Source organism: Paenibacillus sp. NRS-1760 (genome assembly GCF_050467785.1).
GTDB lineage: Bacteria > Bacillota > Bacilli > Paenibacillales > Paenibacillaceae > Pristimantibacillus.
Genome location: NZ_JBITPK010000014.1, coordinates 921,460 through 979,130, shown reverse-complemented (window position 1 = coordinate 979,130; position 57,671 = coordinate 921,460). Strand labels below are relative to the sequence as shown.

The 57,671-nt window shown below is 44.6% G+C and carries 45 protein-coding genes and 4 pseudogenes (1 of these 49 running past the window's edge); 14 read left to right on the top strand and 35 right to left on the bottom strand.

The window, feature by feature from the left end; all coding sequences use genetic code 11:
• Both ACIFSR_RS23595 and ACIFSR_RS23590 read left to right on the top strand, forming a co-directional pair.
• Positions 1 to 384 (top strand): annotated as a pseudogene (locus ACIFSR_RS23595) (L,D-transpeptidase family protein) (its annotated part extends 72 nt beyond the left edge of the window); the annotation flags it as partial.
• 133 nt (positions 385 to 517) lie between these two features.
• Positions 518 to 844, top strand: a complete 327-nt coding sequence (locus ACIFSR_RS23590) for a WGxxGxxG family protein (RefSeq protein ID WP_339204196.1) — start codon at positions 518 to 520, stop codon at positions 842 to 844.
• A 364-nt stretch (positions 845 to 1,208) separates the two neighbouring features.
• Here the strand turns inward: ACIFSR_RS23590 and ACIFSR_RS23585 are convergent, their stop codons facing one another.
• The 7 genes from ACIFSR_RS23585 to ACIFSR_RS23555 all read right to left on the bottom strand — a co-directional run bounded on the left by ACIFSR_RS23585 (position 1,209) and on the right by ACIFSR_RS23555 (position 7,024).
• Positions 1,209 to 1,706: a DUF1854 domain-containing protein gene (locus ACIFSR_RS23585; RefSeq protein WP_430060311.1), complete on the bottom strand. Its 498-nt coding sequence runs from the start codon at positions 1,704 to 1,706 to the stop codon at positions 1,209 to 1,211.
• Between the two features lies 1 nt (position 1,707).
• Positions 1,708 to 3,942: an ABC transporter ATP-binding protein gene (locus ACIFSR_RS23580; protein ID WP_430060309.1), complete on the bottom strand. Its 2,235-nt coding sequence runs from the start codon at positions 3,940 to 3,942 to the stop codon at positions 1,708 to 1,710.
• Positions 3,943 to 3,979: 37 nt separating this feature from the next.
• Positions 3,980 to 4,420 carry a hypothetical protein gene (locus ACIFSR_RS23575; protein ID WP_430060307.1) on the bottom strand — a complete coding sequence of 147 codons (441 nt, stop codon included), beginning with the start codon at positions 4,418 to 4,420 and terminating at the stop codon, positions 3,980 to 3,982.
• Positions 4,413 to 4,691 (bottom strand): PqqD family protein, encoded by a 279-nt coding sequence (locus tag ACIFSR_RS23570; protein WP_339204201.1) that lies wholly within the window; start codon positions 4,689 to 4,691, stop codon positions 4,413 to 4,415. The genes ACIFSR_RS23575 and ACIFSR_RS23570 overlap by 8 nt, the downstream gene beginning before the upstream one ends.
• On the bottom strand, positions 4,688 to 5,482 hold the full coding sequence (locus ACIFSR_RS23565; RefSeq protein ID WP_339204202.1) for a hypothetical protein: 795 nt from the start codon (positions 5,480 to 5,482) through the stop codon (positions 4,688 to 4,690). The genes ACIFSR_RS23570 and ACIFSR_RS23565 overlap by 4 nt, the downstream gene beginning before the upstream one ends.
• A 101-nt stretch (positions 5,483 to 5,583) precedes the next feature.
• Positions 5,584 to 5,730 (bottom strand): hypothetical protein, encoded by a 147-nt coding sequence (locus tag ACIFSR_RS23560; protein ID WP_179089784.1) that lies wholly within the window; start codon positions 5,728 to 5,730, stop codon positions 5,584 to 5,586.
• A 136-nt stretch (positions 5,731 to 5,866) separates the two neighbouring features.
• A complete protein-coding gene (locus tag ACIFSR_RS23555) occupies positions 5,867 to 7,024 on the bottom strand; it encodes a nucleotidyltransferase domain-containing protein (protein WP_430060305.1) in 1,158 nt (385 codons plus the stop codon).
• Positions 7,025 to 7,480: 456 nt separating this feature from the next.
• Here ACIFSR_RS23555 and ACIFSR_RS23550 point away from each other — a divergent pair, with 456 nt between their 5' ends.
• Positions 7,481 to 8,074 carry a ferritin-like domain-containing protein gene (locus tag ACIFSR_RS23550; RefSeq protein ID WP_430060303.1) on the top strand — a complete coding sequence of 198 codons (594 nt, stop codon included), beginning with the start codon at positions 7,481 to 7,483 and terminating at the stop codon, positions 8,072 to 8,074.
• A gap of 191 nt (positions 8,075 to 8,265) precedes the next feature.
• On the top strand, positions 8,266 to 8,532 hold the full coding sequence (locus ACIFSR_RS23545) for a translation initiation factor 2 (RefSeq protein ID WP_430060301.1): 267 nt from the start codon (positions 8,266 to 8,268) through the stop codon (positions 8,530 to 8,532).
• A 272-nt stretch (positions 8,533 to 8,804) separates the two neighbouring features.
• Here the strand turns inward: ACIFSR_RS23545 and ACIFSR_RS23540 are convergent.
• The 10 genes and pseudogenes from ACIFSR_RS23540 to ACIFSR_RS23495 all read right to left on the bottom strand — a co-directional run.
• Positions 8,805 to 8,921, bottom strand: a pseudogene (locus ACIFSR_RS23540) (transposase); the annotation flags it as partial.
• Positions 8,897 to 9,244 carry a hypothetical protein gene (locus tag ACIFSR_RS23535; RefSeq protein ID WP_430060299.1) on the bottom strand — a complete coding sequence of 116 codons (348 nt, stop codon included), beginning with the start codon at positions 9,242 to 9,244 and terminating at the stop codon, positions 8,897 to 8,899. The pseudogene ACIFSR_RS23540 and the gene ACIFSR_RS23535, both read right to left, overlap by 25 nt.
• Before the next feature lie 726 nt (positions 9,245 to 9,970).
• A complete protein-coding gene (gene rbsK / locus ACIFSR_RS23530) occupies positions 9,971 to 10,900 on the bottom strand; it encodes a ribokinase (RefSeq protein WP_430060297.1) in 930 nt (309 codons plus the stop codon).
• A 39-nt stretch (positions 10,901 to 10,939) separates the two neighbouring features.
• The gene (locus ACIFSR_RS23525; RefSeq protein WP_430060295.1) at positions 10,940 to 12,343 is read right to left on the bottom strand and encodes an ADP-ribosylglycohydrolase family protein; all 1,404 of its coding nucleotides are present in this window, start codon (positions 12,341 to 12,343) and stop codon (positions 10,940 to 10,942) included.
• Positions 12,344 to 12,456: 113 nt separating this feature from the next.
• Positions 12,457 to 13,341, bottom strand: coding sequence for a carbohydrate ABC transporter permease (locus tag ACIFSR_RS23520; RefSeq protein ID WP_339204210.1), 885 nt, complete (start codon positions 13,339 to 13,341; stop codon positions 12,457 to 12,459).
• Between the two features lie 51 nt (positions 13,342 to 13,392).
• On the bottom strand, positions 13,393 to 14,283 hold the full coding sequence (locus tag ACIFSR_RS23515; RefSeq protein ID WP_430060293.1) for an ABC transporter permease: 891 nt from the start codon (positions 14,281 to 14,283) through the stop codon (positions 13,393 to 13,395).
• A 180-nt stretch (positions 14,284 to 14,463) separates the two neighbouring features.
• Complete coding sequence (locus ACIFSR_RS23510; protein WP_430060291.1) at positions 14,464 to 16,173, bottom strand: extracellular solute-binding protein; 1,710 nt, start codon at positions 16,171 to 16,173, stop codon at positions 14,464 to 14,466.
• 159 nt (positions 16,174 to 16,332) lie between these two features.
• Positions 16,333 to 17,757 carry a response regulator transcription factor gene (locus ACIFSR_RS23505; protein ID WP_430060289.1) on the bottom strand — a complete coding sequence of 475 codons (1,425 nt, stop codon included), beginning with the start codon at positions 17,755 to 17,757 and terminating at the stop codon, positions 16,333 to 16,335.
• Complete coding sequence (locus ACIFSR_RS23500) at positions 17,750 to 19,510, bottom strand: sensor histidine kinase (protein ID WP_430060287.1); 1,761 nt, start codon at positions 19,508 to 19,510, stop codon at positions 17,750 to 17,752. The genes ACIFSR_RS23505 and ACIFSR_RS23500 overlap by 8 nt, the downstream gene beginning before the upstream one ends.
• Positions 19,511 to 19,730: 220 nt before the next feature.
• Entirely contained in the window at positions 19,731 to 20,927 is a 1,197-nt protein-coding gene (locus tag ACIFSR_RS23495) for an enolase C-terminal domain-like protein (RefSeq protein WP_430060285.1), read from the bottom strand.
• Positions 20,928 to 21,362: 435 nt separating this feature from the next.
• Here ACIFSR_RS23495 and ACIFSR_RS23490 point away from each other — a divergent pair.
• A pseudogene (locus ACIFSR_RS23490) lies at positions 21,363 to 21,518 on the top strand (SpoVR family protein); the annotation flags it as partial.
• A 76-nt stretch (positions 21,519 to 21,594) separates the two neighbouring features.
• Here the strand turns inward: ACIFSR_RS23490 and ACIFSR_RS23485 are convergent.
• Complete coding sequence (locus tag ACIFSR_RS23485; protein ID WP_430060283.1) at positions 21,595 to 22,158, bottom strand: Uma2 family endonuclease; 564 nt, start codon at positions 22,156 to 22,158, stop codon at positions 21,595 to 21,597.
• A 157-nt stretch (positions 22,159 to 22,315) separates the two neighbouring features.
• Here ACIFSR_RS23485 and ACIFSR_RS23480 point away from each other — a divergent pair.
• The 8 genes and pseudogenes from ACIFSR_RS23480 to ACIFSR_RS23445 form a co-directional block, all read left to right on the top strand.
• A pseudogene (locus tag ACIFSR_RS23480) lies at positions 22,316 to 22,612 on the top strand (SpoVR family protein); the annotation flags it as partial.
• A gap of 123 nt (positions 22,613 to 22,735) precedes the next feature.
• Positions 22,736 to 23,647, top strand: coding sequence for an AraC family transcriptional regulator (locus tag ACIFSR_RS23475; protein ID WP_430060281.1), 912 nt, complete (start codon positions 22,736 to 22,738; stop codon positions 23,645 to 23,647).
• A gap of 53 nt (positions 23,648 to 23,700) precedes the next feature.
• Entirely contained in the window at positions 23,701 to 25,266 is a 1,566-nt protein-coding gene (locus ACIFSR_RS23470; RefSeq protein WP_430060279.1) for a response regulator transcription factor, read from the top strand.
• Positions 25,267 to 25,278: 12 nt separating this feature from the next.
• Complete coding sequence (locus ACIFSR_RS23465; RefSeq protein WP_430060277.1) at positions 25,279 to 27,039, top strand: sensor histidine kinase; 1,761 nt, start codon at positions 25,279 to 25,281, stop codon at positions 27,037 to 27,039.
• A 110-nt stretch (positions 27,040 to 27,149) separates the two neighbouring features.
• Complete coding sequence (locus ACIFSR_RS23460) at positions 27,150 to 28,829, top strand: ABC transporter substrate-binding protein (RefSeq protein WP_430060275.1); 1,680 nt, start codon at positions 27,150 to 27,152, stop codon at positions 28,827 to 28,829.
• A 161-nt stretch (positions 28,830 to 28,990) separates the two neighbouring features.
• Positions 28,991 to 29,899 (top strand): ABC transporter permease, encoded by a 909-nt coding sequence (locus ACIFSR_RS23455; RefSeq protein ID WP_430060463.1) that lies wholly within the window; start codon positions 28,991 to 28,993, stop codon positions 29,897 to 29,899.
• A 19-nt stretch (positions 29,900 to 29,918) separates the two neighbouring features.
• A complete protein-coding gene (locus tag ACIFSR_RS23450; RefSeq protein ID WP_339204221.1) occupies positions 29,919 to 30,839 on the top strand; it encodes a carbohydrate ABC transporter permease in 921 nt (306 codons plus the stop codon).
• 198 nt (positions 30,840 to 31,037) lie between these two features.
• Positions 31,038 to 31,802: a helix-turn-helix transcriptional regulator gene (locus ACIFSR_RS23445; RefSeq protein WP_430060273.1), complete on the top strand. Its 765-nt coding sequence runs from the start codon at positions 31,038 to 31,040 to the stop codon at positions 31,800 to 31,802.
• Positions 31,803 to 31,834: 32 nt separating this feature from the next.
• On the opposite strand, the gene ACIFSR_RS23440 is transcribed toward ACIFSR_RS23445, so the two are convergent.
• From ACIFSR_RS23440 to ACIFSR_RS23425, 4 genes are all read right to left on the bottom strand, one after another.
• On the bottom strand, positions 31,835 to 33,385 hold the full coding sequence (locus tag ACIFSR_RS23440) for a carboxylesterase/lipase family protein (RefSeq protein WP_339204223.1): 1,551 nt from the start codon (positions 33,383 to 33,385) through the stop codon (positions 31,835 to 31,837).
• A gap of 96 nt (positions 33,386 to 33,481) precedes the next feature.
• Positions 33,482 to 35,239 (bottom strand): hypothetical protein, encoded by a 1,758-nt coding sequence (locus ACIFSR_RS23435; RefSeq protein ID WP_339204225.1) that lies wholly within the window; start codon positions 35,237 to 35,239, stop codon positions 33,482 to 33,484.
• A 43-nt stretch (positions 35,240 to 35,282) separates the two neighbouring features.
• Positions 35,283 to 36,230 (bottom strand): carbohydrate ABC transporter permease, encoded by a 948-nt coding sequence (locus ACIFSR_RS23430; RefSeq protein ID WP_339204226.1) that lies wholly within the window; start codon positions 36,228 to 36,230, stop codon positions 35,283 to 35,285.
• The gene (locus ACIFSR_RS23425; RefSeq protein WP_339204227.1) at positions 36,227 to 37,150 is read right to left on the bottom strand and encodes an ABC transporter permease subunit; all 924 of its coding nucleotides are present in this window, start codon (positions 37,148 to 37,150) and stop codon (positions 36,227 to 36,229) included. Before ACIFSR_RS23425 ends, ACIFSR_RS23430 begins: the two co-directional genes overlap by 4 nt.
• A 426-nt stretch (positions 37,151 to 37,576) precedes the next feature.
• Here ACIFSR_RS23425 and ACIFSR_RS23420 point away from each other — a divergent pair, with 426 nt between their 5' ends.
• Positions 37,577 to 38,800, top strand: coding sequence for an SGNH/GDSL hydrolase family protein (locus ACIFSR_RS23420; RefSeq protein WP_339204228.1), 1,224 nt, complete (start codon positions 37,577 to 37,579; stop codon positions 38,798 to 38,800).
• 249 nt (positions 38,801 to 39,049) lie between these two features.
• On the opposite strand, the gene ACIFSR_RS23415 is transcribed toward ACIFSR_RS23420, so the two are convergent.
• The 13 genes from ACIFSR_RS23415 to ACIFSR_RS23355 all read right to left on the bottom strand — a co-directional run bounded on the left by ACIFSR_RS23415 (position 39,050) and on the right by ACIFSR_RS23355 (position 57,562).
• The gene (locus ACIFSR_RS23415; protein WP_430060269.1) at positions 39,050 to 40,057 is read right to left on the bottom strand and encodes an endo-1,4-beta-xylanase; all 1,008 of its coding nucleotides are present in this window, start codon (positions 40,055 to 40,057) and stop codon (positions 39,050 to 39,052) included.
• Positions 40,058 to 40,181: 124 nt separating this feature from the next.
• Positions 40,182 to 41,696 (bottom strand): glycoside hydrolase family 43 protein, encoded by a 1,515-nt coding sequence (locus ACIFSR_RS23410; protein ID WP_430060267.1) that lies wholly within the window; start codon positions 41,694 to 41,696, stop codon positions 40,182 to 40,184.
• Between the two features lie 33 nt (positions 41,697 to 41,729).
• Positions 41,730 to 43,259 carry a glycoside hydrolase family 43 protein gene (locus tag ACIFSR_RS23405; RefSeq protein ID WP_430060265.1) on the bottom strand — a complete coding sequence of 510 codons (1,530 nt, stop codon included), beginning with the start codon at positions 43,257 to 43,259 and terminating at the stop codon, positions 41,730 to 41,732.
• 127 nt (positions 43,260 to 43,386) lie between these two features.
• On the bottom strand, positions 43,387 to 44,670 hold the full coding sequence (locus ACIFSR_RS23400; RefSeq protein WP_430060263.1) for an endo-1,4-beta-xylanase: 1,284 nt from the start codon (positions 44,668 to 44,670) through the stop codon (positions 43,387 to 43,389).
• 129 nt (positions 44,671 to 44,799) lie between these two features.
• Positions 44,800 to 45,750: a carbohydrate ABC transporter permease gene (locus tag ACIFSR_RS23395; RefSeq protein ID WP_339209718.1), complete on the bottom strand. Its 951-nt coding sequence runs from the start codon at positions 45,748 to 45,750 to the stop codon at positions 44,800 to 44,802.
• Positions 45,751 to 45,766: 16 nt separating this feature from the next.
• Entirely contained in the window at positions 45,767 to 46,675 is a 909-nt protein-coding gene (locus ACIFSR_RS23390) for a carbohydrate ABC transporter permease (protein ID WP_339204233.1), read from the bottom strand.
• Positions 46,672 to 49,224 (bottom strand): DUF5696 domain-containing protein, encoded by a 2,553-nt coding sequence (locus ACIFSR_RS23385; protein WP_430060261.1) that lies wholly within the window; start codon positions 49,222 to 49,224, stop codon positions 46,672 to 46,674. Before ACIFSR_RS23385 ends, ACIFSR_RS23390 begins: the two co-directional genes overlap by 4 nt.
• Positions 49,225 to 49,241: 17 nt before the next feature.
• Positions 49,242 to 49,868 (bottom strand): Yip1 family protein, encoded by a 627-nt coding sequence (locus ACIFSR_RS23380; protein ID WP_339204235.1) that lies wholly within the window; start codon positions 49,866 to 49,868, stop codon positions 49,242 to 49,244.
• The gene (locus ACIFSR_RS23375) at positions 49,861 to 51,318 is read right to left on the bottom strand and encodes a hypothetical protein (protein ID WP_339204236.1); all 1,458 of its coding nucleotides are present in this window, start codon (positions 51,316 to 51,318) and stop codon (positions 49,861 to 49,863) included. Before ACIFSR_RS23375 ends, ACIFSR_RS23380 begins: the two co-directional genes overlap by 8 nt.
• Positions 51,319 to 51,334: 16 nt before the next feature.
• Complete coding sequence (locus ACIFSR_RS23370; protein WP_339204237.1) at positions 51,335 to 52,198, bottom strand: carbohydrate ABC transporter permease; 864 nt, start codon at positions 52,196 to 52,198, stop codon at positions 51,335 to 51,337.
• 14 nt (positions 52,199 to 52,212) lie between these two features.
• Positions 52,213 to 53,169, bottom strand: coding sequence for a carbohydrate ABC transporter permease (locus ACIFSR_RS23365; RefSeq protein WP_339204238.1), 957 nt, complete (start codon positions 53,167 to 53,169; stop codon positions 52,213 to 52,215).
• Positions 53,170 to 53,189: 20 nt separating this feature from the next.
• The gene (locus ACIFSR_RS23360; protein ID WP_430060258.1) at positions 53,190 to 56,084 is read right to left on the bottom strand and encodes an extracellular solute-binding protein; all 2,895 of its coding nucleotides are present in this window, start codon (positions 56,082 to 56,084) and stop codon (positions 53,190 to 53,192) included.
• Positions 56,085 to 56,179: 95 nt separating this feature from the next.
• Positions 56,180 to 57,562: an ABC transporter substrate-binding protein gene (locus tag ACIFSR_RS23355; RefSeq protein ID WP_339204240.1), complete on the bottom strand. Its 1,383-nt coding sequence runs from the start codon at positions 57,560 to 57,562 to the stop codon at positions 56,180 to 56,182.
• Positions 57,563 to 57,671: the final 109 nt, after the last annotated feature.

Below are 57,671 nucleotides of genomic sequence, written 5' to 3'. Positions count from 1 at the left end.
CCTTGGGGGAATTATGGCATTCACGGCACGAACAAACCGTTTTCTATCGGGCAGCATTTGAGTCACGGTTGTATACGTATGCGCAACAATGATGTCATTGAATTATTCGAAATGATTCCACTCGGGGCTAAAGTAACGATATATGGACACATATTGGGGGATCCGAATCATGAACCGAGGGATTTGGCGGAAGGTGACGTCGGAGAAGATGTACAACTAATTCAGTCTCGTTTAAAGGGCTCCGGATACTTTAATGGAATATATAATGGAAAATTTCGCTCGAATACAACCACAGCTGTAAAACATTTTCAACGTGATCATCATTTGGCGCAGAACGTTGTTGTATCAAATAAGGTATATGAGGAATTGGGATTGTTGGAATAAAAGAAACGTGAGAGCCCAATGACGCAAAACATTTTCCGCCACGCCTTTAATGACAATTAATTTTTTGTATAAATTTAAGCTTTACTACAAAACATATCATAGTATTAAAATCAAAACAGAGCGAGGTAATCAAATGAAAAATATTTTATTAATTGGCTTTATCAGCTGTTTAATGATGTTCAACTCAATTTCTGTATCAGCGGAAAGTAACGCTAATACACCGGGACAAGAGCTTCGTTACGATGTCAATCGCGTCACTAATGACACTAATCGTGCATTAAATACAGATGACTATCAAAATTATCGAACCAATAATTACAATACATCTTTGAACGCTAACAACTATAGAACAAATGCAACATCAGATAATCGTGGTTCAAATTGGGGTTGGCTTGGTCTTTTAGGTTTACTTGGATTAGCGGGTGCTAGAAATCGTGCTCGAGATCGTGATCGTGCTTAAATGTTGAATTAGGTTACTTAAATACCCTCAGTTTCACTGGGGGTATTTGTTTGCGATAATTGTGCTTGTATTCAAACAGCTATACAAGGACATCAAATGGCACTACAACAACTACAACAAATCTCCAATATCTTTGTACCCGAAACGAATCGAAGAAGTATTCAGCGGACAAATTAGCTGAAACAATGGTAATTTGGAAGTTGTACAGCCTCCCTAAGGCGCGCGGGTGCATTCATTTGATAGGTATTGACAGAGTCTGCGCGGTTTCTTCCCGATAAGTAGTTAACAAAAAAATCAGTGTTTTCATAAGAGGATGACCCTTTTTTCCCCATACGAATACCTCCTGACTTTTACAAACCGTTAATCAGATCAGCTTCTTCCAATTTTCACGGCTTCGGGCATCCATCTGCTCTGGATCGGACAGCTCGAAGCGGCGGCCTTCATTGTCCGTTACCATCCAGCGGCTTTCCGTTACGGGTTGGATATTTTCATGAAGGTTATCCATGACCAATGCTGCCGGGCCATAATTCGTATCGACCTGCAAATACCACTCGCTGCCTCTTTTTCTTACAGTCAGGATTTGTTTAATGACAGGAATCATATAATTTCGGTCAAGCTCTTCTCGTACCGCCTGAAAGCTATCTTCCGTGAGAAGCTTCACATCCTGTATCATTGCAATTTCACGCCCTTCCGCCGAGCGAACCGAGATGAACCTGTCGGGCATTGTATACGGAAAACTGCGAATAAGTGTTACGCGGGCAAACCCCTTACCTTCCTGCTCCAAATGCAAAATACCTTCAGAAGATCGGAACAAACGGATTTGACTTAGCTCCGAGCGGCTTAAAAAGAATAACGGGTTCATCTTATCCGACCTCCGATGGTATTTTCGCTGTTTGTTTTTGCGATTCGACCAAACGATAATAATGCGTTTGTTTCGCGTAAAGCTCTTCATGCGTCCCCATTTCAACAATGCGGCCTTGGTCGAGGACTACAAGCCTGTCTGCATGACGTAAAGTGGATAAGCGATGGGCAATCGCGATAGTGGTTCTTCCCCGGATTAAGCGGCTTAACGCTTCTTGAATGAGCCGCTCCGTCTCCGTATCAACAGATGCTGTCGCTTCATCTAAGATCAAAATCTCCGGATCAAGCAGCAGCGCTCTCGCAATTGCGATACGCTGTTTCTCCCCGCCCGATAAACGGTGTCCGCGTTCCCCGACGCGCGTATCGTAGCCTTCCGGCAGACAACAAATAAAATCGTGGGCATTCGCGGCGTGGGCAGCTGCGATAATGGTCTCCGGCGGACTATCCGGACGGCCGTAGGCTATGTTCTCGGCAATCGTACCATCGAACAAAAACGTTTCCTGAAGCACGACGCCAATATGCTTCCGGAGACTCTCCTGCCGGATATCTCTCAAGTCGTGCCCGTCAAGCGCAACGCTTCCAGCATTCGGGTCATAAAATCGGCAAATCATGTTTATGAGAGTCGTTTTCCCTGCACCGGAGCGGCCAACCAGCCCGATCATTTCACCGGGGCGTATAGTGAGGTTAATATCTTTTAGCACCGGTCGTTCAACTTCATACCCGTAACGTACACCATGAAAGCGGATCTCGCCAGACACGGAAGAAAGCTCTACCGCGTCCCGCTTATCAGGGACATCAACCTTCGCATCGATGATTTCGAGAATCCGTTCGGCCGAGCCAAGCGAGCGGTTAAGCCAGCTTAATAGCTGTCCGGAGGCTTGAACAGGCCCGAAGAACATGAGCAAATAGGTCGTAAAGGCGGTCAATGTTCCAATAGACATGGTGCCGGACATGACCGATCGTCCTCCCAAATACCAAACAGCGATGCCGAACACAGCCGTCAGTACCGTAAAAATCGGAGATACGCCAAGCCAAAGATTACCGAAGGAAATCGTGCGATTGATCCAATGATTATTCACCTTGTCAAAACGGTTTTTCTCGGCATTTTCCTGCGCAAAGGCTTTAATGACTCGAATGCCTTGTAGCGCTTCGCCAATCACATTGTTGACATGCAAAGCAGATTGCCATTGCGAATACCAAAGTGAGCTCAGCCTCTTCCACAGCCAATAGAATCCGGCAAACAAGAATGGGGTCGGGATCAGAATCATCGCTGCCAGCTGCCAATTCAGATGGAATAGCATAAACAGGATGCCTACGGCGAGCAGCATCTGCGTGACTAGATACACCATGCCGTTTGTCAAAAATTCTTTTAATTCATCAGTATCATCCTGGATACGGCCGATAAATTGAGAGACCTGGCGGTGATCGAAGAAGCGCATCGAAAGCTTCATTAAAGCGCCGAACATATCCCGGCGGATCGCCCCTACCAGTTTCCCGCCTATTCGAACGCCAAGGTAGCTTCGGATGACTTGCATCGCAGCAGATAACACCTGTACAAGGGCCAAACCGCTTGCCAAGGCAAAAAGCATATTCAAGCTTCCAGACGGTTTGGCCACTTCATCCACAATCATTTTGATCAAATAGGGTGGGATCACTTCAATAAATACGGATAAAACAAGCAGCAGCGCACTTACCAGCATGGGGCTTCGGTACGGGGTACAATAAGCCGCCAACCTGCGCAGCAAGGACCATTTGCTGCTGCAATTTAAACACTTGCTTGTTCCGGGAGAGGCGGTTTTGTCGCATTTTGAGCATCTATACGTTTCCGTACTTTCTTCTAGAGCTGGGAGGGTAAGACCTCCAGTTTCGTCCCCTTCCGCCAACCAGTTCCTTATCGCGGGAATAGCCTGTCGGAAAGGCTCGATGTACGGAAGTGAGAATCTCGCAGCTTCTATCTCGCCATCACCAGTTATAATAAAAAACGATGCTCCGCCGAAAGCCTCGCGAACGGATACATCGATCATGTTATTCTTATGGAAGGTCATGATGGTTTTCCCTTGCCCGTCCACCATTTCCATGGTCAAAGTCTTGAAAATAACCTCGTAATGCCGAAATCGTCGTAGGGTGAGATCCACATCCGCCCTTATACGGAGCCATGGATTCTCCGTATCCTGTTGTTTGACTGCGACGCCGTTAACAGGTTTACCAGCTTCCCGCTTCGCATTCTCCGTTTTCAATTTAAAATACTCCTTTGTCAATGTCACTTTCCGGCAGTTACATACGCTCGTTTCTTTCTGCGCACCATCGAATCACTTTGTGCCATTTAGGTACACGCAAAGCCAGTACAGCAAGCAGCCTGGATCTCCAATGATTCGAAGCTTGAAAACGGTTGTTACGGCGAACGCCGGACCATCGTCCCAGAATGCTTGTGAACGGTACGGGATCATCCGGCTCATAGCATGTATCTCCCTTGAAGATAAATAATTCCTTTGAGCCGTCCTGCTTTACGGCGTACAGCCTGTGTCCGATCAACGCACCTTGGTCCGTAACAAATAAACATATATCGCCAAGTTTCAATTTTTCCCGTTGCACGGACAAGAAAGTGCTTACGTTTCCTTCCTTGATCAAGGGATACATGCTGATACCCGCAGAGGGCAGCTCGATCTTTCCGGTTCGCTGGATTACTGCTGACATAACTGGCGTCAAATCATGCATTTATTAGCAGTCCGGCCTCAATCAGCATCTCAACAAACGCCTGAACGTCATCGAGGACAACTTCCATCTCAACGCCATATTCGGTATGTACTTTTTCTGCCAGCTCCGCGACAGTTGGAAATTCGGGAAGAATCGACCAAATATAACCTCCAAGCTCGTTCACTTTCGTGATGGCGTGGGTGTCGATGTTCAGCAGCAGCCACTCGCCATCCAGCTCAGCCGTCTCGATATTTTCCCGTCTCAGCAGTGTTTGGTCTGCCAGTATCGTCATGATATCACTCCCCAAAAGGTATCGTTTTTCTGAAAATATAGCTCATAAGCCGGTACGCCTTCTACCGCCTGCTTGCAAAGCGCAATCATCTTTGCCGTTTCCAGCTTGTTATGCTCCCAATAAAAGACCTTATCAAGAAGTGAAATCAGCGCGTCGCCTTTGCGGATACCTACCCGCCTTACATCCTGCGATTGGATCAGAAAATGAATGCCTGCCAAAGGACTGCTTGGAAGCTCGCATGCTTCTTCCATTTCACTCCGAAATGGGGAATCGTGGATTGTAATTGAACCATCCGGCTCAAACAATAGGAGCGTAGCCTCATCGGAAAGAATAGGACGGGGAACGGAAAGATCAGCTACCGTCGACTTGCCTGCTCCTGATGGCCCGGCGAACATCCAAGCGCGGTCATCCTCCACCACGCATGACGAATGGATGAGCAGCCCTGCGCGCCGATGGATCAGCCAGGCGCTGTAGAGATTGATTAAGGCGTGCTTGAGTGCAAGGTCATCGTGAACATAAATTTTTGCCTGGCTGTAATCAGGTGTTGTCACCAGCTTATAGTCCGCACGGATATAGACATATTCGCTGCCGTTCTCTTGAATCTCGACAGGACCGTCGTCGAAAGGTTTCCCGTAAAAGTCATAGACCTCCACGTGAATGTTAGGCGCTTCAAGATTTCTGCTTGCTTCAAAGGAACGAAAACGCGCGGTCAATTCATCATATAAAAAGGTAGTTTGAATTTGAAAATCGATCGAACTCCTGCCGACCTGTGTATGCAATGTGTACATCATTATGCACCGCCCGTTCTTCAGAAGTTATTCCTGAGAATAAAAAGGGAGCAAACTCGATCGTTAGCTCCGCTTCTCAGATAAAATCTATCATTGCTTTCTAGTTAACCTCCGATAAAATGCCTGCAAAACATAGGTTTAAAATTACGTTTTTGGCACCATTCGTAGCCACCGACTTTATCGCTTGGTCTTGCTGTTCCAAATTCGACAGTATGCTGCGTAAGTACTTTAGGAGCTTCATATTTTTTCATTTCGTTCACCTCCTTTCAAGGAATTTATGTCATATTATAGTTATAGTCAATGATATTTATGAAATTTAGTAAAATAATACTACGATAAAATGTATTAATACCTGCTTTTTGTATATCTAAAACGAGAATATTTGATTTAATTCTTCTTTTGTTTGGCACGAATGGTTCGAATCCAAAATTGTAGTCTTCTCTTATAGATTTTGGCATAGATTTTGCTCATCGGCGCATTCGAATCCGGGACATCTGATCTATTGGCATACTTTAATAGGTCTAAGGCATAATCTCTTGGCGGCAGCAGTAAATAACGCAGATGCGCCCACTGTTGTTTAACCGAATCGTAGGCGACGAAGGCAGAAAACAGATGGAAGCCATAAAATCGCCAGTTTCTGATCCCAAATTGGGCATTTCGCATCAGTTCGATATTCCAAAGCGGCCAGCGTCTCCGTACGTTTAGCGGCTTGGTTTCATGCAGCTCGGGAAACAAGTCATAGACAATTGTCAGCGCAATTAGTACTTTGGCATAGTTCCCATCGCTCTTTGCCTGTGCAAAGAGCTGGCCGTAGTCTATTTCTGCGCTGCAGCATCTCAGGACGTGCAAAATATCGATAACGTACTTCAGTGATAACATATTATGGTTATAGCCATGAAGGCATAGGTAGTAAAAGGTGTCCTTGGCCGAAAGCTCCTTCACCAACTGATAGGGAGAAATCGGTTCTGCATCCATCCAAAAGCTGCTCATATCCGTATCCGAGACATGTTCGCGCAAAATATTCCAATGCAGCTCCACCCCGAGCAGCGGGAAATCCTCATTCGCATAAAATTTATTCAACAGCATATGGAAATGATCCGCATCGTCTTCTATATACCGGATAAACTCATGGCGCTCCAATAGGGCAACCGCCTTATCCAAATCTTCTGGACGTACAAGCAGATCGATATCGGATGTTCCCCTGCCCGAAAAATGTCCAAAAAAACGTTCAGACAGCCGAATGCCTTTCAGCACGATCACTTGAATTCCTGAACGCTCAAACGCATCAAGAAGCTTGTACATCTCGGAGCGGATCAGCATGTTTTGAAACAAAACAGCATCCACGCCCGATTTAAGCCTGCTTCGGTGCTCGGAAGGCACGGCTTCCAATAAGCCGCTGCTCTTCAATAAATAATAAACTTGGGGAGCGACTTGGAAAATATCGATATCGTCAATTGCTGCTTTAGCCGTCTCCTCGGAATCAAATAACGGATGTTGGTTTTGGTAGATCCGGCTTATAAGCGTTACCGCTTTCGAGTGTTTCATGAGCCGCTCCTTTCACTTTCGTTAATAAACTAGTTTCGGATTTATAATGTCGTTTGTGGGGGTATGCGTACGAAGCCAATTGAGAAAATTTTCTAATCTTCGAAGATAAATCGGTTACCCGGTACTAAGATAAAGCGCCTGTCTTCAGCGTGCAGTAATAGCATTTCACCACCTATAAAACGAAAAGACCCTCCAAAAAAAAGGAAATTATCCTTTCTAGACAGTCTTCTAATTCCGATCACCTGTTTGAAGGGAAGAAATATTATTTTAGTCATGAAACAATTTCTTTTCATCCATAGTCTTAGAAGGCAAAATTTCAATTCAGGTAATTAAATAGCAAATACTTCCCCTCCTACGTTCCTCAATATTCAGTGATGTTTCTATAGATAAAGCCCACTCCCACTAATAGGTAACTGCATATGATGGGTTTGAGCCTAATTTTAAGGAGTGAATCTTTTGAATAGAATAAGTAATAGATTAGCATGGCAATATCATTTGAAACTGGCTTCAACTTACAAAATGCTTGCTGATAAATATGAATATATGGACCATCCATTGCATCTCTACTATGGCGGCGAATACCGCAAACACTTAAATGAAGTTGAAAAACATTTTCTTGCGTTAAATCAGACACAAAATCCTTTTGAAGATATGATGTTTATTGGTATTGAAGAATTATCAAAAACTTTAAATGGAGAATATTCTGCCATTTACTGCTATGAACAACTAGCAAATCAAGCTCCAACCGCTGATATTAAAAATAAAATACTCGAAATAAGAAATGATGAAATTAGACATTTTAACATGTTTTCGCAAATATACACATGGTTAACTGGAAAACAACCAATTCCAGAAAGAACAGAAGAATGCCAAACAGATTTTCAAAAAGGAGTATCCGTAGCATTTAATGCTGAGCAAGAAACTGTTGATTTTTATCATGAGATAGCAAGAAAAACTGATAATCCTGTTATTAAAGATTTGTTTACACAAGCTGCAGCAGATGAACAAAATCATGCAGTTTGGTTTTTATATTTTATGAATCACCACTAATTAATTTAGTAGAAGCCGTTTCCTATTTCGGCTTTTCTTTTTACATGGTTTAGTATCTAACATACAATCCCATATTCCACTTGCTCCTTGTCAAGCTTCTCCGTATTTACACTGATACTTGAATCAAAGTAGTAACTCCTTACCTCTTAAGGCAATAAATTAACTTTTGATCTACGCAGGAGAGAATGACTATGAACAACAATAAAAGCGAATTAAATGGAACATCTGATACAACAGATATTCAGGTTGCTAAACTTGCATTTATTGGAGCATCCATCACTACAATAGGAGATAGTATAACAGCAATCGCTGTTGGTCTTGCCCTAGAAGCATTAGTGAAATCCAGTAACAAGAGTTCTCAAAGCCAAAATAAACATTTAAAACAGTTAGAAACATCACAAAAACAGTTAGACCATTTATTAACTGAATTAAAACAATTCAAAAAAAACATTAAATAATGCTTTTTAATTTCATTTTTCACACTCCTTATAATTAAAATAGTTCAATTTGTTTCTCATGTAATCACTGTTGCAGCAAAAAGGAGCCAATTCTTAATGATCTCATTGAATATTTTTTTTGTTTAATAGCACCTAAAAAAGTAAACAATTTGAGATTCTTTAAACAAAAACCAGCTAATGGTATGTCAAGCTAACCTTTTTGAGTGGTTTAAAATTTGTTATACTAAAAAATAGATACAACAAATAAACCTCCATATACATGGAAGTTTATAATCAAGCCCTGCATATGCCACTAATTGTTTAGCGTATCTAAATTGAGAGGCATCACCAATTTCTGCAATAATTGAAGCAGCTATCTTCATCCCTACACCAGGTATAGTCTCCAATAACTGTACTTCCTCAATATCATTTCAAACAACTCCAATATGGTTTTCTCAAGTTTGGTTAGTTGCAATTGAAATTCAGGAACAACAACGAGCAGGCTGCGCAGAGCTGTTTCTAATCCGAAAGGGACATGTGTAACTGGATTCTGGATCAAAGCTGTCTTTAAGTGATCCACTTTACGTTTCATCCAAGCTTCTGAACGAGAGGCCCTTGTTGCCTCCTTTACAGCTTGAATCCATCCTTCTTCATCCCTACTTTGGATACCTTTTTGCGACAAATACATGTCGAGCAGGTTAAGAGAGGTTTTAGAAAACAAATCTTTAAACAATCCCTCGTATCCTGGAAATACTTGATCCAACAACGACCGCGTAGTGCAAGTCTCCTAAGTGCCAAGCATCTGAAGCATCTGTTTTGACCTTACGCAGACTTGTTCTTCGCGCTCTTTGAGCCTGCAAAGGATTAACAAGTATTTATGTCATACCCTTCGCTTTGTATTCGCTGAGCAAGAGTACGATGGTAGTGTGCGGTTGGTTCTAAAATGACAACTGGCTTCATCTTAGTCATCTTATCTAATTCGATTAAAACTTGAAGTAGTCGTTCTATACCATTCGGTGTATGCCAGATCACTTGGTCTCAACCATAGGGCACATTACGTTTAATGAATGCTTGTATGACTGATTTTCCTTTTGCTACATCAATGCCAACAACAGGTCTCATTTATTTTCTCCAATTATTTCTTCGCCGGCAACTCCACAGCTTAGCTTGTGATACGAGGTCAAATGCCTCAACCAGCTCAAACATTGTAGTAGGGAGTAGTGGGAGAACTGTTTTTAGTACAGAGTTATTCCCCAGGGGCTGTCACGTTCTCCCGACTACTTCCATCATAAAACGACCATAAAAAAAGGTTAATTGCGCCAAAAGATTGAATGGATCGAATAATTTTTTATGACTCTGTCGGTAATCACTCCAAACAAATAAACATTCATCTATATCATCGTTTTGTGCAATTGTTTAGACAATGAACGCAGCGATGAGCTTATAAAATATAAAATAATTACTTATGAGAATTTGCAGCTCTTAAGAATTCCTCGATTTCCAATTTATTTGGAATACTAGCTAGAGCACCCTTTCTTGTAACCTTAATTGCCGCAGCAGCAGAAGCAACTCGCAAAGTTTCTTCCGAAATATCCTTCGAACCAGTCGTTGCAGCCAATACTCCTATGAATGTATCCCCAGCTGCTGTCGTATCAACGGCTCGTACGTCGAAGGCTGGGACATGCGTAACCGTATCGTTACTATCCGTAAACAATGAGCCTTTATTTCCTAATGTCAGTACGACTTTACCAACTCCTTTATCTCTTAATTTTGCAGATGCTTGAATGGCTTGAATATTATTAGATACGGCAATTCCAGTTAAGGATTCGGCTTCAGATTCATTCAGAATTAACACATCAATGAAATGAAATATATCCAGCGGTATTTGTACTGCCGGGGCGGGATTAAAATAAACACTGACTCCCCGTTTATGGGACTCTTCCATCACATATCTCGTAGTTTCCCAATTAATTTCGTTTTGAAGCATCACAATATCGGCATAATCAAACAACTCTAGAGAATCTTTTATATCATTTACCGTTAACAACCCATTAGCTCCCTCAGTAAGAATAATATGATTTTCTCCTGATGCATCTACTGTAATTGAAGCTAACCCCGAGTTCCCATCTTTATTAAACACAAAATCGGACTGGACTCCAATCCTACGGATTGCAGACAATAACTGCGAAGCGAATGGGTCATTTCCAACAGCACCAATGAATATCACCTGAGCGCCAGCTAGTGCTGCTGCTGCTGCCTGATTTGCTCCCTTTCCTCCAGGATTATAATCCGTTTTCAAGCTCTTAATCGTTTCACCAGGAAGAGGATGTTTCAACACATGATTTACTACATCCATATTAATACTGCCTATTACAAGTATGTTTGCCACAAGGACACACCTCAAATCATTTTAGGATTCTTTCAGCAGCTACAACCTATTCATATCCGTGTTTTCGTACACATAAAGCTCGCTTGGTTGAATCCGATGTTGGCCGGTATGCAGCAGCTCTGGCAAACGCCCCATCCGTTCAGTCAAACGGGAAAGCTTTTGCTCATGAAAATAAGATAACCCCGTATGAATCCGATCCTCAAAAGGCTCAAGCCATCTTGTTTCTAAGCTATTAGAACCAAAATAAACGCCTAGCAAAGACCCAGCTGTTGCCCCAAAGCTGTCCGTATCGTTGCCTTGCATCACCTGCTTGCATATCCCATCGCCGACATTTTCTGCGAATCGAAACGTATTAATTAAGGTCCCTATTTCCTGATAAACCTGACAGTGGGAATAATTCGCATACTTATGGTTAATACGCTCATAGGCTTCCAGCCAGTTATCTGCATTTGCAACCATCTGCAGGCAATCCTGAGCAGCCTCATAGAATCGGCTCCTTCTAGGTACGAATTGCAGTGCAGTACTAATAATTTCAATCGGATCGCGAAGCACATGTGCGACAGCAATCGCAGCAGCAATGAACATGGTAGCGTAGATACCGGTACGGCGGTGTGTAAAGCTTGCATCCCGCCATGCCAGCTCGGCAGCAAGAGCTGGTTGACCGGGGCAGGCATAGCCGTAAGCATCTGCACGAATCGCTGCTCCGCATAGTTCCGTGTCCTGTACCAAGAAGTCAGGCCAAGCTTCTATTTCAGCATGATTGAATATTTCCCTATCATGCTCCAAATAGCTAAACCCAGATCGTAGTAAGATGGCTCTCTCTGGACCCCAAGTTGTACTTATCGGAAGATGATTTATCCATAAATCTCTTATATTTCTTTTTGTAAAGCCTTCGCCGAATTGTTCTAGCACCATCATTCCCATTATTGTGTAATTGATATCGTCATCAGGTGCCACATAACGAATTTTCCCTCGAGCCGTCTCATACCAAGACCAATGACGACGACCCAACGCATCTAGCATCTCATCAGAAATATAATCGTTCAGCGGCCATTCCCCTACCGATGCAAGCGCTTGATGCAATTCCGAAAGGCTGGGGTTTACCTCAATAGGCTTGCCCAGCATCGAGCCGCATACGGAAGCTAGAAATCCCGCCTCTACTCGCTTAGCACTGTCCTTAAAATTCAGGATTCCGACCTGACCGAGAGGCCTTGTCGGATCACATTCCTGCCATATCTCCTCTAAATCGTTGGGCTCATAGTAAGTCCAATTCTCCCTTATTGGAATGGCAGCCAAACTATGGGCGAAGTCCAGATAGGCGTCATAGCTTTCGGGAAGCTGTACCAGCTTGGCTAAATAACCCGAGGTTTGATAACCTTGCTCAAATTTATTGCGTAGAATTCCTTCCAATTGACGTTTAAGAAATGTGAGTGATGGCAACATAATTTGTATCTCCTTTGTCCAATTATTGATCTGCATGACATATATACTCAAATGCGAAGTGCCATAAGTATGAAAACGATAGTAGATGGAAAAGCAGCTTACAAGACTATTGGTTATTCCTTTACAGAACCTAACGTAATCCCACTAATAAAAAATCTTTGCAAAAACGGATAAATAATTAAAACAGGAATCATCGCAATAAAGATTTTGGCTGCGTTTAAGGTCTGATTAGAAAGTTCACTCATCTTTTGAATTTGTTCTGCAGTCATCGTTTGCGCATCAATGATGACGACCAATTGTTGGATGTAGGTTTGCAGCGGATAATGATCGGCATTGGACATGAGAACAAGACCGTTAAAAAATTCGTTCCAATGATAGACAATACTGAATAAAGTAACTGTCGCAAGCACCGGAACAGCCAGAGGAGTGAAAATTTTAATAAGCATTTGCCACGGCCCTGCTCCATCCACTAATGCCGCCTCTTCTATCTCCTTAGGCAGATTGCGAAAATAGTTGATGACGAGAATAACATTAAATACCGGAACGCTTTGCCCTAGCACAAGCGCCCAAATATTATTGATCAAGCCGAGTGATTTAATCGTTTGATACCAAGGAATCAAGCCGCCGTTAAACAGCATAGTGAAAACCAAAATCCACATGAATACATTACGAAGAGGCAAATCTTTGGCATTTTTGGATAAGGGATAACCTAAGAGAAGGATAATGACAAAATTAAGACTTGCTCCTAACGCAACACGCTGTATTGAAATCCAAAACGAATTGAAAAACTTGCTGTCCCCCATAATTTCTTGATAGGCACCGAAATTAAACCCCACCGGCCATAATCCAACCTGACCTGCGGAAGCCGCTGCATTCTCACTTAACGAGATTACAAGCGTGTACCATAAGGGAAGTACACACAACAGTGCAATACCACCCAGAAGCACGACAAGCAAAACATCAAATGCCTTGGAGCCAAATGTTTTTTCTATAACCATAGTAATGCTCCTTTATATTAAACATGTCGTCGTGAAATTCGGTTCGTACGTTTAAAAAATACGATAATTTGCAAACTTAGCAGCCAAGAAATAGGAAGTCGCAATTAAAGTAAAGCTGATAACAGATTTTAACAGCCCCATTGCCGTTGCTAATCCATACTGCAAATTCAACAAACCAGTTCGATATACCCAGGTGTCAATGATATCCCCGCTAGAATAAACAAGAGGATTATAAAGGTTAAAGATTTGGTCGAATCCCGCATTTAAGACATTTCCAAGACTTAGCACAGTGAGCAAAATAACCGTTGTAATCATGCCAGGCAGTGTGATATTTCTCAAACGCTGCAAGCGCGAGGCACCATCGATCGCAGCTGCTTCATATAAAGAGGGATTGATTCCCGTCAATGCCGCCAAAAAAATAATCGTATTAAAGCCAAACTCTTTCCAGACATCGCTTCCAACAATGATAAAGGGGAACAAATCCGCTCTGGCAAAAAATAAAGTAGGACTTATGCCGAATACAGACATAATAGCGTTAATCGGTCCATTAAAAGAAAAAATATCCAGAAGAATACCGGAAAGAATAACCCAAGATAGAAAATGGGGCAAATAAACAATCGTCTGAATCCATCTTTTCAAGATGGTTACGCGCAATTCATTCAACAACAAAGCAAAGGTCAGCGGTACGATCAAATTCGCTACAATTTTCATCACAGCAATGAAAATGGTATTAAAAAATATCGTTTTACTATCATTAAGCGTAAACATATACTTGAAATTTTCCAAACCAATCCACTCAGAATGAAAAATACCTAAGCCCGGATTAAAATCCTGAAAAGCGATAACAATCCCAAACATAGGAACGATACTGAAAAGAGTCAACCAAATAAATCCGGGTAGGAGCATGAGATAGTAATGCTTGGCATAACCCTTGGTTTTCATATTGTGAATCACTTCCATTCTCACTTGATCAAGGTGAAACGGCTGTTGCCATCAGTTGGCGGCGCAGTGCGTTTCATTCCGAGAAATATAAGACTTCTTAATCCTTTATAAGCTAACAAATTTATAAATTCTTATATTTTTAAAGAAAGGCGACAGATTTCACTGACGCCTCTAGGGATTTTACTGTTTTGCTATTTCGTCTACTTCTGCTAGAATCTGATCTCCGCCTTGCTTCTTCCAATCGAGTACAAACTGATCAAATGAATCTAATGGCGCAGCCCCCATAATAATTTTGAGGAATGTTTCTTTTTCCAATTTATCTAATGCAGCCCATTTTCTTTCCATCGTTTTTGTCTGTGAATAGGTAACGCTATAAGTTTTCTTATACGGCTGCTGCAATGGCGATATGCCTACAAATGTTGAATACATTCGTTTCCATACGCCTATATCAGCATTCGGATTCCAATACTGAATATCATAATTGTCGTAGGGTTCTAATTTAACTTTTTTGATATTTTCAGCATCAGCCTTTAATAAGTTATATCCGGGAAGATCTAGCTCTTCCGGTTGTTTCGTACCCGCTAAAACCTCTTTTAACATATTATAGGTAACATCCATTACATCCATCGAAGCATAAACCAAACGCAATGGATAATTGCTAATCGCAACATTCACATCGAATTTTGATTCGTCGCGATACAAAAGATTTTGCATTTTAATTGCTGCTTCTGGATGCTCGTAGCCCTTGCGGACAACAAGATATTGATTCGACGGGTTACCCATATGTGGAGTGAATTCACCCTTACTATCAAGAGGTACAGCATAAGCCTGCCAGTTTGCTTCTGGGTTGTTCTTGATCGCATCCGCTAACGGGCCGTACCCGCCTGACCACCATACACCAAAATAAATACCTGCGGTTCCATTCTTGATCAATTCCTGAGCATTCTTACGAATACTCATTTCCTTGTCAATTAAACCCTTTGCATAAAAATCACGCAGTTTAGAAAGCGCTTGCTTTGTTTCTGGCTGAATAGAACCATAAGTTGTTTTCCCCTCAGAATCCTTCACCCAAAATCCAGGATAGGAATGAAAAGAAGCGAACACGGGATCAAACCCATAATTGTTATTATTCGGATTCATAAAATCCGCATTGATAGTTCCTCCCAATTGCGGGCCCGAGATAGCGACCGTATCTGCCTTTCCATTACCGTCGGGATCCTGTTCCACAAAAGCCTTAGCCACATTTTCCAGATCATCTATCGTTTTTGGCGGCTCTAGACCTAGCTTATCTAACCAATCCTTGCGGATCCACATGTAATGGACCATATCTGATTCCGGTGTTACATTTGGCAAGGCATACATTTTCCCATCTACTGTAACTGATTTGAGTGCGAGCCCATTCGTTGTTTCAACGATGCCTTTAATGGTGGGCGAAGCATATTTATTATAAACATCAGTTAAATCCTCAAGCTGGCCGCTCTTTACCATTTGCCTAAACTGCGTCTCTTTCACAACCATCGCATCAGGCAAGTCGTTACTGGCAATGGATAAATTGATCTTCTGTTCGTAATCTTTGCCTCCAGCAGCCTGCCAAACAATTTTCGTATCTATGTTCAATTGTTCTTTAATATAACGGGTATACTGGTTGTTCTCAGGAGATTCCCCGTCTGGCAAGCTTTTATCCGACGCATCAATTTCTTTTCCAATTCTAATTGTGATTGGCTCCTCGGATTTTCCAAAAGGATCTGCTTCTTCTTGTATCTCTTCAGTTTGTGCTCCTTCCGTTGAAGGCTTTGATGGTTCTTTGGAAGTGCCTGAATTACTGCATGCCGGTAATACAACTAACATAGCTGCAAGTAACATTTGAATGAATTTTTTAGACTTGCTCATGCGTGTTCCTTCTTTCACTTTTGAATTTGTCCACACCTAAAAGGTAACACACAAAAGCTTCTCGTTTAGATAGACATAAGTACCACGTTTAGAGAGGTAAATGACCGAAGATTAGCAAGGTTTTGCGGCTCTTTTCGTAGCTATTTAGCATTTCCCCCCCTATTTCTCGGTCATATCTCTACCTATATCATGCGTTTTATCATACGCTTGTCGGTATTTACTCGGAAGCATATCCGTTTGCTCTCGAAAGGTGCGGCTAAAATATTTTTCATCCATATAACCAACGTTTTCTGCAATCCAAAGAATGGTCTTGTTGGTATAGAGCAGAAGCTCCTTTGCTTTCTCGATGCGAACCTGTCGTAAATAGTCACTAAAATTCATACCAACAATTTCTTTAAAGCATTGGCTAAAATAGCTTCGACTCATGTTGACCCTTTTAGCAATGTTAGCTGCAGTAATCTGCTGATTCATCTCTTCATGAGCGATATGAACAGCTTTAATAATGCATTCCACAACCTCTTGGGAAAATGTAGGTTTAACAATGGCGCTGCGGGTCATATTACGAATGGTTATAAACCATGTATCCACTTGATCCCAGGAATCAAAAGAATCTGGCAGCTGAATTTTTAATATGCCCACAGGAGAGAATATAAGATTCCATTTATCGATTAACGAATACAGCAGCCCAAGCAGCATCGCCTGAGGCAGCCGCATCATCTTCAAAGTATAGAGTTGATGATTAAATAGACTGTCTTGATAAATCCATTCATAAGACGACCATTGCTCCTTCGCATGATTCATGCTTTCTTCAGACCTTACTTGCTTGTGATTGTCCCCCTCTTGCAGCAAAATAGACTGAACGCTAGAATGCGGATCATAGTCGTAAAAGAAATCCTTCTCTCTATATTCTCTTAGCCGACGATGTACATCTTTATGACATTTACCATAAAGACCATTAAGCTTGATTAGATTCCAACCCGGTTTAGTACAGATGACCTGTGAAAGCCGTTCCAGCCATAATTCGTTGGATTGCTCTAGCGGTTGCATCCAGAACCAAAGATTAATATCCACCTCAACTATGGATTGGTCTGTCTTATCGCTCCATTCTTTTACCCAATACTCTCCAACAGCCTTGTTATTAGAAAGCAATGCGTAGCCTCGATCCATTGAAAAAAGCTCATTTGCATTTGGATCTCTTTTTTGTTCCTGCATAATTCGGTTGTAGATTCTTTCAAGTACTTCCTCAAAGCGCTCTTTTTCAAGCTGAACTTTAGCAATGTAATCAATCGCGCCTAATCTAAGCGCCTCTTGGATGTACTCAAAATCCTGATGAAGCGTCAAGACTACAGTATAGATATGAGAGAACTCTTTACGGACCCTTTTTATTAATTCAATCCCCGACATCACAGGCATAGCTAAATCAGTAAGCAGTAAATCAACACGATTGGATTCCAAAAATTCCAATGCTTTTTTGCCGTTACTTGCTTCACCGACAACCTCCATATCGAAATTCTCCCAAGGCATTGCCGAAATAAGTCCCTTTCGAACTAATTTATCATCATCAACAATCATCACTTTAATCATGATTTGGTTCAACCTCCAAGAGGGGCAAGCTTAAGAAAATGCTTGTCCCTTTCCCTAGCACACTATTAATTTTCAACTCTGCCCGCTCGCCATATTGAGATTCAATCATGCGCTTCACATAGTTCATCCCTATGCCCATACCAACCTTATTGTTTTCAACTTCTGAGCTGTTTAACAACTTTTCAATGGTTTCTTCTGACATCCCTGACCCGTTGTCATGAATGGAAATATTGATCATTTGTGTTAATTTCACATCAACTCGAATGAAGCCCTCATCACTTAAGCCATGATAAAGGGAGTTTTCTACGAGTGGTTGCAGGATGAACCGAGGAATCGGCATTTTCAATACCTCTTCATCCATATGAATCTGCACATCAAATTGAAAATCATAACGAATTTGCTGCAAAATAAGGTATTGCTTCAACGCCTCTAGCTCCTCTTGAATCGTTGAGGATTGTCCAAGCTTCCCCAAATTATAATGCAGCAGTTTATTTAATGACGATACAAGACGATCAATCTCGTTCTGCCCGTTCATGACAGCCAGCCAGTGCACCGTATCCAACGTATTCATCAAAAAATGAGGATTGATTTGATATAGCAGCTTCTCGACCTCAAGATCCGCTCTGCGCCTCTCCTTCTGTTCAACCTCCGCAAACAAATCCCAAATTTGAACTTTCATTTGCCGAAATTGATCCAGGAGGAAGTCAAACTCTGGTATTCTAGTTCTTGCTATACCTGTCTGAATTCCATTTTGAGCCATCAGCTTAATTTCTTTATTGAAACCGCTCAATGGTCGATACACCATTTTCCACAATAGCCATGCCATGAATAGACTCATCACCAAAAAAACAATCGAAAATAGCAGGATTTGAACGAACCATCGATTCATCTCCTTGTTATAATCGGCTTTAGGGATCACGGAAACAATGCTCCATCCTTGACTGCTTACTTTCCTAAACCATTTATACCCATTATGTGTACCGAAAGGCTTTCCCTCTTCAATGCCAGGGAACGTTGTATCTATTGCAAAGGCATCCGGTAATTCGCTATAGGCAATTCTACCATCATTATCAAGAAATATATGGGAGTTATTCCCACCGGTTTGATCATTGCTAAGGATGCTTTGCGTCAAATGTAATCCTGTTTCTATGTAAACATAAACATCATTTCGATTAGGCAGATCGACTTTTCTTAAAGCAGACAGCACATATTGATTTTCGAATCGGTTATTGCTCATATGCGGTCCATAATAGGAAATTCCAGAATACTTGGCAAGCAATGGCGATTTTTCCGGGAAAAAGTTATCCTTGACTCCCAAATTTTCAAGATCATAGGAATGATCGTCTTGGAAATAATACAAGGTTAATCCGATACTCGGATTCGTAAAAGTAATGAGGCTTAATTCTTCCTTCAGATTGCTTATCATTTTGTAGCGCTCGAATGGTTTGCGATCCGCACTTGCTAAAAATTCATCTAATTTCTTGCCTACACTGCCTTCAAAAGCAAGCTGTTGGGATACATGATTTAAATTACTGATCGTATTCTCTAACGAAAGCTCTACTTGATTTAAGTTGCTTTGAATGCCACTTTGAATTTTATTGGTAAGAATGGAGTAGATCGTATAGTAAGAAATCAAGCCTATACTAATAAACGGAATTAATGAGCTAAGCAGGAAGATAATAATAATCCTCTTCTTCAAGGTCAGGTAATCATAAAGAAATGCTTTGAACGTTCTCCTCATGCTGATAAACATCGAACTGCACACTCCCAAGAAAATAATAAATGCTTAATCAATCAAATTTAAATTTCCCCTTCACTATACTCAATCATACCATGACTGATTTCTTGTTATCTGAAATAGAAACTCCAGCAAGGCTAAATTGAAATAGGCAAAGCCTTATTTCTACAGCTTTGCCGTCTTTATTTAAACTAGGTGTTTTGCTCTTCGAAAGCCATTTGGCTAATACTATCTATTAAGGTCTGGCGGAGGTTCCGTCTGGCAGACGAGCCAGCGTCCATGCGGGAACCACGTTCTCACACTGGAATTTAGCAGCCTTTTTCTCATCTATATCAATACCTAGGCCTGGTTTCTCGTTCGGGTACACATATCCATCTCTAGATTCAGGTATTCCTGAGAATACTTCGTGAATCTCGTCTTTAAAACCATTCCATTCCTGAATACCGAAATTGATGCTGCTGACATCCAAATGTACGTTTGCCGCATGTCCAACCGGGGAAACATCGCCAGGACCATGCCACGCCGTGCGAATGCCATAAGCCTCACAAAGCGAGATCATCTTTTGGGCTGGTGTGATCCCGCCGATTTGGCTTACGTGGATACGAATATAGTCAATTAAACGTCCTGAGATCAATGGCATCCATTCGTTCGGATTGTTAAACAGCTCGCCCATCGCGATAGGTGTCGTTGTGTGTTGTCGGATCAGTTTAAACCATTCGATTTGCTCCGGAGGCAGTGCATCCTCCAAATAGAACAACTGGAATTTCTCTAGCTGCTTAGCAAAGCCTACCGCATCGATTGGGGTCAGTCGTTCATGGATATCATGGATTAGCTCCACATCCCAACCTATTGTGCTTCGTAAATGCTCGAACATTTCAATAATACCTCTCCTATATACCTTAGGATCATAGTAAGCACCATCCAACGCATGATCCGGCTTCACGATCTTGTGATCACGTCCACCGTACAAACCCATTTGACATCGAACATAACGGTAGCCTTCCTCTAGGCAGGCGCGCACATTTTTTTCTACTTCTTCTTTACTGCTGCCATCGGCATGCTTATAAATTGCTGCACCTTCACGACACTTTCCGCCTAGCAGTTGATATACTGGCAGTCCAGCTATTTTCCCTTTAATATCCCACAAAGCCATATCGACCCCGGACAAAGCATTATTAAATTCCGGTCCATTTCTCCAATACCCGCTGACCATTGCTGTCTGCCAAATATCTTCGATACGGTGCACATCCTTACCGATCAAGAATGGCTTTAAGTGGTCTTCGATTGCCGAAGCTACGGTCAAATAACGCTGTGTAAATGTAGCACAGCCCAAGCCGTACAAGCCAGGCTCTGAAGTTTCAATTTTAACAACAACCAGATTAATTCCCTCTGGTGCAGTCAGTATTGCTTTAACATCACGGATTGTTATCATCTATTTTCTCCTTTATCCATCACCATAAATAATGTCTAAATACATCTTACTTTCACTTTTGAATTTGCCACATCAAAAAGGTAACACAAAAAAGCCCACCGCTGGGATAGACATAGGTAGCACGTTTAGAGCGGTAAATGATCAATGATTAACAAGACTGCGCTTTTCTTTTCTCAGCTTTCCAGCATTTCTCCCCCTATTTATCGGACATATCTCTACCTATATCCAAACAAAAGCGACCATGCTCAGATGTGCATGATCGCTTAATGTTTTCATTTAATTCCTTACTAAGCATTATTATTTATACTTAGCAAAGTCAAAATCACATGGGTTAGCACAAGATCATTAAGATATTTATTGCCATTCCAGTAGAGGCGGTCGAACAGTTTATCGATGTGATCCTTGCCATTCAAGAGCATGTCGATCCCACACTCACCACGGCCAGAAAAAAATCTCGTCTGGTTCCTTGAAGAGTACTCCCCTACTCTTCAGGATTGGCAGCGCGATATTCTATCTATGCTTCGCGATGAGATGCTCTATTTCTGGCCGCAAATCGAGACCAAGATTATGAACGAAGGCTGGGCTTCGTATCGCCAAGGTGCTTAGGTTTCGAGGGACAAAAAATAACCGGTCGAGAGTTTATCTCGCCGGCTGATTGTGTTTGTTATTACAGACTGAATAGCGTGTTCATAGGCACTCGTAAATCTTTAAAGATGATGGATTGGATCGTTTCCTGCTCCGTATATAAATGACGCACTTGGTAACTGCCATCCTGCAGAGCATAGACATGAACCGTTCGATTCCCAGGATCGACAATCCAATACTCCTGTACCCCATGCTTTTGATATAAGTTGAACTTCTCATTAAAGTCCTTCAATGCAGTGGAAGGTGACAGCACTTCAATGATTATAGTCGGCGCACCGTGACTGCCGTTCTTGGATATTTGGTCCTTAGAACAAACAACCGAGAGATCAGGTTGAGTGACGTGATCGGGTGATTGATACTCTTCACTTTCACTGAAAAACACATCAAACGGAGCCACAAACACATAGCAACTCCGATTCTGGAAGAACGTCCGTAGGGCGAAATGAAGCTCTCCTACAATAAATTGATGCAATGAGGTAGGAGCTAGAGACATATTATAAGCTTTGCCGTTAATTAACTCCCACGTTCCTTCCCATGTCAGCCAATCTTGATAGGTATGAATTTTCTTCTCATCTGGATTTGACACAATGTTCGACCTCCTTCTGATTTTGCGTGTGAACTTTTACTAATTGTACCATGATCAAACGAATTGTTGCTAATTTTCACTCGTTCATTATCAACAGTATTACCCGATTATTAGCAGTGTTTCACCTATCTCACAAATTCTGATAGGGGGTTCAACAATGACAATCTTAGATATGAAAGCATTGGAATATGCCATCGATGAAATTATGGAGATTGCTACTGGATTTGGTCTTGAATTTCTACTCTATGCGGTACGAATTTGTCCTTCGGATATCATTTACACCTTCGTTGCTTATGGAATACCTACCCGCTTCAGCCATTGGAGCTTCGGGAAAACGTTCAACAAAATGAAGCTCCATTACGACTTCGGCTTAAGTAAAATTTATGAGCTCGTTATTAACTCCAACCCCTGCTACACGTTTCTTCTAGAGGGCAATTCTCTCATTCAAAATAAACGTCGTCCATCTTAGTATACTGAATTCGAATCCTCAGCATTACCACGAAATTGATATTATAAATTAACTTATAACTCTATTTTGTTTATAATTAACTCAATATTGATAGGATGGTGAATATCTTTGCTGGAATACCGTCTTCTGGAAAAAGTTCTGCACGGCTCCTCTGACTTTCCGTTCGCCGTCTATAACGTAGATTATCTTTCGGGAAATCAGTCTATTCTTCCGTTGCATTGGCATGAGGAAATCGAGTTGATTTATATTCGAGCGGGACAGGCTGTATTCTCCGTGAACCATGTGGAGATCCATGTGCAGGCTGGCGATTGTCTGATCGTCAATTCGGCAGAACTCCACAGCGGCTATTGCAACTCCGCATACGGTTGCTCCTACACCGCTATCGTATTCAAGCTATCGTGGCTATCCGCCCTGCATACGGATTTCTGCCAAGAGCAATGTTTGAACCCGCTTCTTCGAGGAGATCTTTTGTTCCCTTCCCTGTTGACTCGACGGCGAGTGCAGGATCGTCTATTGATCGACCGAATCGAAGATTTGCTCGCGGAATGCCGCGTCGAACGCGAAGGATTTCAGCTTGGCGTCAAGGGACGTCTTTATATGATTCTCGCAGTTCTCTACCCGCATTTGATTCCAAAGCAGCTATACGAACGTGCCAATCCGTTAAACACGAACAAATGGAAAAACATGATTCTAGTGCTGGAGTACATCAACAAAAACTACAAATCTTCGCTCACGCTCGACGTTTTGGCATCCATCGGATCCATATCGCCGTCCCATCTATGCCGGCTATTCAAGGAGCTGACGGACATGAGACCACTCGAATATATTAATATGCTCCGCGTCAACAGCGCCGCGCTGATGATCCAATCCGGCTCGTGCAGCATGCTGCAGACAGCTCTCGAAAACGGCTTTCAGCAGCTTAGCTACTTCTCAAAGCAATTCAAGAAATATAAAGGGATTTCACCTTCAACGTTTAAACGCCTGCAAGGGAAAGCATCATTACCGAAAGAATCTCTGTAGTTAAATAGCCGTAGTTAAGGCCATAGTTGTGGTATCTAAAAGGAGGAAAAACCATGTTTAAGGTGCTTATCGTGGATGACGAAATTTTTGTGCGCAAGGGCTTAATAAGTCTAATGGATTGGTCGTCTATGCAATTCGAAATCTGTGGCGAAGCGGAAAATGGGAAGCAAGCACTGGACCTTATCGAACAACAGACACCGGACCTAGTCATTGTAGATATACGCATGCCCGTGCTAGACGGTCTAGAGCTGATTCAAAAGGTGAAAGCGGAATGCGAGCATCAACCGTTGTTTATTATCTTAAGCGGGTACCCCGATTTCTCTTATGCCCAGCAAGCCTTCCGCTATAATGTGTCGGATTATATCCTGAAGCCCGTTGATGAACAGGAGTTTACATCCACTTTGAAAAAAATAGCCAATTCGCTGAATCAAAAACAGCTCTTATCGATAACGAAAGAAAAGCCGCTTATCGAAACCGTCATCGAAAGCTTGCTGCAGACCGAACCAAGCGAGCAAGTGATGGCGCGGATTGCCCATGCGCTGGAGCTTCCACTCTCCTCTTCCTATACGTATATCATTGCAGAAATACAAGATACGCTGCCTCAAGGGGCAATTGACTATTTTCCAGCACTGCAAACGGCACTCCAGCAATATCTTCATCATGAGGGACAAGCTCTGCTCATTCATGTACGCGCGTACAATCAATATGGCTTTATTGTGCCTCAGTTGTGGCTGGACGAGCAACACAATGCAGAGAGGACGAACTTCACCAAGCTGCTTGAAATGCTGGAGACGGAGCTTGCAACGACGATAGCTTTGTTTATAGGCCATTCGACAAGCCATTTAAAACAAATTGCTCAATCTGGAATCAGTGCCGAGGAATGCTTGAATTATCGTTTTGCTGCAGGCTCTAACGGCATCTTTATGGCATCGGACCTGCATAAGCTGCCCTTATATTACTTTGATGTAGATGAAGAACTGCATAGCAAGCTCATATATGAGGTTGAAGCCAATCAACTGAAAGGTTATCATTCCGCCATTGATGCCATTTTTATTGCCTTTCAGGAGCGGCATTTCGCTCCGGGTGCCGTTACGAATACCATTAGGCGAATCATGATTGCTATCATCAATATCATCCGGCAGCTGGGAGGAAACGAAAAAGATCTGCAATGGTTGGACGAATTGCTTAATTGGCAGATGAAATACCGCAATTTGAAGCAGATAAGGCATGTTTTCTTGCAGTTTATAGAAGAAGCGGCTAAATATATCGCGGATAAGCGAGGCGAAAAGAACGAGGGCAGTATTGAAAAAGTGAAAAAATATATCGACAGCCACTACAAAGAAAACATCTATTTAAAAGGAATAGCTGCCGAATTCCATATGAATCCAGTCTATCTCGGTCAGTTGTTTCGCAAAAATTACGGCGTTTATTTCAATGAGTATGTGCTGTCGCTTCGCATAGAGGACGCCAAGCGGCTGCTGCGGCAAACGAAAAAACGCATGTACGAAATCGCGGATCTCGTAGGCTTTCAAAATGCCGATTATTTTGCCGCCCAGTTTGAAAAGCTGGAAAACATGACGCCAACGGATTATCGGAATAAGATTATCGGTAAAAAATAAGGAGGCTCCCCCGTGCTCAACTATCGGCTTCATCATCTGAAGCTCCGAAATAAACTGGTCTTCATTTATATTGTATGCGTATTCATACCGATCATACTGACTAACGTGATGTTCTATCATGTGACCACCATTAACATCAAAAATCAGAAAACGACAGATGCGGAACAAGCGATAAATCTTTTGAAAGCCGAATTTGGAGCAGTCATTGAAGATGCAGCAGGTATTTCCTATCTGTATTCGATTAACAAGCAGCTCAATAATCATTTAAACACCCTTCATGTTTCTCATGACCACTATGTGGAATCTCTAAATGCCATTTCCAATCTGTTCAACCGAGCCGACAAGGAGTACAAATCCATCAGCTCTGTTGTGATTATGAGCGACAATCCGTCGATACTAGCTTCGAGCCATATCATCAGGCTCGAGAACGAGATGCGGAATACGGATTGGTATCATCAAATTGAAAATTTCAATAACACGTATCCCTATTTATATGTGACGTCCGACAGTATCAGCGTTATTCAAAAGCTATCCGATCCCCGGTTTGAAACCTATGAGCATGTCATGAAAATCGACTTAAATATGAAATACATTAACCAAATTCTTGATTTATCCAGCTTTGAGGGGGATTTTTACTTTATGGATCCATCTTTTCAAGCTCGTTACAGCCGTCTGTCGAGCGGTCAACCAAGTGATCTGATCCAAACAGGACGGACACTAAGTCTCAAGGAAATACCCGTACCGAATAAGGCAATCATCATTAGCAAGCAATATCATAACAACCGCTATTTGGGAGACTGGACGATATACGGAGTATTGGATGAAGAGAAAATTTTATATGATGTCCGGCAATCAGGGCAATTTATCCTCTGGTTTGCAGGGATTAATTTCCTTGTGCCTACGATTGTGATTGTTATTGTTTCCCGCTCGATCCATACACGCATTCAAAAGATTCTGAAACACATGAAATCCGTAAAAGGCAAAAACTTCGAACGTATTCCTTATCATCGAGAACGGGATGAGGTTGGCGAGCTTGCAGTGGAGTTCAACCGAATGAGCGAGCGGATTGAGAATCTGATCAATGATGTGTATGTTACAGAAATACAGAAGAAAGAGCTGGAGCTAAGCCAAAGACAAGCTCAACTGCACGCGCTGCACAGTCAGATCAATCCCCACTTTTTATTCAACGCGCTCGAAACGATCCGAATGCGGAGCCAGATGAAGGGCGAGCTGCAGACGGCCAAGACGATTCAGAACATGGCGAAAATTTTCCGTAAATCAATTCTTTGGAAGCGAAGCTTCGTTACGATTCGCGAGGAGCTTGAATTAATAGAAAGCTTCCTGGAAATTCAGAAGTACCGTTTCGATACGAAACTGGAGTTTCATATCGAGGTGGATCAATCCCTGCTGGATATTGAAATTCCGAAGATGACCTTTTTGCCGTTTGTAGAAAATGCAAGCATTCATGGCATTGAGAGTGTGCCAGGCATCGGTTATATTACGATTCAGATCGCGCAAGAACAAGGTCAGATAGTCTTCCTTATTGCAGACAACGGGGTAGGCATGGATCAGGAGAAGATCAGCGAGCTTCATCATTATCTCCATGAGGAAGCGATTATGGGCGATTCCATCGGAATGAAAAATGTCATTACTCGCCTGAAAATATGCTATGGTGAATCGTTCAGCTTCACGATTGACAGTTCTCCAGGGGGAGGCTCACGGATCATGCTGCGTCTACCGCTGGACAAAAAAAAGATAAATTCCGAGCAATAAGTACTTAATTATTCAAAGACCGATCTAAGCTTTGCTATATAACAATCATAAACACTATCTTCTATACTGAAAGTGCTTACAATACTTTGATAGAGAAAGGGGATACAGCAATGCGCAACAAAAAATGGCTGCAATCCAGCCTGGCCGTTCTAACGGCTATGACAATCCTCCTTGCTGGCTGCTCAAATAATGATGCAGGAGGAAACAAAGCGGCAGAAGGAACGAAAAGCGAGGTAAGTACAGAACCAGTAACCTACGATTACTTCGCCTTCGGCACGAATAAAGACGTGCTTGCAAGCAACACAACCATCGGCAAGATCCTCCAAGGTCAGACAGGTGTCGATTGGAAGATGGAATATGTAGTAGGAGATGCAAGCACAAAGTCTGGTGTCATGATCGCCGGCGGCGATTATCCTGATGTCATCTCTCCAGTAGGCGAGCTTTCTAAGCTTCTGGATGCAGGCGCATTCATCCCGCTCAACGATCTGATTGAGAAGTATGGTCCTAACATCAAGCGTGTCTACGGCGATTATATGGACAAGATCACGAATGAGGATGGAAACATCTATATTCTTCCTTTCACGGCCAATGTAAACGGCTATTTGATGGAGCCGGACGCGTCCAGTACATTTTGGATGCAAAGACGTGTACTGAAAGAATTTGGTTATCCGGAAGTGAAAACGCTTGATCAATATTTTGATCTGATCGAGCAGTATCAAGCCAAATACCCTACGGTAGACGGAAAAGGTACGATTGGCTTCCTTACTTTCGCAGGCACCCCTGGTGAGTTTTTCACCATCACCAATCAGCCGATGCATCTAGCCGGATATCCGAACGACGGCAACGTCATGGTTGACATGCAAACTCATGAAGCCAAGCTTTATATGGCTAGCGAATATGAGAAGCGCTGGCTTTCTTCATTAAATGCAATGAACCGGAAAAGCTTGCTTGACCCGGAAACCTTTACTGCTAACAAAGACCAGTACCTCGCTAAACTTACGTCCGGCCGCGTGCTGGGATATGTCAACTATGCTTGGCAGATTGGCGATGCTACCAACAATTTGAAAGCGGCAGGCAATGACGACCTACGTTATGTGGCGCTTCCCATTGTCTTTGACGAAAGCATAACAGATGCCTATATCGATCCTCCCTCCTTTGTAAATAACCGAGGGCTCGGAATTACCGTGAGCGCTGAGGATCCAATACGAATCATTAAATATTGGGATAACCTATTGACCGAAGAAAATCAGAAGCTCATTCAATGGGGTGAAAAAGATGTCACCTATTCGGTAAATGAAGAAGGCCGTTTCATCATGAGCAAGGAGCAAGTAGCCAACCGCAACGACAATGAATTCAAACGTAAATACGGCTGGGCATACTTCGATTATGAGTGGCCGCGATATGGCAACAACTCGGTGTACGAGGACGGCAACGCTCATGTGCCTACTAGTCAGCCAGAGGTTGCGGCGGTCAATTACACGGAGGGCGATCTAGCCCTGCTAAAAGCCTACGGTCTGAAGACCTTCTCCGGCTTTTACTCCGAACCGGTAGAACGAGCTTGGTACCCTGCCTGGAGTATCGAGAAGGAACAAGGCTCTCCTGAACAGATCTTCAATCAGAAAGCAGGCGACCTACAGCAGAAATACTATCCAAAAATGGTGTTCGCTTCTGAGACAGCCTTTGAGTCCATTTGGAATGAATACATCGCAGAGTTTAATAAGCTAGGTTCTGCTGGATTTGAAAAATTTGTAACCGCCAAAGTAAAGGATCGTATCGAAGGAAATTGGTAGACAGCAGCATCTGAATGATAATAATGAACCGGGAAAAGTGAAGCCACTTCACTTTTCCCTTCTAAGCTTGCTCAAGAGAGACAGTTTTAGCCGGAAGGGAGACGGATCGGGTGAAGAAACATGCAGTACAGCTGGCAGGATCGACTTCTGACGATTCGCGCCTGAGAACCTTATTCAAAACATTATCCAAACAGAAAATGCTAATGCTGATGTCATTGCCTTTTCTCCTCTGGGTTATCCTATTTAAATATATTCCGCTCTGGGGATGGACGATTGCCTTTCAGAAATTCAAATTGGCAAAGGATCTTTTTGACCAGACCTGGATCGGCTTAGATAACTTCAAATCTTTGTTTCAGGAACAGCAGTTTTATCTCGTCCTGCGCAATACGCTCGTTATGAGTTCTATTAATCTGGTACTGGGATTTGCAACGGCCATCGTGCTGGCGCTGCTGCTAAATGAATTGCGTAAGGTTTACTTCAAGCGAACGGTGCAGACGATTAGCTACTTGCCGCATTTTATTTCATGGGTAGTCGCTGCAAATATTGTGCAAACAGCACTCGCGCCAGAGGGTATCGTCAATGTATTGCTGCTCCGATTGCAGCTCATCGATCATCCTATTTTGTGGTTGGGAGTTGGCGAATATTTCTGGGGAATTCTCGGAGTAACGGAAGTATGGAAAAATGTCGGCTGGAATACCATCATTTATTTGGCCGCTATTACAACGATTGATCCGACTCAATATGAAGCGGCTGAAATGGATGGCGCTTCGCGCCTTCAACGGATGTGGCATGTTACGCTTCCGGGCATGAAGCCGGTCATTGTCATCCTGCTCATTATGAATTTGGGCCATATTCTGGAGTCCGGGTTCGAAGCGCAGTACTTGCTAGGCAATGGTATCAATGTTGAATTTTCGGAAAATCTGGACATCTTCGTCTTGAAATACGGGATGCAAATGAATAACTTTGGCTTGGCGACCGCCGCCGGGATGTTTAAAACCGTGGTCAGCTTCATCTTCCTCATCGCAGCCAACAACCTCGCCAAACGAATGGGCGAAAGCAGATTGTACTAATTGAAAGGAGGCAAAGGCTATGGAACAAGCCAAATCAGCTCGAAATTCATCGATAGGCGATAAAATATTCGATGTGTGTAATATCATTTTTATGATTATTCTGGTTATTTTGACCCTTTATCCCTTCTTGAACATGTTTGCCTTGTCATTTAACGATGCGAATGATTCGATTCGAGGCAGCATTTATATTTGGCCACGCGAATGGACGCTGAGAAACTTTGAATATGTGTTTAACGAATCCAATGTGTTTTATGCGACCTTTATCTCCGCGGCGCGCACGATTATCGGGACAATCATCTCCGTCTTTTGTACGGCGATGCTGGCCTATACCATTAGCCGTCCTGAATATGCATTGAAAAAAATGGTATCTATGATCTTTATTTTCACGATGTATTTCAGCGGCGGCTTGATTCCGACTTACCTGCTGACCAAAGAGCTTGGGATGTTGAACAGCTTCTGGGTATACATTATCCCCGGCATTATCGGCGTGTTTAATATGATTGTTATCCGTTCCTTCATTGAAGGATTGCCGGAGGGCATTATGGAGTCGGCCAAAATGGATGGTGCTGGAGACTTTATCACATTTACGCGCATTGTGCTCCCGCTTACTATACCGGCTCTTGCTACGGTGTCTCTATTCGTAGCGGTATCCCAGTGGAACTCCTGGTTTGATGTATTTTTGTATAACTCTTCCCGGCCAGAACTAAGCACCTTGCAGTATGAACTGATGAAGGTATTGTCTACATCAAGCGCTACAACGAGCTCAGGCGGCTCGGCTGCCGATGCCTTTGCTAATGCCCAGGGCAATGTAACGACGGTTACGCCAACATCGGTTCGCGCAACGATGACGATTGTAGCCAGCTTGCCTATTATTATGGTCTATCCGTTTCTACAGAAGTATTTTGTCAAAGGGATGGTCGTCGGTGGTGTGAAAGGTTAATGACAACTATAACAAAGCTTCAACTAACGAGAATATAACTTTTTAGCCCTTTCGCTTCCGCTCGGAAAGCCGAAAGGGCATACTTTCAATTCAACCTTTTACCATTAGTTTATATTATTGGTTGTTGTAACGCATTTGAATATTAACCCATAAATTTCTTCTACTTAATATAGTAGATCTAATTACAAGGAGGGGCTCATGACCCATATTCATTATGTAGAATGCAATACTACGCACGAACAAAATTTTGTTATCGATGTCCCCATCGGCAATCACTGGCTCCTTGTCATCAACAAAACTCCCGCACAATTCTGGGTTAATGGCGAATTAAAGGAATATCCCGCCCATAACGCTATTCTCTATTGCCCGCAACAAAAAGTATATTACCAGGCCTGTGCGGATCAATTCGTCAATGACTGGATTCGCTTCGAAACCAATGAACCCTATTTTACGGAATCTTCGCTTCCGTTAGGCGTTCCCTTTTTCTTAAATGATCCGGACTACTGCTACAAGTTATTTGAACTGCTCGTCATTGAACACAACTTTAATCGAGATTACAAAAAATCCTCCATTGACTGTTTGCTCCGTACGCTGTTCAACAAGCTATTAGAATCTTACTTTCAAGTTGACATTTTGCCTCAGCATTATCCTTTATTGAAGCTTCGCATCGCCATTCAAAACCATCCTGGCGATTATTGGACGGTTTCGAAAATGGCGGATTATCTCTGTATCAGTCCGGGCTATCTTCAGAATATTTACAAAAAGACATTTGGTACCTCTTGCATGGATGATGTCATCAACAGCCGCATTCGAATGGCCAAAGAATACTTAATTCACAGCAATCAGAGCATTGCTGAAATAGCCTCTCTTAGCGGTTATCATAATGTGGAACACTTCTGCAGGCAATTCAAACAAATAACGGGGTATTCGCCAAGAAAATTTCAAAAGCATGCAAATGAATAATTTCCATCCCGGACAGCTATGTCAAAATCGGTTCATCCGAATGAAAGGGCGCTGCGGTTCAGCCTGTTGTTCTTGAAATATTGTTCCACTAGAAACTTCATAATTTCGCTAGGCTGCTCCTTAGAAAACTCGGCCCGATCTGCGAACAGCATCCCATACGGGGCTTCGGGTGTATAGGGCTCCCATTGCGGCAATTCCTCTCCTGTAGCATCGAGTCCGTTCGGGTCTCCCGACTGGATGAAATTCACCCAGTAATTGCACATCTGGCGCGCCAAATCATAATGTTTGCCTACAAATGGTCTCCAGCATTTAGCGAGCGTCTCGAAGAAAAACCAGAGGTCCACCGAGTGAAAAGTGCCAGGGTTATCCCAACCCGGTATTACAGCATCAAAATTATAGTAATACAGCGGGGTATCGGCACCAGCATCGGCGCTCCCTTGCGCAGCAATTCGAATGGCATATTCAATGCCGCTCACCGAGGCCTTCTTCTTGCACTCCTCGAGATGATCAGCCTGAACGCTGCAAAGCTCCATAAAGGTATCGGCATCATTGCCAAACAAAGCGATGGCCATTTGCTTGAAGTCGTCAATGGTGTCGACTTGCGGAACGCTGAAAAACTCGGTGGACGTATGACCGAACATTACCGGTACCATCCAGCGCTTGTTTTGAAGAAACAATTCAAACGGGTTACCCAAGCTAAACACTTGATCTGCGACGGTGCCCCAGAATCCATGGTACTCCACCGCCTTGTCGCGGAGATACACCGCATCCAGCTTCCTCGCTTCTGCAAGCGAGGATATACCGAGATACTCAAAAAACTTCACACCGTCCTGTTCCGCTTCTGCCAAGCTGCTCCGAAGAAGCGGCATAAGATTTCCCGGGTATAACGGAGTAAAGATTCCGCTTTGTATAATTGCCCTTTGAAAGAGCCCTTCATTCTGAGGTGAAGTAAGCTGGCTCATGACGCTTCCACCGCCGGCGGACTGCCCTCCGATGGTGATATTGTCAGGATCGCCGCCGAAAGCTTCAATATTGCTCTTGACCCACCTTGTAGCCGCCTGCTGGTCGAGATTGCCGAAGTTAGCGGGAGCTTCTGGGGCTTCCGCCGTAATGTCGGGATGAGACAAGAACCCAAAGACATTTAAACGATAATTGATCGTAACCACCACGATGCCCCGTCTAGCCATGCGTTCGCCGTCAAACTCCATTTCGGAAGGATGGCCAACTTGCAGTCCTCCGCCAAAATACCATACATAGACTGGTAGTTTTTCATCTACACGATTGGCTGGTGTCCATACGTTTAGGTAGAGGCAATCCTCGTCCATCGCAATGTCAGGTTCCACGGCCCACTCCCGGGTATAGATATTATTTTCGTCGATTTCTTGTCTCACCTGCATCGATATCGGTGCGAATTCAAATGCTTTCAATATGCCTTCCCAATCTTGCGCGGGCTGAGGGGCACGCCAGCGGTTTTCGCCCACAGGTGGAGCAGCGAATGGGATTCCTTTGAAGCTTGTAATTCGCGGATCCGCTGCTGGAAGACCCTGGACCATTCCATTGTTAACCTTTATGACTCTAAGCAATGATAACGACTCCCTTCAATCTAAGTAATCTAGTAAAAGAGAGGAGTATGATTATTCATTCATACCCCTCTTGTTTGAAATTATGAAAGATTTTATTTATTTGCTTGCTAACGCTTCAGCACGCATTTTAACGATTTTTTTAGCTTTTTCCGTATCCGAGGCAACGACATCATTCCAACCCAGACCCACCACATCTGTCTTCATCTTTGCCCACAGCTGGTCGAAATCCCCTTGATTTTTTGCGAAAACCATTTTCCATGATGTGTTTTTTACATAATCCGATATTTGGCTTCGCTTGTTTTTGATATCTGATGAATCAACACCGAAACTTGTATTAATGTTAGGTACAATATCGATCATATTATTTTTCAGGTAGTATTCTGTTGCGTTCGTTGCATTAAATGTACTCTGCCAATCTGTCGTTAAAGTTGTCTTGTTAGCTTCTTTGGTTGAGCTCCAGTAATTATTGTTATAAAACTCTCCTGAATCGGGGTCCTTCACAAAATCGCTCATGATCATACTATTGATCTTGCTTTGGCCATCCTGGTACCCGCCGCCCCCGTATTCCTCCGGAACAGGTGTATTCTCCTGAAATGCCGTTTGACCGACTTGGGTCAGCTTAAACTTGCCGTCTGTTGTCTTTTCGTAGTTGAAGCCTTCAAAACCATTCGTCGTGTAGCGCAGGCCTTCAGGAGACACGAACCAATCCAAGAATTCCATAATTCTGTCGGGTTCCTTGGCTTTTGAACCGACTGCAAATACTCTCCCGCTGCCGTAATAAGCATCGCTGCTTTGAATGATTCGGGTGTCAGCGATCGGAACTGCGACATTCCCATCTCCGTTCATCCCTCTTTCAATCGAGTTGTAAAACCCTCTTTGCCATGAGTACCACAAAAGAAGTACCTGCTTGTTGGTAAGCTTCTCAGCAACCTTGTTCCAGTCCTGGGATGCCGAGTCTGGATCGATCAGCCCCATTTGATTTGCAGTAAAATAGAATTGCACAATTTTTTTGTACATACTGTTGTCATCGATGAGCGGAACGATGTCGCCTTTTGCATTCAATTGTATCGTAGAGGTACCATTTGGCTGTTCATAACCGTACCAGTTGCTCAACCAGCGTACATTTTCCATCCCCCCGCCGTCCCAATCCTTCCACAGCGTGATCGGAACGATCGGTTTGCCGTCTGGAGTCTTAGGGTATTCTGCCTGCATCTGCTTCAGTACATTCAGTAGATCGGTCAGATTGTTCAGCTTAGGAGCTCCTACTCCCTTATAGTAATCCCAAGGCAGGATTGGACTGGAGTAAGGCAGTTCTTCTGAAAATGTCGTTGGTGAAGTATCCGCTACAAAAGTCGGCAAACCATAAATCTTGCCTTCCGGATTTACTTTATCAAATCCTCCATTAAAAGGCTTGAAGTGATTGTCCACATATTGTGACAGGTACTTCGTATTCGCAACCCGATCGGTGATATCCATAACAAGACCTACCGGAATCAACTCTTCCAATTGACTATTCTCGATGATCAGAATATCTCCCAGATCACCTGCTGCCGATCTTGTCTTGTATAACTGATCGCCGGCTACCTGAGGTGCAAGAATGTTCAACGTAATATTAAACTTGTCTTTGAGAAGCTTCCCATACCACCCGGTCTGCTCTCCTTGGTAGTTTGCCGCGTTGCTGAATACGGTAAGGGTTAGCGGCTTGCTGTGATCAATCGTGGTGTGGTTTTGTGGTCCCGATTCATTAGTGCTGGGCTCCGATTTGCTGCAGCCGGCCAATGCTGTTGTCACCATGAATATGCAAGTAAACAACACCACCATCGATTTTTTCACCGCTTTATGACGATTACTCAATGGTAAACCCCCTCAATTCATTTTTTTATTATAATGGTGCAGGTTAGCCTTTCACTGCCCCTATCATAATCCCTTTTACAAAAAACCTCTGGAAGATCGGATAAACCAGCAATATAGGCGCAACAACAATAATGGTAACCGTCATACGGATTGATGTTGTCGTTTGCTTGGTTGCCAGAGTTGCCATGGCTGTAGAACCGGCATTTTGAAGATTGACCATGGTAGATAATGAGCTTGCTTGATTGATATAGTTATATAAAATGAACTGCAGGCTATACAATTTGCTGTCAGTGACGAGCAGCAGCGTATCCTGAAAAGAGTTCCATTGATCCACCGCTGCAAATATGGAAACTGTAGCCAATATCGGCTTGCTTATAGGCAATATCACTTTGAAGAAAATGGTCATAACCCCAGCCCCATCGATACTTGCAGCCTGCTGCAATTCCTTAGGCGTTGATTCCACAAAGGTTTTTACAAGAATGATAAAAAACGGGGCTACTATTGTCGGCAAAATGTAGGCCAAAAAGTGGTTTGTCAGATGCAAGGAGCGCATGGTGAGATACCACGGAATAATTCCTGCATTAAAAAACATCGTAATTATTGTGAAGCGGTACCAGAACTTTCTACCCCACATATCCTCCTGAGAAAACATGAATCCCAAAAAGGCTGAAGCCCCGACGGTCAAAGAAGTCCCGATCAGCGTTCTTCCCAAAGATACAACGGCAGCGTTCCATAGTCCCGGAATCTTAAATACATCCAAGTAGTTCTGGAAATGGATTTGCTGCGGGTAGAATACAATATCACCTCTGGCGCTAAGATCATTGGCACTTATTGTATTGATAATGATAGAGTAAAATGGAAAAATACAAATTAGAGCAAACAGCGTATACAAGGTATAAATCAATGATGAGATCAAGATGTCGGTTATGCTTGAATGCTTTTTGTAGTTGTTAACAGTGTTCGCTGCCAGGCCTGCTGCTTTATCGCTCATACCACGCTCTCTCCTCTTATCATTTTTGATAATCCATTCACTGAAAAGAGAAGCACAACACTGACCAAGCTCTTCAGCATGCTGATCGCAACAGAAACGGAATAGCTACCGCCCCCCATGGCTTGGTTGTACACATATAAATCCAGAACCTGTATGTTTTCTTTGTTAAATGCATTTTGAAAAACAAAATATTGCTCCAAGCCGTTATTCAGGAAGCTCGCAATTTGCAGCATTAACAAAACAAAATAGGTTGACATCAGACTTGGTAAAATCACATGCCATATGACCTGCATCCTTGTCGCACCGTCTACACGCGCCGCTTCATAAAGGGATTCATCTATACTCATAATGGCTGCTATATACAGGATGGCTGACCAGCCCAATGTTTTCCATATTGACCACCCCCACATGGTGATCCATACATGTTCAGAGTCTTGAAGGAATAGGATCGGAGAATCGATGAGTCCCAGTTGATTCAATAGGCCGTTAATGATGCCTTCACTCGATAACATAGAAAAGGCCAGTGAATAGACCAGTACCCAGCTGATAAAGTTTGGCAAGGTCGTTACCGTCTGCACAAACTTCCGGAAACGCAAAGCTTTTATTTCATTCAAAAATATAGCAAATATCATTGGTAGCCATGAGAAGAGCAGACCCAAGCCGCTCATCCCAAACGTATTTTTGATAACCTGAAGCAATTGGTCTATCTTTACTTGGTTTTCAACTAAGGAACGAAACCACTTGAAACCAACATAAGTGGATTGAGACAAAGGTGTCGGCGGCGTATAGTCAAAGAAGGCATATACCCAACCATACAGCGGGTAGTATGCAAAGGTAGCAAGTAAACCCATGAAAGGCAGTATGTAGAGAAATTTTTTAATAGATTCACTTTTCATCCTGTATTCTTTTATACGCACCATGTAATCCCCCTATAAATAAGTTTTTTGGAAGCGCTTCCAACATTGTGGAAAAGAAATATTTCGCGATGTCCAGGCAACCAGCTGACAATCCCCTATCAATGGTTCCATTTCCTTTCCTGCCCATACACCTCCGTAAACGTATCATTTATTATTCAATTAATTACCAACTTTATGTTAAATAGTAAATTATCGGCCGCCTAAAAACAATGATCTATACTCACGTATAATTGATATATTCTGCGATGGAGTGATTGTAAATTTGATAGCCTACGATACTTCCAAGAAATTCTTAATGTGCAATAAAACCTACTTTTCAACATTTAGGATCTATCATATTTCTGAACCTTTAACTATACTTTGACGGGTTTGCTGTTCGGTTGGTTTGTACTAAGATAGACTAATTGAAGCTAAGAAAGGGGAATCACAATGACAGATGGTCTATCCTTGAACGCAACTGAGAAGCTCGTTGATGTTAACTCGGAGGCTTATCATGAGATGATCGCCCAATCGCTGCTTGACAAAGGCAACAATAAGCGATTGAAAGCCGCCATTGAAAAGGCTAAGAGAGGCGATAACGTTACGATTGCTTTTATTGGCGGCTCCATTACTCATGGAGCTGGAGCAGACCCGCTCCATACGTCCTGTTACGCTCACCAAACATATGCCGCTTTTAAAGAGATGTTTGGTAAGGACGGAGGTAATCAGATTCGGTTTATTAAAGCTGGCTTAGGCGGTACGCCTTCTGAACTGGGCATGATTCGCTATGAGCGAGATGTGCTGAGAAACGGAACGGTTCAGCCGGACATCGTCGTCGTGGAGTTTGCTGTCAATGACGCTGACGACGAGACGAAAGGGATTTGCTACGAAAGTCTCGTACTGAAAATTCTGACCGCCGCCAATTTACCTGCCGTCATTCTGCTGTTCAGCGTGTTCGAAAACGATTGGAATCTGCAGGAACAACTTTCTCCTGTAGGCTATCATTATGATCTTCCCATGGTAAGCGTAAAGGATGCGGTTACAAAACAATTTCAAAAGTCGAAGGACGAAGGCAACGTCATTTCCAAGTCACAATTTTTTAGCGACATCTATCATCCGACCAATATGGGACATCTCATCATGGCCGACTGCTTGCGCTCACTATTCATGGAGACCGATCGTTGCGCACCTAATCAAGAGGAAATCGTCCTCGACAAACCACCGATGTTCGGCAACGATTTCGCCGAAGTTCGTTTGCTTGATAGGGACAATGGTACTAGTGTAGCAAAGATTACGGAAGGCAGTTTCTACGCATCCGATACCGAACTCCAATTCGCGGAGATGGATGATCATCCATACGGCACAGCCCAATTCCCCGACAACTGGATGCATACATCTGAATCCGGCAGCGACAGCTTCACGATGACGATTCACTGCAAAAGCCTGCTTCTCATTCATAAAAATTCCGGAAGCAACGACTTCGGAAACGCCGATATTTGGGTTGACGGCAAGCTTGTGAAGGTGGCGGAATCCCAAACTGTCAAGTGGACACGTTGCCACGCCCTCATTTTATTTCGGGAGCAGCAATCGAAAGAGCATACCGTGGAAATCAGAATGGCGTCAGAGCATGAGAGCAAACGATTTACAATTCTTGGTTTCGGTTTCACACAATAGTCACTCGCAGCTCATTTTGCATTGAGAATTTCTTATTACTGATCTTTTCACCTGCTTATTCAAAAAAGCATATTTAGGGAATCGCCTACATCATATAAGCGACATTTCTATATATAATAAATGACCATACAACATGAAAGCCCTTCTAGCCCTGGTATAACCAGGCAGAAGGGCTTTCATGTTGTAGCTAATTGCATGATCACCTAAGCAAAGAAAGCTTTACGATATTCTTGCTTTTAAACGTTTCTGCTATCTGCTGACCAACTTGTGGTACGATCCTTTCGGCAGTTGTTCCTTGTCGAACAGCAATGGCCAATTTTTGCGCCCTCTGACTGGGAAGTTGTCCAACCAAGTATTATCGTCCGCGGCCCCCCAGAACGTCACGCTCGTCAGCACATTGCTATATTCGCAGAACAGCTGGAATAACTGGGAATACCTATCCTCCTGAAGACTCATCATCTCGGAAGTAGGCGATATCAGATCGGTTCGTTTATCTTCGAACTCGAACACCGACACGTCCATCTCCGTGATATGCAGTTTGAGCCCCAGCGAAGCGTAACGTTCAATTGCCGTTCGGATATCGTGCAGTGACGGATGGGATAGATTCCAATGCGCTTGAAGTCCGATACCATGAATTGGCACGCCCTTCTCCTTCAGAGATTTTACCAGTCTATAAATTTTTTCCCTCTTCTCAGGTACGGACTCGTTATAATCGTTATAGAACAACAGCGCTTCGGGATCGGCTTCGTGCGCATATTCGAACGCCTTGGAAATGAATTCCTCACCGACGATGTCAAACCATTTGGACGAACGCAGTTGTTCTTCGCTACTATCAGATACGGCTTCATTCACGACATCCCATGCATAAATTTGACCCTTATAACGCCCAACCACTGTATTGATGTGGGCTTTCATTCGCTCCAACAGCGTATCGCGATCAACTAGACCTCCAGTTTCATTCTCGAACACCCAAGCAGGCGTTTGATTATGCCAGACGAGCGTATGCCCTCTTACTTGCATTCCGTTTACTTTCGCGAAATTCATTATTCGATCCGCATCCTCGAAAGTATATTGGTGTTCTGCAGGATGCAAACGCTCGAACTTCATCTCATTTTCAGCCGTTAAACTATTGAAATGATAAGCCAGCAACTCGCGTTGTGTGACCAGTGTCTTCATATTTACAGCTGCACCAATTAAAAACTGCTGACTAAACGATTTATGAAGTTTTAAAGATCCTTCATATCGGGAATTGTCCATTTCTCCGATCGCTCCCTCTTCATGTTTAGGTTGACTTTAGACATAATATGATTACCAATTTAGTAGAATATAGCTTTTTCCAGGTAATATGGGAAAAGCTTTTATTGTTCGTATGGATAATTTGTTACTTTGATTCATAATCGAACCAGTCAAAATGGGCAAGCGACTTCGATTTGGCGCCATTTCCGGTCGCATACAAGGCAAAGAGCACGCCAGTAAATCCGCCAGCCACTTCCGTCGCAAGAAGAGAGGTCTCTCCATGACCGAACCAGAATGGTTCTCCGTTGCCATCAGAAAATCCGAAAGCATACAGGTCGCGATTTGCGCTCACATGAAGCACGATAGAATCGAACGGCCACGGCGCCTCGTTCTCGATCTTCCACAAGCTGCCAAGCTTTCTACGGAAAATTACTTTGCACACGCCAGCAATACGAGTCACAGCAATCTCATAATGGAAGCGATCGTTCATATAAACGGTAATGCCCGCTTCCTCTCCGTCACGCTGAGGTGCAAATTCCATATGCGTAGACACGCTGCAATCGAAATGCTGTTGTCTTCTCGCTAGAAATGCAGGCGCTCCGATTTCATTCAACGTCGTCTCGTTGCCCTGCAGCGTTAGACAACTATCCTTCTCGCTAAGAGACCAGTTATCCGGGTTGGGTGAACGCATAAAATTCCAATACGGAGCAAGCGCCGCCGCATCGAAGTTGTCCCGAACTGGGGCAGCGGCTACAGGCAGCAGCGGAAGATTGCCTGCCGGCATCGTCTCGCTGACCGTTCCGTTATCGCCAATGATCGGCCAACACTCTTCCGTCCATGTGACGGGAGAAAGAAACGTCTCTCTGCCGAGATGGTGTTTATTCGGATAGCCATGCGGCCTGATGCCAAGAAATACAGCCCACCAGTCTCCGTCCGGCGTTTGAACGAGGTCTGCGTGTCCCGTTGCATGAATCGTTTTCGACTGGCTGCGATGGGTTAAGATTGGATTGTGCGGACAGCTTGCGAAAGGTCCATTCGGACGTTCGCTTCTAGCGATCGTTTCCATATGGCCGTATTCGGTGCCGCCTTCGGCAATCATTAAATAGTACCAACTGCCGACACGATAAATATGCGGTGCTTCCGGGTACTGGCCTCCTGTTCCCGTCCAGAGGAAAGCAGGATCAGTCAGCCTTTTGCCGGTTTTCGGATCAATCTTGCTTTGATAGATGCCAGGCCCATGATCCCCGTGAGCAGAGGAAGTGAAATATAATGTTCCATCCTCATCGAAGAACAAGTCTGGGTCTATGCCGGGATGGTCGACGAATATCGGATTCGACCATTCCCCGCGCGGATCATTCGTATGTACAAAGAAGTTACCGCCGGCGGTAACGTTCGTCGTCACCATATAGAACGTTCCGTTATGCTCGCGGATCGTCGGCGCGAATATGCCTCCGGAGCTAGGTGCACGGCTTAGATCGAGCTGCTCGGTCCTTGTCAGAACGTGGCCGAGCTGCGTCCAATTCACAAGATCCTTGCTGTGGAACAGCGGAACACCCGGAAAATATTCGAAGGAACTCGTTACGAGATAATAATCATCGCCAAAGCGACAGACGCTTGGGTCCGGATGAAAACCGCTTATAACCGGATTGTTATAATTCATGCAAGCGCACTCTCCTTATCGTTGCGAAATTAGTTAAATCAGACCCACATAGCGGAAGTAATCGAAATCAACGAAACCGCCAGCTTGCTTCGTGGCGTAATTGTACAGCCCGAATCGGTATCCCATAAAATGCTCTAGCCTGTATTGCATATGAAACGGATCTCCGATCACAACCCAATTCACTCCGTCCGTGGAATAGCGGAACCAGGCAATATCCTCGCAATCGCCATTATCGAACTGGCACTCTATTTGCAAATAGATTTGGTCGCCCTCATACTTTACGCGTTCAACTGTGATTTCGCCTTGACCGTCGTCCACTCTGCCATTGACGCACATTGCTACGTAAAAGTCGCCGTTGTCATCGACCTGAATACCGACCGAGCCGAAAGCATATTGCAGCGACACTAACCCTGCACGGTCGCCCGGTTTCATAGCCTTGATGTCCATAACCGTTGTACCGACACATGCCGGACCTTCTGTACGCTGTGTTAACGTATTGCGGGCAAATTCTACGCTATTCGTGATATGTCCCGTCGTTAGGCGCAAGCAGCCCGGTCGCTCCGTTACCGACCATTTACCATTATCAGGATTATGATTCCATTGCCAATGAAGCGCTAGACGATTCTCCCCGTAATCAAACTCATCACTGATGACAAGCGGCTTTGTCTCCGAGCTGGGCAGCTTCACTTCGAGAGTCTTTGGCGCTTTGCCCTGTTGCCCCAGAACTGGCCAATCATAATCCCAAACGACCGGCAGAACGCATGGAATACGGCCAACGGCCCCGTGATCCTGGAACAGTACCGCATACCAATCCCCTTCTGACGTATCAAAAATGCCACCTTGTGCGATGCCATTGTTCCGATAATCCATTTGATCATCGAGTACTAGCTTGTGCTCGTATGGACCGAGCAGATCACGTGAACGATAGCATAGCTGTCTGCGGCGCTTATTACCTGCATTTGGCCAATCGATGAAGAATAAATAATAATAACCATTGATTTTGTAGGCATGGCAGCCCTCGGCACGAAGCATAATTCCGTCTCGTTCCGTCTCGAGCAGCAATTGATTGATGCCGTCCGGCTTCAGAGCAGTTGCATTCTCAGACAGCTCTGTAATCCGAATATCGCCATTGCCGTGGAAGACGAACACACGGCCATCATCGTCGAACAGCATGCTCGGATCATGGTGAAGTCCTTGAATAACGCTTCGTTCCCATTTCCCGTTCTCGATATCCTCAGTCGTATACACATAGAACTGATTCGTATCCAGACTCGAGAAACACACATAAAAGATACCGTCGCGATAGCGTAAGCTGGCAGCCCATGATCCCTTGCCGTAAATGCCTTTACCGTCAAGCAAATTGTGCGCGTCATTATCCTCGAACGTTTCGTACACGTAATTAACAAGCTCCCAATTCTGCAGGTTTTCGGACTTCATAATCGGACAGCCTGGCATCGAATGCATGCTTGTGCTGACCATATAGAAGGTCGATCCTACACGGATCACGCTCGGATCCGGAACGTCCGCCCAGATGACCGGGTTCGTTATTGTCGTTTTGTTCATCGCTAGCTCCTCCTAGTAGGGCTGGATTAGTCCATCATCCAACCAGTCTAGCCTGTATGCACCTCGGCAACAACCCGTCTATCTATAGGTTTTCCTACACAAATTATAGGCGGTACTTTTTATACTTTTATGGTCGTACTTGCCCAGATGGATCGACGACTGCCCAGAATGCCGGCTTCGCGTGGAGCTGCTTGTCGAACAGGAATGGCGCGTTGGTACGCGTCACCGGAAAGCTGTTCAACCACGTATGGTCGTCCGCGATGCCCCAGAATAGGACGCCGCTAAGAATGTCCTTATTGTTTCTGAAAGCCTCAAACAGCTCGCGATATCTATCCGCCTGCTTCTGCAGCAGATCAACCGGTATATCGCTGCCAACATCGCTGCGATCGTTCCATGCGTAGAGACTCATATCCAGCTCGGTAACGAGATTATCAAGACCTAGCTCAGCAAACTTCTTCATCGATTCGATAATAGAATTCACCGTCGGCCCGAATAGGTCGATATGGGTCTGATGACCGACACCATCGATCGGTACGCCTTTATCCAGCATTTCCTTCACAAGCTCATACAATCGGTCTCGCTTCGCCGGATTGTCCGTTCCGTAATCATTAATGTATAGCTTTGCCTCGGCTCCACCCGCTTCGCGTGCCGCTCGGAATGCCGTCTCGATAAAGTCTGTACCCGTTATTTTATACCATTCGCTAGCTCGCATCCCGTCCGGATCGGCTGGCTCTATTACTTCATTGACAACGTCCCATGATTGGATATCGTCCTTGTATCGTTCGACAATTGTGCGGACATGCGTATCGACTCGCTGCAGCAGCAGCTTTTTGTTCGCTTCGCGCTTAGCCGCGTCTGTCTCCTCAACCATTGGCTTGCCCTCCGCATCCTTAAAGAACCAAGCGCCGACCTGACTATGCCAAAGCAAGGTATGGAAGCGCACCTCCATGTTGTTTTCTTTCGCGAACGCTACGATTCGATCCGCATTCCCCCAATTGAATTTACCTTCCGTAGGTTGAATCGCATCGGGCTTCATCACGTTCTCCGCAACAAGCCAATTCACGTGCTTCTTGAGCATCTCTGCCTTTAGGCCCTCCATCTGGGCCGGCTCGATGGCAGCTCCGATCTTGAAGTAATCAGCGAATGTCTCCGCAAGCGATGGAATATCCTGCTCGACCGATGGATCCGGCGTCGGAGTTGGCTTCAATGTTGGAGCCGGAGTCGCTTCAATCGTGCTTGTAGGCTGGCCATCTTCAGTATTGACGCTGCCAGCAGGTGCTTCCGTCTGAAGCGCAGCCGTTTCATTCACTGATTCCGCTTGATGCTTATTGAGAATAAGCACAGCAACAACCGCAATTAAGGTGACAGCAGCTACAATGCTGTATATTAGCTTGTTTCTTTTTTGACTCAATTCGTTTGCCCACCTTTCATTCGTAATCTTGTTTTGCACACCAAACCTCTAAGCAGCAATAAGCGCCCTGCGGGCAGCTGACCGAAGTAGCTGGCCCCCCAAGGCGCTATACATGCGTCAGTACGTTTCTTAACCGACGATTCCAGTACGCTCGATACTTTCGACGAAGTATCTTTGAACGAACAAATAAAGAATAACGAGCGGCAGAATCGCAAGCAAAATACCGGTATCCTGCACCATGCTCATGAAGAACGGGTCTTTGTTGGTCGTTGCGCCGCCTTCTAGCAAAATTTGCAAGTTGTAAGGAAGGGACGACAACTGCGTGGACATCACTTTGCTCGACGTCAGATAGGTTGTCGTGAAGAAACTATCATTCCACTGCCACACAAAGGAGAAGAGCAATACGGTAACAATGGACGGAATCGCATTCGGCAGCATGATGCGAAGGAACGTCGAGCCAACGCCCGCCCCGTCGATGTACGCCGCTTCCTCCACCTCCTTCGGAATACCACGGAAAAACTGCCGGAAGATGAAGATGTACAGCCCCGCCTTCAACGAATTCGCCGTAAGGGAAGTTAGAATAAACGGCCAGTAAGAATTAAGCAGATTCAAGGACTTTCCGCCGGTTAGCAGCGGGATCACGCCTAGCAGCGTAAAGTCCTTCAAGTTCATATAGATCGGAATTAGGATGGTCGTAGGCGGAACCAAGATGGTTAATATAACGCCAGCGAACAGCAGATTGCTTCCTTTGAACTTTAACCTGGCGAACGCATAACCTGCGAACGCACAGGATGCGGCGGTCATGATCGTCGTCATGCTAGATAGAACAAATGTATTTGCCAGCGTTTCCCAATAATCCATAATGGAGATCGCTTGCTTGAAATTGTCGAGCGTAAAGTGCTCTGGAATAAACACGACGATCGGCGAATACAGATCCGCCTTGTCTTTGATCGCCGTCGAAATTTTTTGAATAATGGGATACAAGATAACGAACGACAATCCGATGATCAGCACGAGCCGAACGATCGTCCACAGCCCTCGCTTCCAGCTTTCCAACGATAACAATCGGGCCAATATCAACGTTTTCACTCTCCTTCTATTCCTGGTAGAAGACCCGCTTGGATATGAAGTATGCACTAACTAATAGAATGATCATGATGACCAGGAAGTAGATCCACGCCATCGCCGAGCTAAGCCCGAAATTAAAGGTGGTAAAGCCGGTTTCTTTGATTAGCGTCGTCATGTTGTTCCTGGAGAAAGAGTCGATAATCGTATAAATGACATTTACGAGTATGAGCGGACTGACCATCGGAAACGTAATTTTCCAGAATGCCTCATACCCCGTTGCCCCTTCGATTTTGGAGGCCTCATACAGCTGCGGCGAGATGGTCTGAATCCCAGCTAGGAAAATAAGAATTTGCACGCCGGATTGACTGACGATTTGATAAATCCTTTGGACAGCATCCATCAGGTACAAAACAATATCTTCATTGACTCCGGATCTCAACATGATGTTCGCCAACTCTATCGTGCCGCTCGAGAATACGCCCCCGTTCGCATTTTGTTCATTGATCGCTTGCACCAGACTTGATGCCTCCAAAGTCGCAATGACGCCGGAAGCAAGTATAACTGGAAGGAAAAAGATCGATCTTGCCAGTGCTCTCCCGACGAACTTTTGATTCAGCAGCACAGCCAGAAACAAGCTGAAAATAACGATAAGCGGAACGTTTACGACCATATTAACGACCGATTCCGTTAATATTCGATTAAAGCTCGTATTGACCGTGAGCGCTTCAATATAGTTCGCGAATCCGATATATTTCATTGTCATCCCGTTCGCATTGGCCTTAATCGAGCTTAAGCTGTATTGCAGTGAAGTCAATAAAGGAATAAAAAAGAAAAATAGAAATCCAAGCAGCCATGGCAGCACGTAGAGAAAGCCCCACAAAGCCTTCTGCTCGTTGTACGTTCTTGATCTGAATACCAGCTTCGTTATCGTTTTCAAGATTGCTCACCACCCGTCACATAGCCCTCGGCTTCTATCGTTATCCCGTTTATTGTTGTATTCGTCGCATTGTAGTTAACGATGACGTACGTCCCGCTTTCATATACGGTTTTGAACAGGCCTTCGGCTAGCTTCTCGTGCGCAACGATACGCTCATTCTGAACTTTACTCAGTACACCGTTCACTTCAGCATATATGGATGCAGCCTGCTCCAGCCACTGCTCGTAATTGACGGCATATAGATTGCTGAATTCAGTATCCTTAACCTTATAATTCGGCGCGTGGATCCATTCGAAGTATACGCCGGAGCCGTACTCGAGACATTTCAGAATATATTGTCTTACATTCGTGTAGCTGGTCAAATTATAAGGCGAACCTGTGTAATTGATATTTCCGCGAATCACCATTTGGAAAAATGGAATTTCTTGATCCTCGAGCTTATAGCGACTATTCGTTAAAGGCGCGTTTGTAATATCTGATAAGTAAGGCAGTGTGTAAGCATTGCCGCCCTCGGCCAAAATATTCAAGTTTGCTTCACGAATTTTGTTCAACGCCTGAGTAGAAATATCTTCCGACTCTGTACGGTCGATTTGTTTGTTTTTGCGGAAATCGCTATTCAACTTGTCTCCCATATCACGAAGCGAAATCCCGTCCGTATTGAAACCTTCCATGTCCTTTAGAATGGCATCCACGTAAGTACCGACACGCCTCGGCGATACGACATAGGATGGGGACTTCGAGCGGTCTCGTCGCCCTAGCGCAAGGTCAAGAGGATAGAATGACGAAGGTACGCCACGCAGAGAACGCGATGCTTCCTCCTTCTCGTCGAATCCCTTCCCCGTATGCGCGGTTAGAATTGCTACGTCAGGATAAAGTTCTACGCCCTGCTCCTTCGCGAACAACGCCAAGCTGCGCAAGCCTTTTGCACCGCCAATCGCATTGTCTACCGACAGGTCATCGGGTACTTTATGATCGAGTCCGCCGTTGAACCAACCGGCATATCGAAGCTTAATATTGGCGATGCCGAGCTTCTTCATTTCGCTAATCATTTCCTGCGTCTGCTTGAAAGTGGTAAGCGGCTCGAGCGTCATGTACGGGACGCCGACGAAATGCTTCTGTTTCGCAATGCTTCCCACGACCTGAACGTAGAACGGAAGCTCACTATCCCCGCTCCCCTTCTTCGGAGCCGGTAATCCGTCCTGGCGCTCCAAATATTGACGATAATACTCGGCCATGCCCTGATACGATGCTGACTCACCCGTAAGGAAGGCATAACGCACCGTAAAATCACTTTTCATCGGTTGTTCTTGGAATTTCGGCAATGTTCGCTCCGATCCGTTCGCCTGGAGCGTAAGCTCCCCTTTGTTCGTAACGTTGAAGGTCGGATAAACATAATTGTAGCTGTTCAATTTGCCGCTGATATCCGCATTGATCGTCGCAACAGGCGCGCCTTCTTCGATAATGCCAAGAAATGCGTTGCCGTCCCTGATCATACCGAAAACCGGCAGCCTAACGGTTTGTTCGTTAACAGCGTTCTCGACCCTCTCCATTGCCTGGTCATTACCGTATACCGCCTGCTGGTACGCAGGGTACTTCGTCTTGCCGTTATTGAACGAGATGAGAGCCCCGGAGCCGTCCGGAACGAAGATCGAGCCTTTCTCCTTACTCCCCGCTGCGCCAAAGAAGCTTAGCATTGAAACGTTGCTGACCGGATACTCGCTAGGAGACTGAATTTCCTGTGATGGCACCCTAACAACAAGACAGTCCGCATCGAGTTTATACTCAATGGAAGCGAGGAAAATTCTCGGTGCAGGCGAATCTTGCGAAAAATTCAGTTCAGCCATATCCTTCTCCAGATCCTCTTGCGTATAGCCGGCATCCTCGAATGCTTTGAACGCACGATCAAGCTGAAGACCGTTCAGCGCTTGGTCATTCCGAGCATAGACCGCTTTATCTTCATTTTTTGTATACCCAATACGCAAAGCACGTTGACCTGCCTTATCCAGCTTGCCCGACAACTCATCAAAACGAGTCATACTTAACATGAGAGGCAGATCCATGGCAGATCTCTCGGCTTTACCGAATTTATAGGTTACTTTGACTCCGCTATCAATCGTTTCATATTTAACCTGTTCGTACAAGGCGCTGTCCAGGAACGTATTAATCGAATTGACCTGTCCGAAGCTGTTATAGTAATCTATTTTCAATTGCGAGGACAGCAAACCCTTATTCACCCCGGTTGCGACAGGATCAGCCTCCGCTTCGAGGGGATTGCTATGCCATACTTCGCCTCCGCTTTTGTTAAGCACGGCAATAGCGCCCGTCTCCTCGTTGATGAACAGCCTAAGCCGCTCATTCTCGGCGATTCCCTTCATATCGGCAAGACGCGCATCCGTGAACGAAGCGTTAAGCGCCTTTCCTTGCACGAATGCCGCCTCTAGCTGCTGCGCGTCTTCCGCTTGGTTTGCGGTACCCGAGCTGGAACAGCCGGCGACCAGCAGTCCGGTTGCGAGAAACGCGGACAAGATGGCATTTCTGGCCATACGCATCTAACGTTCCTCCTTTCCTAATTCCTCAAGGTGATTTCTTGATATAAGATCGTGATGAAGGTAATAATTTGTTGAATCAAGCTAAAAAACAATAAGCAGAGAAACGCCATGAACCCAATGGCAATCAGCGAGAGCATAATCGTTACGATTGTTTTGCTTGGTGTGAATTGATGAACGGTCATATTTCCAACGAACAGAAGATATACCGACCATAGAACGGCAAAGCTGTTGCAAAAATAATAAAACGTTGTCTCTTGCATGGAAATGACATTGCTAAGCCAAATCCACGGGAAGTTGACAATAACCAAAGGCAGTAGTGCGAAGCAGGTGGATGTGAAGATATCCACGAATTTACCTTCACCATCCATTAGAGTTGTAAGCGACCAATTCGCTACACACCAGAATAAGACTGGTACGAGAACATAAGTGATCTCCATTAAGCTGTTCATGTATTCAGGATTGTAGATGTTAACTAGAAACCCGCTGTACTGACTGCTTAGTACGTTAGTCAAGATAAGCATCAGCAGAATCCCGAACGACAAGATCAAGTTCAGCTTCTTGTTCTGTTCGTATTTCAGCTCCCAATAACCGTTAAAGGGATGCATGATAACATAAAATGGAAATGTAATGTACTCTTTATTCAAACGAAACGCCCCTCTTTCTAGCCTGCTTTTTCCGGTAGATCCTTACGGTCAGGGTAACGGCGGCTAATCCGATGACAACCGTCATAACGGTGCTGAAGTTTGCTCTTAGCACTTCCTTGCGGTAAAGGAGAAACGCCTTGGAATAGTTGGGTTGATCAAGGCTTTGCTTGAAGTAACGCATCGCATCATTGTAGTCGCCCTGCCTCAGAATCGCCTTGCCGATGCCGGAATAAGCGAAATCCAAATTCGTGTTCATATTAATAGTCTGCTCATAGAGCTGAAGCGCCTTGTCTTCCTCGCCCCGGTAATAGCTTCTGACGGCTTCATTCAACGTCCGGCCGTACTCCGTCGTCTGGAACAACGTCATTTCGCCGAACGCCTTGTCCAGAACGAGGAAATCGTCCCCAACCCGTTCAATGGCAACCGGCGTGTTGAACTCGCCAATCCGATTGCCCATGCCTCCGAACACGTACATGAATTGCCCGTCTCCGTTATAAGTGAAAATCCGACCTCTCTTCGAATCAAGAACCGAATAGATTTCACTGTCCGTAATATCGACGTCTATAAGTCTGGAAGGTCCAAGATCGTTCGTAAAGTTTATATCACCCTGCGGTTTGTAAAAACCGGTTCTTCGCAAAATATCATTGCCTTGGGCGTTCAGCTTACGAATGGTGTCACCCGAATCTCCGCTAGTTGCGTAAATGAAGCCTTCGTCATTAATGTCCATATTGGTAAACTCCGTTGGCGTGAACATCACCATTTGGCTGCGCTGCGCCTTCGTCGATAGCCGCTTCCAGAACAGCTCCACTGGATCTACCCAGACACGGTTCGCGCCGATGTAAGAAGTGAACGCACCCTCCGCGCTAAATTCCATCAGCCCGTCGAACACACCTATCGCCATGACATAGATGCGCTGCGCTTTATCCATGACGACCCGCACCGGTTGAAAATTGAAGTTGACCGGCAGCAGATCGGATTCAGGCTTTTCTACGATTTGCGCCAAACGGCCTTTCTCATCCAAATGAACGACCCGCTTGTTTCCTGTATCGGCGATCAGCACATGCTTCTGCTCGGTTACGAAGATACCTTGAGGATTCAGAAATGTATCGGTTACTCCGGCGTTATCGAAGGTGTCGATGATGGCCTTCTGATGATAATTGATGTCCAAAACGACAATCCGATTATTGCCGGAATCAAGTACATATATTTCATTGTCCGCCGTCACGTGCAGATCACTTGGATCTTTAAACGCACCTACACCAAGCGAAGTGCCGGTCATTAGAGTCGTCGCTTCATAAGCGGGAGGAGATACGACAGTCTCTCCCCAGACGGAATAGTTGTAAGAATCGCCACTCGCAGCAGAAGCAAGCGTTCCTCCCGTGCTTATGCCAATTAAGCAGCATATGGCCGCAAGGAGATAAGCTCTTCGTTTGTTTTTACTCTTCAACATCGTGCAAGTCTCCCTTCTACTCTTTCATCCCGGAAGTCGCCATCGTCTGAATGACGCTGCTCTGGGAGATAACAAAGAGCGTGATCGGAACAACCATCAAGATGAGCGCGACGGCCGCTCCGACGCCCGCGCGCGCGATTCCACCTAGCGTAATCTGTCCCAGTGCGTAATGAAGCGTCTTCAGGTTCTCACTGTAGATGAAGCTGCCTCCGTCTGTTCCCCATAGCATAGGAAACTGCAAAATCATAAGCGTGAGCCACGCTGGCTTCACGTTCGGCATCACAATGCTCCAATAGATCCGGTACTCGCTCGCTCCATCAATCTTGGCGGCTTCCAGCAAAGCCGTCGGAAGCTGCTCCATGAATTGCTTCATTAGAAATAGGCCTAATGGAAAAGCGAGCGATGGAACGATAATTGATGCATGCGTATTGATCCAGCCGAGCCAAGACATGACCATATAGTTTGGAATCGCTGTGACGTGACCCGAGAACATCAGCGACAGAACGACGATCGAGAAGAGCGTCTTCGAACCGAGGAACTGATATTTAGCCAGCGGATACGCCGCAGCGGAAGCCAGCAAAATATGTCCTACCGTTCCGATGAGAGTAATGAGCAGAGTATTGGCAATATAACGCGACAACGGCACCCATGAATTGCCCATCAAGGCAACTAGGTCATAGAAATTGTCCAATGTTGGATTATTCACAAAGAATCGCGGTGGGAATATAAATAATTCGTCCAGCGGCTTGAAGGCGTTGTTCACTGCATAAAGCAGAGGCAGCACCATAAAAGCTCCGAACACGGCGAGAAACGCGAACAAGATGAAGCTAACCGTAAACGAACGGTTCAGACGCTTCGTCGTCCGAAATACGGTCATCATTTTAACGACCAACGTTACTCACCTACCTTTCTGAGCAGTTTTTGCGTCAATTTGTTAGTCCCGATCATAATACCGAACAAAACGGTCGCAATCGCCGAGGCATAACCCATCTCGAATCGAATCGTGCCGTAATCCATCAGGTGGGTTACAATCGTGTGCGCCGCATAGTTGACGCTCGGGAAACCCGCGAGCGCGATCGTAATATCGGCCACCGCGAGAGATCCCGTAATTTGCAAAACGGCGCCGAACAGCAACTGCGGCCTCATCGAAGGCAGCGTAATGAACCATAGCTCCTGCCAGCGGTTTTTTATTCCGTCCACGACACCCGCTTCTATCAGCGTCCGATCAATCGTTTGCAGTCCTGCTATAAAGGCAAGGAAGCTTGTGCCTAAGCTGAGCCATAGCTGCACGATCATGACAATCATAAGAATGTATTTTTCATTAGTCAGCCATTGGATCGGCTCCAGAATAAATCCGAATTTAATCAGGAATCCGTTCAAATAACCATAGCGGTCGCCCGAAAATACAATCAGCCAGATAAAAAACACGTTTCCAGAAATCGCCGGCGCATAGAAGATCAAAGTCATAACCGCCCGTATCTTAGGCGACAGCTCGTTAATAACCCACGCAAAGAAAAAGCAGGCGATATAGCTGACCGGACCGGTAATGATTGCGAAGATGAATGTGTTCTTCAATGCAATCATGAAGATGTCGTCATTCAGAAATAATCTAGAGTAGTTCTGCCATCCGACAAACCGCGGAAATTCGAGCATGTTGAAGTAAAAAAAGCTAAGTATGAGCGAGAATACGACCGGAATGACCGTAAAGGTAAAGAAAATAAGCATGTATGGGCTCATCAGAAGGTAATAATGCTTATTTTTTTTCAGTTCCGTCCATACATGGGACAACTTCGATTTTTTCTTCGGATGGATAAGATTAGATACGGCTTGACTGGTTGTTTCGGCTTGCAATGAACTCCACCCCCAAACAATTACGGTAAATTAAATTCTTTCCGCTTAATCTCGATTTCATCGTTAATGTAGAGCACATAATCGTTAAGCGCTTCCCTAGAATTCTCGTTCGCGTTGACGACTCTGCGGAAGGCGTTGTCCAGATGTCGGCCGGTGAAATAACCTCCCGGCACTTGAGGTATGCCTTCAACCCACTCCCACTGACTGGACAGATTGTTGTAATCCTTGATTGGCCAAGGCAATTCTGCAAGTGCTTCTACGTTAGCAGTTGGATAACGTGCAGCTTCGCCCATTAAACCTTCCATTTCTCTACCGTAAGCAATTTGCGTATCCTTGCTGGTCCACCATTTCATAAATTCCCAAGACGCTTCCTTATTATCGGCATTCTCCATCATCATAACGCCAGTCGTATGACTGGCTACCGCATGATTAACGGTTCCGTTATCTTGCTCCGTACCAGGAACGAGCGTGAACTCCCACAGCCCTTTAATCTCAGGCGCGAGCACCGTCAGCATGTTATACGTTGTATAGTCCGCAATGCCGATTGGCATCTCGCCCGTACGGAATCGGTTCGGGAAGTCTGCCAATACCGGGAATTTGTAGTTCGTATAAAATTGCGTCCACTTCTTAAACATTTCCATAGATAAATCCGTATCAAGCGCACTCTTCTTATCGTCATCACGATAGAATTCGCCGCCATTCTGATAAAGCAGCATAGAGAAGGTCGCATTCGGTACGAGACTTGCGTTCGTAGCCTCGATTGGCAGCCAGAACTCCATGTTGTGCTTCTGGAGGACGGAAATCATGTTGTAAATATCCTGCCATGTCTTTGGCGGCGCAAGCCCTAGCTCCTCAAGAATATCCTTCCGATAGAACAGCATCGGGAACGACTGCTGCTCAGGCAGTGCATAAACGCCTTGATCGTACTTGTAAGGCGTAAGTCCACTGTCATGGAAACGCGAGGCTACTTCATCGAAATCACTAAACTGGGTCAAGTCTGTCGCAGCATCCCGCATCGCATAATTCACGGGAATGTCCTCACCGATTTGCATGGCAACGTCAGGTCCCTCGTCTGCCAGTGTTGCCGGAAGCAAGATGTTCCCCGGTACAAGCCTTAAATCTATCGCGACATTCGACTCCGGCGTGAAGGAATCGTCGATTAAGCTCTTAAGCACCTGTGCTTGATCCCGCCCCGTTGTAATCCACACCGTTATTTTACGGTCCTGCTCTCCTCCCGTATTGCCGATGCTGTCATAGTCCTCGGTATAAGAAGCAAAGTACGCACCAAGCTCATGCTTCATCTCTTGAAAAAAAGTCGCTCCCGCTCTCGGAAGCTTCTTGTCTGGAGAGGACACAATGAGATAGTCCAGCTTAATCGGTTGCTCGCGAACCGTGAGAATCCACGTGCCTAATCCCCCGACATTCGTTTTAAATGCGGTTAAGCGATTGCCAACCGTTTCCGGATTTTTGATCATTTCCTTTAATTGACCAACCATTGTATGAAGAACGGCTACTTTGTCGCTCCGCTCTCCTGTCGATTTCTCTAAATAATCGGCTACGTTCTGTATGATTACGGCTTGCTCTTCGAATGTCTTAACCATATCCGGTATCCGCTTCCCTAATTGGTAATCACGGAACGGATCGGGCGTATTTGACGTGATCATCAATATTTTCCGATACATCTCATTAAGCTGCAGCACGCTGGATTCAATCGTTCGAATGAGCGGGGCGATATCGCCGAGTGAAACTTCCATTCGAATGCGATGCGTTCCCTTGGACAAATGGAACAAATACGGCTCTTCTTCATCGCCCAGTACGTTCATCTCCCAATCCATGTTGAAATTAAAGCGTAAGCGCTTCATTTCCAGGAAAGGAGTCTCTCCGTCGATCGTCAGGCTTCGAGTGGCGTATATGCCGCGCAGTGTATCCTGCTTTTGCTTTAACGCGATTTGATATAAGCCGTCTTCTGGGGCTTCAAACTCCCACTCGATCCACTGTCCAGGAAGCTTCCAGTTCGTTCCGCCGATCGTATTGATTCGAAGCTTCGACACATTGTAAGGGATGACCGTCGGACTCGATCGGTCCGCCAGCGGATATAACGTAGGAGATGATTTGGCGACCGCGTCCTCCGCTTGTATTTCAAGGTATTGATCCGATACTGCCTTGATTCCTTTGGTCTCATACTCTTTCTTCATATCCTCATACGAATACAAAACTGGTTCCTGATACAGCTCAATATAATCAATCGCCATCGGTTCCCTTAAGGCCGTCAAGGAAAACGATTGCTGCCCGCTCTCAAAGTAAAAGGAGTAAGGCTCGTCATAATATCCATTTCGATCCGTGAAAATTCCGATTTGCCATGCCGGTTTTTCTACCTGCCTTGGCCTGATTTCATTGCCGCGATCGTCACGCTCGATTTCGTCCTGTCGATTTCCCCAAACTCGATCGAATAATAATATATCCGCTCCCTTAAAAGGGACTTTTTCGTTAATGGCAAACTGCCTTTCGATCGCAGAGCTTTTTCCCTCGATCGGCAAATAATGAATCCTTATGTTGTACAGACCCGCTTGTTTTACCAGTACATCCCACACAATGGAGCCGTTATCCGGAGTGACAACCGCCTTGCCAGACAGTCCTTCTAAATCGTCCGCTATGTCGAACCCTTCTCCAGTCGTTCCCGAGAACTTCTCGCCCTCTATTCGGATGACTTCTTCCGGCCGCCCAGCATTTATGTGGCTAGTCAAATACGCATCATAACTGTCTTCTCCTGCTGATGCCGTAACAGCGTCGAAATCTCCCATGGCCATTACACGTCTGCTATCCTTCGAATCTGAAGGGTAGAAAGCCCATATAGAAGTTGCCACTATAGTGAGAACGAGTATAATTGCGATGTAGTTCTTCTTTCTGAAGTTCAACTTTTCTCCCTCCTGCAGTAAGAAGTTAAATTCAACAACAGTCCCCATTAGAAATATTTCTAAAATGGGGACTGTCTCTCACACGTTATTACATGTTAAGAACCATACACCGCATCAATCGCCGCTTGGAATACCGGTTTATACTTCTCGACAACTGTAGATACCGATACCCCGCTGTTGATCTCTCCGACAAAGTCCCAGAACTTCAAAGCATCGCCGTACGTACCATGGTCGAATACGATCATGCCAGATCCTACTTGCTTAGCGTTGTTAATGTCATCCTCGTTCGCAAAATTGCTTTCAAGGGACGCTTGACCCGGATAGTCATATTCGGAGTCGATATCGTTGATTTTTTCCCAAATGTAAAGCAGCTGCTCTGGATGCTCCACTGCCTTTGGAATGGTTAGTGCTTGGTATGAGCCTTCGCCGGAATGATATTCCGTTGCGCTTGGTCCTTTAGGGAACGGTACGAAGCCGATATCCGCATCCGGCATATCCGTTTTGAAGCCATTCAGTTCATAAATGGCACCGGCATACATGAGCGTATTTCCTTGACGGAAAAATTGTCCAGGCTCGGTCCAATCTCCACCCTCAGTCGGTCTGTACACTTGTTCGGTTGCGAGTTTCGACAAGAAATTCAATGTTTCCTGCGTTGCTGGATCATCTAGGTTCTGCTTGTCGCCTTTCGTCAGGTGAGCACCGTTCGAATACATCGCATGTTCGACAACTTGAGAATTTGCAAGCCCCCAAGTATCCAGCTTGCCGTCGTTGTTTGTATCTTTATTGGCTTCTTTCGCTGCTTGAACGAATGTATCCCAATTCCAGTTGTCTTCTTTCACATAATCTTGAAGCGCCTTGATGCCAAGCTGATTCAAGAGCGTCCGATTGTAGAAAATGCCTTGAATCAGGTTGCCCTGGTCTTCTGTGAACGCATAGCCTTTGCCCTCATAAGTAAAGAATTCGCTTGTAGCCTTTTGATTGAATACTTTCGTGTTTTTCGTATACTCGTCGACCGGCCAAAGCAAATCTTGCTTGACTAATGTCGGAATCGTATAGTTTCTTCCCAAACGGACGATATCGCCAAGCGGCTCTCCAGCAAGCAAGGATGCTGTTACTTTTTGTTGATATTCGCCGAAGTCGACCGCTACGTATTCCATTTTGAAGTTATGCTTCTTCATCAGTTCATCGAGGTTTTTCTTGCGTTGTATGTTATCCGGATTGTCTTCTTGAATCGCCATATCCCACCAGGAAACGACTTTGATCGTTCTTCCACCCATGTCGAAGTCCATCTCGGGCGAGCTGTATAACTCTTCTTCTCCGTCGCCCTCAGGAACGGTCGTCTCCGTGCCCGCATTGCCCGAGCCATTGTTCGAGCCGCCGTTTGTTCCGTTGTTCTTGCTGTTGCCCGAGCCGCTGCTGCATGCAGAAAGAACGAGAACGAGCGCGCATAACAAAACCATTAATTTACGAATCTTCATTGCGAATCCCCCTTAACATATTGAACTACATCGAAAGTGTAGCGCTTTCATAAGGCAAGCAACAACCTGTTGAATATCAGGTTTATTACCCGTCATATTCTAGATTGGA

Coding starts and splice junctions, on each gene's coding strand:
- ACIFSR_RS23495 (WP_430060285.1), bottom strand. CDS start 20,927: ATGATAACAATCCGTGATGTTAAAGCAATACTGACTGCACCAGAGGGA.
- ACIFSR_RS23560 (WP_179089784.1), bottom strand. CDS start 5,730: ATGAAAAAATATGAAGCTCCTAAAGTACTTACGCAGCATACTGTCGAA.
- ACIFSR_RS23460 (WP_430060275.1), top strand. CDS start 27,150: ATGCGCAACAAAAAATGGCTGCAATCCAGCCTGGCCGTTCTAACGGCT.
- ACIFSR_RS23420 (WP_339204228.1), top strand. CDS start 37,577: ATGACAGATGGTCTATCCTTGAACGCAACTGAGAAGCTCGTTGATGTT.
- ACIFSR_RS23370 (WP_339204237.1), bottom strand. CDS start 52,198: ATGATGACCGTATTTCGGACGACGAAGCGTCTGAACCGTTCGTTTACG.
- ACIFSR_RS23590 (WP_339204196.1), top strand. CDS start 518: ATGAAAAATATTTTATTAATTGGCTTTATCAGCTGTTTAATGATGTTC.
- ACIFSR_RS23570 (WP_339204201.1), bottom strand. CDS start 4,691: ATGACGATACTGGCAGACCAAACACTGCTGAGACGGGAAAATATCGAG.
- ACIFSR_RS23410 (WP_430060267.1), bottom strand. CDS start 41,696: ATGAATTATAACAATCCGGTTATAAGCGGTTTTCATCCGGACCCAAGC.
- ACIFSR_RS23585 (WP_430060311.1), bottom strand. CDS start 1,706: ATGAACCCGTTATTCTTTTTAAGCCGCTCGGAGCTAAGTCAAATCCGT.
- ACIFSR_RS23500 (WP_430060287.1), bottom strand. CDS start 19,510: ATGTTTATCAGCATGAGGAGAACGTTCAAAGCATTTCTTTATGATTAC.
- ACIFSR_RS23575 (WP_430060307.1), bottom strand. CDS start 4,420: ATGCATGATTTGACGCCAGTTATGTCAGCAGTAATCCAGCGAACCGGA.
- ACIFSR_RS23425 (WP_339204227.1), bottom strand. CDS start 37,150: ATGGTGCGTATAAAAGAATACAGGATGAAAAGTGAATCTATTAAAAAA.
- ACIFSR_RS23445 (WP_430060273.1), top strand. CDS start 31,038: ATGACCCATATTCATTATGTAGAATGCAATACTACGCACGAACAAAAT.
- ACIFSR_RS23545 (WP_430060301.1), top strand. CDS start 8,266: ATGAACAACAATAAAAGCGAATTAAATGGAACATCTGATACAACAGAT.
- ACIFSR_RS23515 (WP_430060293.1), bottom strand. CDS start 14,283: ATGAAAACCAAGGGTTATGCCAAGCATTACTATCTCATGCTCCTACCC.
- ACIFSR_RS23520 (WP_339204210.1), bottom strand. CDS start 13,341: ATGGTTATAGAAAAAACATTTGGCTCCAAGGCATTTGATGTTTTGCTT.
- ACIFSR_RS23450 (WP_339204221.1), top strand. CDS start 29,919: ATGGAACAAGCCAAATCAGCTCGAAATTCATCGATAGGCGATAAAATA.
- ACIFSR_RS23430 (WP_339204226.1), bottom strand. CDS start 36,230: ATGAGCGATAAAGCAGCAGGCCTGGCAGCGAACACTGTTAACAACTAC.
- ACIFSR_RS23505 (WP_430060289.1), bottom strand. CDS start 17,757: ATGATTAAAGTGATGATTGTTGATGATGATAAATTAGTTCGAAAGGGA.
- ACIFSR_RS23375 (WP_339204236.1), bottom strand. CDS start 51,318: ATGTTGAAGAGTAAAAACAAACGAAGAGCTTATCTCCTTGCGGCCATA.
- ACIFSR_RS23385 (WP_430060261.1), bottom strand. CDS start 49,224: ATGCGTATGGCCAGAAATGCCATCTTGTCCGCGTTTCTCGCAACCGGA.
- ACIFSR_RS23355 (WP_339204240.1), bottom strand. CDS start 57,562: ATGAAGATTCGTAAATTAATGGTTTTGTTATGCGCGCTCGTTCTCGTT.
- ACIFSR_RS23405 (WP_430060265.1), bottom strand. CDS start 43,259: ATGAACAAAACGACAATAACGAACCCGGTCATCTGGGCGGACGTTCCG.
- ACIFSR_RS23415 (WP_430060269.1), bottom strand. CDS start 40,057: ATGGACAATTCCCGATATGAAGGATCTTTAAAACTTCATAAATCGTTT.
- ACIFSR_RS23470 (WP_430060279.1), top strand. CDS start 23,701: ATGTTTAAGGTGCTTATCGTGGATGACGAAATTTTTGTGCGCAAGGGC.
- ACIFSR_RS23565 (WP_339204202.1), bottom strand. CDS start 5,482: ATGATGTACACATTGCATACACAGGTCGGCAGGAGTTCGATCGATTTT.
- ACIFSR_RS23510 (WP_430060291.1), bottom strand. CDS start 16,173: ATGAGCAAGTCTAAAAAATTCATTCAAATGTTACTTGCAGCTATGTTA.
- ACIFSR_RS23525 (WP_430060295.1), bottom strand. CDS start 12,343: ATGTTGCCATCACTCACATTTCTTAAACGTCAATTGGAAGGAATTCTA.
- ACIFSR_RS23555 (WP_430060305.1), bottom strand. CDS start 7,024: ATGAAACACTCGAAAGCGGTAACGCTTATAAGCCGGATCTACCAAAAC.